Below are 56,310 nucleotides of genomic sequence, written 5' to 3'. Positions count from 1 at the left end.
CTAGCGTTGCAGCATGCGCGTCGACCTCCTCACTCGTGAGTATCCGCCCGAGGTCTACGGGGGTGCCGGCGTGCACGCCGCAGAGCTCGTCCGCGCGCTGAGGGCGAGCATCGACGTGCAGGTGCGCTGCTTCGGGGCGCCGCGCACGGAGGCCGGCACGACCGCCTACCCGGTGCCTGCCGAGTTCGCCGAGGCGAACGCCGCACTCTCGACGATGGCCGTCGACCTGCTCATCGCCGGCGACTCCGCGGGCGCCGATCTCGTGCACTCGCACACGTGGTACGCGAACTTCGCCGGCTTCACCGCCAAGCGACTGCACGGCGTTCCGCACGTGGTCACCGCGCACAGCCTCGAGCCGCTGCGACCGTGGAAGGCCGAGCAGCTCGGCGGCGGCTACCGGTTGAGCTCGTGGGTCGAGCGGGCCGCCTTCACCGATGCCGACGCCGTCATCGCGGTGAGCGACGGCATGCGCCGCGACATCCTGCGCTCGTATCCCGACCTCGACCCCGCTCGCGTGGAGGTCGTCTACAACGGCATCGACCTCACCGACTGGGCGCCCTCGAACGACGCCGACGCCGTGAGCGCGCTCGGCGTCGACCCCGAACGGCCCTCGATCGTGTTCGTCGGCCGCATCACCCGGCAGAAGGGCCTGCCGTACCTGCTGCGCGCGGCGCGGCTGCTGCCCGCCGACGTGCAGCTCGTGCTCTGCGCTGGCGCTCCCGACACCCCTGAGATCATGGCCGAGGTCGAGGGCCTCGTCGAGGGCCTGCGCGCCGAGCGCGACGGCGTCGTCTGGATCGACCGCCATCTGCCCAGGAACGAGCTCACCGCACTGCTCACCGCGGCGACGTGCTTCGTGTGCCCCTCGATCTACGAGCCCCTCGGCATCGTCAACCTCGAGGCGATGGCCTGCGGCGCGCCCGTCGTCGGCACCGCGACCGGGGGCATCCCCGAGGTCGTCGACGACGGCGTCACGGGCGTGCTCGTGCCGATCGAGCAGGCCGACGACGGCACGGGCACGCCGCTCGACCCCGACCGTTTCGTCGCCGATCTCGCTGCGGCGCTCACGCGCGTCGTCGCCGATCCGGCGCGTGCCGCCGAGATGGGCGCGGCCGGCCGCAGGCGCGCCGAGACGCAGTTCGCGTGGGACGCGATCGCCGCCCGAACGATCGAGGTGTACGAGCGGGTGCTCGGCCGCTGACCCGACGGGTGCGCCGGAGGGCGACTTCGCTCCCGATAGCATTGGACGCATGGCGAGTGCGAGTACGGTTCTGCAGTTCCGGGATGTGTCGGTGGTCCGAGATGGCAACACGATCCTCGACTCGGTGACGTGGAGCGTCGACTCCGACGAGCGCTGGGTCGTGCTCGGGCCGAACGGTGCGGGCAAGACCACGCTGCTGCAGATCGCCGCCGCTGCGATGCACCCGACCTCGGGCAAGGCCGAGGTGCTGCAGGAGAAGCTCGGCAAGGTCGACGTCTTCGAGCTCCGCCCGATGATCGGCTTCGCCTCGACGGCGATGGCCCGCCGCATCCCGCGCGACGAGACCGTGCTCGACGTCGTGCTCACCGCGGCGTACTCGGTCACGGGGCGCTGGAACGAGGAGTACGAGGGCATCGACCTCCGTCGCGCCGAGCGCGTGCTCAAGGAGTGGGGCCTCGAGGGCTTCTCGGGCCGCCGGTTCGGCAGCCTGTCCGACGGCGAGCAGAAGCGCGTGCAGATCGCCCGTTCGGTCATGACCGACCCCGAGCTCCTGCTCCTCGACGAGCCGGCCGCGAGCCTCGACCTCGGCGCCCGCGAAGAGCTCGTCGGGCTCCTCGGCGGCTACGCCGCGTCGCCGGCGTCTCCGGCGATCGTCATGGTCACCCACCACGTCGAGGAGATCCCGGTCGGCTTCACGCACGCGCTGCTCCTGTCGAAGGGCGGCATCGTCGCGGCGGGCCCGCTCGCCGAGGCGCTCACGGCCGAGGCGCTGAGCACCACCTTCGACATGAAGATCGAGCTCACCGAGCGCGACGGGCGGTTCGCCGCGCGCGCCGTCTGAGACGTTCGCGCCTCGACTCTGCTAAACTCGTTAGCTGGCCCTCGGGGCCAGCATGCTTTCCCGCCGACGAACGGCACCGCGAAGGTGCGTCACTCGCGCGGCGGGAGCTCGAACATCATCCGATCGCTCTATCAACCGAAATCCAAGGAAGTCTCCATGAAGACCGACATCCACCCCGAGTACAACGCCATCGTCTTCCGCGACCTGGCTTCGGGCGCCACGTTCCTCACGCGCTCGACCGCGACGAGCGACAAGACGGTCGAGCTCGACGGTGTCACCTACCCGGTCATCGACGTCGAGATCTCGAGCGAGTCGCACCCGTTCTACACGGGCAAGCAGCGCATCATGGACTCGGCCGGCCGCGTCGAGAAGTTCAACCAGCGCTTCAAGAACTTCGGCAAGTAATCCAGCCGAACGAAGGGGCGGGCGACCGAGGTCGCCCGCCCCTTCGTCGTCCTCGCATCAGGCGCCGGTGCGAACGCGCACGGGCCACGCTCCCGACGTCGTGAATTCGGGCTCGCCGTTGCCGCGTCGCCACGCCTGGTAGCTCTCGGCCTGGTCGCGGCACCATTCGACCTGCCGTGCGTGCAGGTCGCCGATCGCGAGGGCCGCGAGCTCGGGGTAGGCCCGCGCGATGGCCTGTGCGACCCGCCCGGCCGCGACCGCGTCGGCGCCCGCGTCGTGCGCGTCGTCGAGGCGGACGCCGTAGTGGGCGGCCGTGACCGAGAGCGTGCGCTTGCCCCTGCGGTAGCGGTCGACCGCCTTGTCGATGACGAGCGGGTCGACGACCGGGCCCGGGCCCGGCAGCGGGGCGAGCCCGTAGCGCTCGGCCTCCCGCGCGAGCACGGTGAGGTCGTACGCGGCGTTGTACGCGACGATCGGCAGGCCCTTCGCCGCGGCCGATGCGAGCTCGCCGATGATCTCGGCGACCGCGGTCGCGGCGTTCTGCCCTTCGAGTCGAGCCCGTTCGGTCGTGACGCCGTGGATGAGCGAGGCGGCCGTCGGGATCTCGACGCCCGGATCGACGAGCCATTCGCGCCGCTCGAGCACCTCGCCCGAGGCACCGAGCACGCCCACGTGCGCCGTGACGATGCGGCACACGTCGACGTCGATCCCGGTCGTCTCGAGGTCGAAGACGGCGAGGGTGTCGGCCCAGCGGGCCCCGTTCACAGCATCCATGTGCCACAGGCTATGCAGCGCCACCGTCATCACCGGTGCAGCCGATCGCGTGTCCTGACCCCGGGCCGTGCATTCCCGCGCGACGCGGCGAGCACGGGCCGCGACGCGCAGGTCGCGCGCAGTCGCCGTCCGTAGAATGGCGGGGATGATCGCCTCGCCGTACGCCTCCGCGCTCGACCGCATCCCAGTCAGGGAGCACCGCATCGACGTCGACGGCACGTCGACCGCGTGGTGGGAGTACGGCGACGCGGGCGCGCCGGTGCTGGTCCTCGTACACGGCTTCCGCGGCGACCACCACGGGCTCGAACCGATCGTGGCGCAGCTGCCGGGCTACCGCATCGTCTCGCCAGACCTGCCCGGGTTCGGTGCGTCGGCCGTCTTCGCCGACCGCGCCCACGACATCGACGGCTATGCGCGCTGGCTCGCCGCCTTCGTCGATGCGGTCGGCCTCGACGGCGACTACGACCTGCTCGGCCACTCGTTCGGGTCGATCGTGGCGAGCGCGGCGGTGGCCGGCGGCCTCGCCCCGCGCCGGCTCGTGCTCGTGAACCCGATCGGCGCCCCGGCGCTCGAGGGGCCGAGAGGCGTGATGACCCGGCTCGCCGTCGTCTACTACCGCGCGTCGGCTGCGCTGCCCGAGCGGGCCGGCTTCGCCCTGCTCCGCAACGGTGCGATCGTCCGGGTGATGAGCGTGACGATGGCCAAGACCCGCGATCGCGAGCTCCGTCGCTGGATCCACGACCAGCACGACCGCTACTTCTCCGACTTCGGCGACCGCGACCAGCTGCTCGAGGCGTTCCGCGCCTCGGTCAGCCACAACGTCGGCGAGTACGCGGCCGACATCGCGGTGCCGACGCTGCTCGTCGCGGCCGAGCGCGACGACGTCACTCCGCTCGAAGCCCAGCGACGGCTCGTCACGCGGTTCCCCGACGCGACCCTCGAGGTCATCCCCGAGGTCGGGCACCTCATCCACTACGAGACCCCCGGCGACGCCGCGGGCCGGATCGCCCGCTTCCTCGAGGCGGGGGAGCGGGCATGAAGATCGTCGTCGACTGCCGCTACACCCGGATCGGGCACCACGACGGCATCAGCCGCTTCACTGCGGGCATCGTGGGCGAGCTCGCGAAGCTGCATCCCGTGACGATGCTCGTGAGCGACCACCGCCAGCTCGAGATGCTGCCGCCGCTCCCGTGGCAACTCGTGAGCGCGCCGACGAGCGCCCGTGAGCCCTTCGTCGCCCGCCAGGTACGTCGCCTCCGCCCAGACATCGTGTTCTCGCCGATGCAGACGATGGGCTCGTGGGGTCGCGACTACCGGCTCCTCTTGACCCTCCACGACCTGATCTACTACGAGAACCGCACGCCGCCGCGCGACCTGCCCGCCGCGATCCGGCTCCTCTGGCGGCTCTACCACCTCGCGTGGTGGCCGCAGCGTGCGCTCCTCGACCGGGCCGACGCGGTCGTGACCGTGTCCGAGACGACCGCGGGTCTCATCCGCGAGCACCGGCTGACGCGCCGGCCCGTGACGGTCGTGCCGAACGCCGCCGACGACCTCGCCGTGCCCGACCTGCCGCGCACCCGCCCCGTCGGCCACCGGCTCGTCTACATGGGCTCGTACATGCCGTACAAGAACGTCGACACGCTCGTGCGTGCGACGGCCGCGCTCCCCGACCACGAGCTGCACCTGCTCAGCCGCATCAGCGACGAGGAGCGCGAGCGACTCACGAGGCTCGCACCGGAGGCCCGTCTCGTCTTCCACGACGGGGTGACGGACGCCGCGTACGCCGAGCTGCTCTCCGGCGCCACCGCGCTCGTGCACGCCTCGAAGGCCGAGGGCTTCGGCATCCCTCTCGTCGAGGCGATGCGACTCGGCACGCCCGTCGTCGTGAGCGACATCCCGATCTTCCGCGAGATCGGCGGTGACGCCGCGCTGTTCTTCGACTCCGACCGCCCCGAGACGCTCGTCGCGGCGCTGCGCACGCTCGACGACGGCGACGAGTGGGAGCGACGCTCGGCCGCATCGGTCGAAGTCGCGGCACGGTACACGTGGGCGAAGTCGGCGGCCGCGCTCTACGCACTCATGCAGCGGGTCGTCGCCGAACCGGGCGGCCGCCGGCGGCGCTGACGGCGGCGGCCGGAAGGTCGGCGCAGCGGGTCAGCCCCCGGTGCCGGTGAGCAGATCGGGCTCCGCGAGCTCGAGCTCACCGGCCGTCGCGGTCACGAGGTGCACCGACCCGTTCGTGACGGTGTAGCCGGCGGAGGGCAGCGTCCAGCCGCTCAGATGGAGGATGAGGGAGTGGATCACGCCGCCGTGCGACACCACGACGACACGGCCGCCGGGGTGCGCCGCCGCGATCTCCGCGAGGGCGGCGCTCGAGCGCTCGATCACCGAGGAGCGCGTCTCGAGCCCCTCGATCGTGGCCGCCTGCGCCTCGACGGCCGCACGGCCCGCATGGTCGAGCCCCTCGAGCACGCCGTAGCCCCGTTCGGCGAGCGCCTCGAGATGTCCGAGCACCGGCGCGCCGAGCTCGGCGGCGATCAGCTCGGCGGTCTCCGACGCCCGCGAGAGCGGGCTCGCGTAGACCGCGTCCCAGTCGCTGTCCGATGCGGCGAGCGCGGCGCCGGTGTCGACGGCCTGGCGGCGTCCGGTGTCGTTCAGCGGGATGTCGGTGCGCCCCTGGATGCGGCGCTGCACGTTCCAGTCCGTCTCACCGTGGCGCACGAGCGCGATCGTCACCGGTGCGGCACTCGTCGAGGCATCCGTCATGTCGACGACTCTCGCACGTCGGGCGGCGGGTTCACGAATCGAGCGCGGTCGCGAAGGCGGCGAGCGTCTCGCTCGTGCCGGCGTCGATCTTCACTGCGGCCCGGGCGTCGCCCCTCGTGACGCCGCGGTTGACGATGACGACCGGGCGCCGGCTGCGGCGGGCCTGCTCGAGGAGCCGCATCCCGGAGTTCACGACGAGCGAGGAGCCCGCCACGAGCAGCACGTCGGAGCCGGCGACGAGCGCGGCGCCGGCGCGGAACGTCGGCACCGGCACGAACTCGCCGAAGAACACGACATCGGGCTTGAGCACGCCGCCGCACACCGTGCAGACGGGCACGCGCATCGCCTCGACGTCGTCGATCTCGACGTCTCCGTCGGGGTTGAGCCGCACCGCGCGATCGGCGTCGAGCCACGGGTTCTGCACGGTGAGCTCCTGGGCGATCGCCTGCCTCGCGTAGTGCTGCCCGCACTCGAGGCAGACGACCCGGTCCATGCCGCCGTGCAGCTCGACGACGTGGCGGCTCCCGGCGCGCCGGTGCAGGCCGTCGACGTTCTGCGTCACGATGCCCGACACCACCCCGGATGCCTCGAGCCGGGCGAGCGCCCGGTGGCCGGTGTTCGGCGCGGCCGCCGCGAAGTCACGCCATCCGAGGTGGCTGCCGGCCCAGTACCGCTTGCGCGCCGACTCGGAGGAGAGGAACGTCTGCACCGTCATCGGCGTGCGAACGGGCGCCCCCTCGCCCCGGTAGTCGGGGATGCCCGAGTCGGTGCTGACGCCGGCGCCCGTGAGCACGGCCACGCGCGCGCCCCGCATGAGCTCGATCGCCTCGTCGATGCCGGTGGCCTGCGCCCGGCCGATCGCCTGCTCCACGTCGTCTCCCTTCGACACCCCTGAGAGTAAACGCCGTCGTTTTCCGGATTGTTTCACGGGCTGGCACTCTTGAGGGGAGGAGATCCATGCACATCGAACGAGTCCGCGACGCGGCATCCGATGCCGTCGCCGATTACGCGAGGCTCACCGACGTCGCGCTGCGCAGCGTGCGCGAGCCCGAGGAGGGCCTCTACATCGCCGAATCGGCGAAGGTGATCCGGCGCGCCATCGCGGCCGGCCATCGACCTCGCTCGGTGCTCATGGAGGAGAAGTGGCTCGACGGGCTCGCACCCGTGCTGGAGTCGTTCGACATCCCGGTCCACCTCGGCGACCCCGACCAGCTCGAGGAGATCACGGGCTACCGCGTGCATCGGGGCGCGCTCGCCGCGTTCGAGCGCCCCGAACTGCCCGAAGTCGCGTCGCTCGTCGCGGGCGCCCGCCGGGTCGTCGTGCTCGAGGACATCGTCGATCACACCAACGTCGGCGCCATCTTCCGTTCGGTCGCGGCGCTCGGCGCCGACGCCGTGCTCGTGTCGCCCCGATGCGCCGATCCGCTCTACCGGCGCAGCGTACGCGTCAGCATGGGCACCGTCTTCCAGGTGCCGTGGACCCGGCTGCCGGAGTGGGACGAGGCGGCCGAGCTGCTGCACGGGGCGGGGTTCGAGATCGCCGCGCTCGCCCTGGCCGACGACGCCGTCGCGCTGCCCGACCTCGCCGCGGCGGCGCCCGAGCGCCTCGCCCTCGTGTTCGGGGCGGAGGGCGACGGCCTCAGCCGACGCGCGCTCGCGGCCGCCGACCGGGTCGTGACCATCCCCATGCGCCACGGCGTCGACTCGCTCAACGTCGCCGCCGCCGCGGCCGTCGTGCTGTACGCCGTCGCCGTCGAACCCGAGGAGGCCCGATGACGACGACCCCCGATCCCGCCGAGCGGAAGCGCGTGTACCGGCGCCGTCGCATCGCCGTCTTCGGCACGCTCGGCGTCGTCCTCGCGCTGGTCGTCGGCGGCGGGGTGTACACGGCGAACGCGCTCGGGGCCGCCGTGCCGGCGGCATCGCCGGTCGTCGAGCAGCCCGAACCCCTGGCCGCGCCGGCGCAGGCGCTCGACCTCCCCGGCTTCGGGGGCTACGCGGTCGGCGCGGTGGGCTTCGACGGCCTGCTCGCCGCGGGCGAGCCCGACCGGCCGATGGCGACCGCGAGCATCACGAAGGTCATCACGGCGCTCACGATCCTGCAGGACCACCCGATCCCGGCGGGCGAGGGCGGCCCCGACATCGAGTACACCGAGGCCGACGTCGACATCTATTGGGACATGATCGCCCAGAACGGATCGGTCGCGCCCGTCGAGGCGGGCTCGACGCTTAGCCTCAAGGAGAGCCTCGAGGCGATGCTGCTTCCCTCGGGCAACAACTACGCGATCTCGCTCGCGAACTGGGCGTACGGCTCGGAGGCGGGTCTCGTGACCGCCGCGACGACCTGGCTCGCCGACCACGGGCTCGCGAACACGCGCATCGCCGATTCGAGCGGGCTCTCGATGGACAACATCTCGACGCCGGCCGACCTCGTGCAGCTCGGCGAGCTCGCCCTCGCGGAGCCGACGCTCGCCGAGATCGTCTCCACGAAGTCGGTCGACATCCCCGAGCTCGGAGAGCTCGACAACTCGAACAAGCTGCTCGGCACGCACGGCGTCGACGGCATCAAGACCGGCACGACCGACGACGCGGCGAACCTGCTCTTCTCGGCCGACTACGCGGTCGGCGAGCAGACCGTCACGGTCGTCGGGGTGCTCCTCGGCGCCGAGAACCACGCGGTCCTGCGAGAGGCCGTCGCGACGCTGCTCGACAGCGTCGCCCCGGGGTTCCACGAGGTCGCCCCGCTCGAGGCGGGGCAGGAGCTCGCGAGCTACGAGACGCCGTGGGGCGACACCGCGAAGGCGCGTGCCGCCGACGGCGCCTCGCTCGTGGTGTGGAGCGACACGCCGGTCGAGGTCGAGGTGCACGCGAAGCCCGTGACCGTCGCGGCCGAGGGGGCGGACGTCGGCACCGCGGTCGTGCGCTCCGGCGACCGCGAGATCACGGTGCCGCTCGTGCTCGACGCCGAGATCGACGATCCCGGCACCTGGTGGCGGCTGGCGAACCCCGACGGCCTCGCTCAGAGCACCGCTCAGTCGGGCAGCGAGTAGGGGCCCGCCTCGGGGCGCTTCGCCGTGATGAAGTCGCCCGACGACTGGTGGCGGATGCGCCGGACCACCCACGGCACGAGGTACTCGCGCGCCCACGCGAGGTCTTCGACCCGCGCCTGCCGCCACGTGGTCAGGGGCAGCGGCTCGGGCGTCAGCGCATCGAGGTCGTTCTCGACGTTCAGGGCTGCGAGCACCATCCGCGCGACCGTGTGGTGTCCGAGCGCGTTGAGGTGCAGCCGGTCGGGAGCCCACATCCGCGGGTCCTGGATCTCTGAGAGCGCCCACTGGTCGGCGACGATGCAGTCGTACCTCGCCGCGATCGCACGGAGATTCTCGTTGTAGATCGCGACCTTGCCGCGGATGCCGCGGAACACGGGCGAGAAACCGACGTCGACGCCGGTGAAGATCACGATCGTGGCGTGGTCGCGGCTGAGCCGGTCGATCGCGTACTCGAAGCGCGCCGAGATCTCGTCGGGATCGGTGCCGGGCCGGATGACGTCGTTGCCGCCCGCCGAGATCGTGATGAGATCGGGCCGCAGCGAGAGCGCGGGCTCGAGCTGCTCGTCGACGATCTGCTGGATGAGCTTGCCCCGCACCGCGAGGTTGGCGTAGGCGAAGTCCTCGGTGCCCTGCGACAGGACCTCCGCGACGCGGTCGGCCCATCCGCGGTGGCCGCCCGGCACGGTGGGCTCGGGGTCGCCGATGCCCTCGGTGAACGAGTCGCCGATCGCGACGTAGCGGGACCAGGGATGCTGCTGGGTGACCATCCCTCCATTCTGCACAGAACGGGGTACGGGCGGGTGCCGGTTCGAGGATGTCGCAGGGCTCCACTACCCTCGAACCAGTGAGTACCGCGACGCCTTCAGGAGCCCAGCCGGGCACCTCGGCGGCCGAGCACCTCTCACCGTCGTTCCCCGAGCGCGCCGCATGGGGCACCGCGTCGAAGCTGCGGGCCTGGCAGGCCGAGGCCCTCGATCAGTACCTCGCCGAGCTGCCGCGCGACTTCCTCGCCGCTGCGACCCCGGGCGCAGGCAAGACGACCTTCGCCCTGCGCCTCGCCGCCGAGCTGCGTTCGCGCCGCATCATCGACCGGTTCACGGTCGTCGCGCCGACCGACCACCTCAAGCGCCAGTGGGCCGACGCGGCGGCCAGGGTCGGCATCCGCCTCGACCCCGGATTCCGCAACGCCCACGGCCGTTCGGCACGGCACTACCACGGCGTCGCCGTCACCTACGCCCAGGTCGCGATGCGTCCCGCCCTGCACCGCGAACTCACCCTCTCCGGCCGCACCCTCGTCATCCTCGACGAGGTGCACCACGGCGGCGACACGCTCTCCTGGGGCGACGCGATCCGCGAGGCCTTCGAGCCTGCGACGAAGCGCCTGTCGCTCACCGGCACGCCGTTCCGCAGCGACACCGCTCCGATCCCGTTCGTGAACTACGCACCCGACGCCGCGGGGGTCCGCCTCTCGCAGACCGACTACTCGTACGGCTACGGCCGCGCCCTCGCCGACGGCGTCGTCCGTCCTGTCATGTTCATGGTCTACGCGGGCCACATGCGCTGGCGCACGAAGGCGGGCGACGAGATGGAGGCGAAGCTCGGCGAGGACAACACGAAGGACATCACCTCGTCGGCCTGGCGCACCGCGCTCGAGCCGACCGGCGAGTGGATCCCGGCGGTGCTGCAGGCGGCCGACCGGCGCCTGACCGAGGTGCGGCACTCGATCCCCGACGCCGGCGGACTCGTGCTCGCCACCGACCAGACCGTGGCCCGCGCCTACGCCGAGATCCTCGAGCGGATCTGCGGCGAACCGGTCACCGTCGTGCTCTCCGACGACAAGGCCGCCTCGAACCGGATCGAGGAGTTCTCGGGCAACGACCGTCGGTGGATGGTCGCGGTGCGCATGGTGTCCGAGGGCGTCGACGTGCCGCGGCTCGCGGTCGGCGTGTACGCGACGAGCTCGTCGACCCCGCTGTTCTTCGCGCAGGCGATCGGCCGATTCGTGCGCGCACGCCGGCGCGGCGAGACGGCGTCGGTCTTCCTGCCGAACGTGCCCGTGCTCATGGCGCTGGCCTCCGAGCTCGAGCGGGCCCGCGACCATGCGCTCGACCGTCGCGACGGCGACGGCGACGACGACCCGGGGCTCGACGACGGTCTGCTCGAATCCGCGAACCGCGAAGACAAGGCGTCCGACGAGCTCGCCGACGAGTTCACGTGGCAGGCGATCGCGTCCGACGCGAGCTTCGACCGGGTCGTCTTCGACGGCACCGAGTTCGGCACGCTCGCCGAGCCCGGCAGCGACGAGGAGTACGACTTCATCGGCATCCCGGGGCTGCTCGAACCCGAACAGGTGTCCGAGCTCCTGCGCCACCGCCAGGCGCGCCAGGCGCGCCGTCAGAGCGAACGACGCAAGCACGCGGCATCCACCGAGGGCGTGTCGGGCGACGGCGACTCGGTCGAGCCGGTCGCGCTGTACCGGACCCTGAAGGAGCAGCGCTCGCTGCTCAACAGCCTCGTCGGCCTCTACGCGCGACAGAACGGCCAGGCGCACTCGATGGTGCACGCCGAGCTCCGTCGCGCCTGCGGCGGTCCCGAGGTCGCACAGGCGACGGTCACGCAGCTGCAGTCCCGCATCGAGCTGCTCCGGCGGAGACTCGGCGGACGCTGATCGTGGCGGGTTCGCCCGGGACCCCGACGCTCGGCGTCGAACCGGCGGTCCCGGGCGATCCGATCCAGGTCAGCCAGCCGAGACCCGCGCCACGGCCCCGATGCCCGCGATGACGGCCGCCGCGTCGAGCGCGCTCATCAGGTCGTCCGTGAGGTCGTCGACGTGCTCGAGGCCGATCGACAGCCGGACGACGCCGTCGCCTGGCTTCGCCTCGCCGGCGACGGGCCGGTGAGTGAGTGAAGCGGGATGCTGCACGAGCGAGTCGACACCGCCGAGCGACACGGCATGCGTGACGAGCTCGCACGCCTCGGTGAACGCGACCGCGGCGTCGAACCCTCCGGCGAGCTCGATCGCGATGATCGAGCCGGCACCCTCGAGCTGGCGGCCGAGCAGGCCCTGCGGATCCTGGCCGGGCAGCCCCGGGTAGTGCACCCGGCCGACCGCGGGGTGGGAGGCCAGGCGATCCGCGAGCACCGCCGCCGACGTCTGCTGCGCGCGCACGCGCAGGGGGAGCGTGCGCAGGCCGCGGTGCAGCAGATAGGCCGCCATCGGATGCAGCAGCCCGCCGGTGAGCGCGCGCACGCGCCGCAGCCGTTCGACCCACTCGCGGTCGGCTGCCACGACCCCGCCCATGACGTCGCCGTGGCCCCCGAGGTACTTCGTCGCGCTGTGCAGCACGAGCCGCGCGCCGTGCTCGGCGGGACGCTGCAGCACGGGGGTCGCGAACGTGTTGTCGACGAGCACCGGCACCTCGCCCGCGACGGCCGCGAGCCGGCGCAGGTCGACGAGTTCGAGGGTCGGGTTCGCCGGCGTCTCGACGACGACGAGACCCGTGTCCGGGCGGATCGCCGCCGCGACCTCGTCGACCGTCGCCCAGGTGACGTCGGTGCCGAGCAGGCCGCTCTCGAGCACATGATCGGTGCCGCCGTAGAGCGGGCGCACCGCCACGATGTGCGGCCGGCCCGCCGAGGCGGTCGCGATGAGCACGGCGGCGAGGGCCGCCATGCCGCTGCCGAAGGCGACGGCCCCGTCGGTGCCCTCGAGCCCGGCGAGCGACTCCTCGAACCGGGCGACGCCGGGCTGCCAGAGACGCTGGTAGACGGCCGAGCGGCCATCGCCGAGGTCGTGACCGGTGGCGAGCTCCTCGTACGAGAGCCCGCCGGTCTCGACCGAGCCGAGCGGGTTGGTGGTCGAGAAGTCGATGACGGGCACATGGGATCCGCTCTCCCGGACACCGCGCATTCCGCCGTGGACGGCGCGGGTCTCGAGATGCGACGACGATGTCTGCATGGCAGGAACGAAAGCAGATCCTGTCACCAGAAACAACTCGGCTCGAACGATCAGTGGGATAGTCTGGAAATCTCGAAGCATCTGCATACTCGATCGATGGGAGCGCACGCATGGCGCAGAAGCCCGAACTCGACCGCGTCGACCGCGCGCTCCTCCAGGCGCTGTCGACGAACGCGCGTGCCTCCGGAGCCGCACTCGCCGCCGAGGTGGGCGTGGCCGAGTCGACGGTCTCGTTGCGCCTGCGCCGCCTGCAGTCGCTCGGCACGGTGCGCGGCTATCGCGTCGACGTCGACCTCGCCTCGCTCGGCGTCTCGCTCCAGGCGCTCATCGCCGTTCGGCTCGTCAAGCACGACCGCGGCGAGATCGACGCCTTCCGCGCCCAGGTGCCGCATCTGCCGGGTGTGCTCGGCGTGTTCCACATGGCGGGAGCAGAGGACTACCTGCTGCACGTCGCGGCCCGCGACGCCGAAGAGCTGCGCGAGTTCGTCCTGGCCCACCTCACCGGCCACCCTGCGGTCGCGCATACCGAGACCAACCTCATCTTCGAGCACGTCGACGGCGACGGCTGGAACAAGCTCGTCGGCTGACGGGCCGGCTGCTCCCGTCCGCGCCCCTCGGTTCCCGCCCGTGGCGGCGTGGATGCCTCGGCACCGGCCGGAGGCATCCGTGCGGGTGTTCGGCCGTCCGAAAAGCTGCCAATCCCGCACAACCGGGCCGCCGCGGCCGGGGCGCCCGATAGCGTGGTCGTCGGCCGTGACACGGCCGCGCGATGTCGCGGGCGCATGCCGGCGTCGGACCGCGCCCGCACCACGACGAGGAGGCACGATGACCGACGTGGCGCCGCAGGGCACCCCGGCCGACCGTGATCGCTGGCGACGGTATCTCGCCGCGGAACGTGCGGAGGCGGCCGTCTACCGAGAGCTCGCCGCCCGTCGCGACGGCGAGGAGCGCGAGATCCTGCTCGCCCTCGCCGCGGCTGAGGGTCGCCACGAGGCGCACTGGCTCGGCCTGCTCGGCGGCGACGAGGCGGGCGTTCCGCGTGCCGACGTCCGCACCCGCATGCTCGCCTCGCTCGCGCGCCGCTTCGGCTCGATCTTCGTGCTCGCACTCGCGCAGCGGGCCGAGGCGCGATCGCCGTACGCGACCGACCCCGACGCGACGGCGGCGATGGCCGCGGACGAACGCATCCACGGCGAGGTCGTGCGAGGGCTCGCGGCACGGGGCCGACGGCGCCTCGCCGGAACCTTCCGCGCCGCCGTCTTCGGCGCGAACGACGGGCTCGTCTCGAACCTCGCGCTCGTGCTCGGCATCGGCGCGACGGGCGTGCCGGCGAGCGTCGTGCTGTTCACGGGGATCGCCGGCCTGCTCGCCGGTGCACTGTCGATGGGGGCGGGGGAGTACGTGTCGGTGCGATCCCAGCGGGAGCTGCTCGAGGCATCCGCGCCCGACCCCACGACGAGAGACGCGCTGCCGCACCTCGACGTCGACGCGAACGAGCTCGCCCTCGTGTACCGCGCCCGCGGCATGGAGCCCGACGACGCCATCGAGCACGCGGCACTCGTCGTGGCCCGCGTGCAGGCGGCCGAGCTGGCGCAGGCGCCCACCGATGCGCTCGCGATCGAGGCCGACGACGACGAGGCGATCGGCACTGGACTCTCCGCGGCGATCTCGAGCTTCTGCTTCTTCGCGTCGGGCGCGCTCATCCCAGTCCTGCCGTACCTGTTCGGAATGACCGGCCTCGCCGCGGTCGTGACGGCGACCGTGCTCGTCGGAATCGCGCTGCTCGCGACGGGCGCGACCGTCGGCCTCCTGTCCGGCGCCTCGCCGCTGAAGCGCGCACTGCGTCAGCTCTCGATCGGGCTCGGCGCCGCCGCGGTCACCTATCTGCTCGGCCTCGCGTTCGGCACGACGGTAGGCTGATCCGCCGAGCCCCCGACCGCACGTCCCGAGGAGTCACATGCACCGCCCCGTCGCGCTCATCACCGGAGCAGGCCGGCGCAACACGATCGCGTGGGCGATCGCGACGCGGCTCGCGGCCGACGGCTGGGACATCGCGTTCAGCCATCTCGCCGACTACGACCGGCGCATGGGGCTCGGCGGCGATCCCGATCGCGATCCGGCGAGCCTCGAGGCCGATCTCCGCGCGATCGGCGCCGGTGCGATCGGCCTCGACGCCGACCTGGCCGACCCCGCCGTTCCCGCACGGCTCTTCGCCGAGGCATCCGCCGCCCTCGGCCCGATCCGGGCGCTCGTGCTGTCGCACGCCCAGAGTGTCGACTCGGGCGTGCTCGACACCTCGGTCGAGAGCTTCGACCGCCACTTCGCCGTGAACACGCGCGCCGCGCTGCTGCTGGTGCAGGCGTTCGCCGGGCAGGTTCCCGCAGGCGGCGGCAGCATCGTCGCGCTGACGAGCGATCACATCGTCGGCAACGTGCCGTACGGGGCGTCGAAGGGGGCGCTCGATCGCATCGTCGTCGCCGCCGCACGAGAGCTCGCGCCGCTCGGCATCACGGCGAACCTGGTCAACCCGGGCCCGATCGACACCGGGTGGATGGATGCCGCGACGCGCGCCGCGCTCACGGCGCAGCAGCCGACCGGTCGGCTCGGCACGCCCGACGACACGGCGCGGCTCGTGCGATTCCTCGTGTCCGACGATGCGCGGTGGGTCACCGGCCAGCTCGTGCACAGCGACGGCGGGTCGTCGATCTGACCGCGTTCCCGCGGCGCTGGCGAGCGACGCGACCGGTCTCGTCAGGCCGGTGCGGTCACGAAGTCGATGAGCTCCTCGACCCGTCCGAGCAGCGCCGGTTCGAGATCGCCGTAGCCGCGCACCCGGCCGAGGATGTGCTGCCACGCGCGGGCGATGTCGGCCTGGTCGGCGTGCGGCCAGCCGAAGGCCTCGCACACGCCGTGCTTCCACTCGGTTCCGCGGGGGACGACGGGCCAGGCCTCCCGGCCGAGGCGGGCTGGCTTCACCGACTGCCAGACGTCGATGTACGGGTGGCCGACCACGAGCACGTCCGACCGGTAGGGTCCGCGCGCCACCGCGTCGGCGATGCGCTGCTCCTTCGAACCGGGCACCAGGTGGTCGACGAGGACTCCCGCCCTGCGCCCGGGGCCGGGGCGGAACTCGGCGAGCACCTCATCGAGCACGTCCACCCCCTCGAGGTACTCGACGACGACGCCCTCGACGCGCAGGTCGGCGCCCCAGACCTTCTCGACGAGCTCGGCGTCGTGCCGGCCCTCGACGAAGATGCGGCTCGGCAGGGCGACCTTCGCAGGTCCTTGCTCGACCGCGAACGATCCCGACGCGGTGCGCAGCCGCCCGGTCGGGGCCTTCGGCCTGGGTGCCGTGAGCTGCACCGCGCGCCCTTCGACGAGGAACCCGTGGCCGAGCGGGAACATCCGCTGTTTGCCGTATCGGTCCTCGAGCACGACGACGCCCTTCTCGACGCGCACCACGGCGCCGCAGTAGCCCGAGTCGGCGAGCTCGACCACGAGGTCGCGCTCCGCCTCGACGGCGGGGATCACGGTGCGGCCGCGGGCCTTCCAGTCACCGGCGAGCACGTCGCTGCCGTATCGGTCGAAGGGGTCGGCGTCGTAGGGCGGTGTCGCAGGCACCGGTCGAGGCTATCGGAGTGCGGCCCCCTCGAGCGCGAGGCGCACGGCTCGACCCCGCCGGCGGTTCACCGGAAGTCGCGCGACCGCGTCTGCGCCTGCACGGTGAGCGACTCGAAGCGGTCGACGATGAGGTTCGTGACCCCCTCGTTCGACCGTTCGAGGATGCCTCGGACGACCATCGCGGGCGCCTCCCGGGCGATGCGCCGGTAGCGGTTCCAGACACCGACTCCGGCGATCACGTTGAGGGTGCCCGACTCATCCTCGAGGTTGATGAAGGTGATGCCCGACGCCGTCGCCGGCCGCTGCCGGTGCGTCACGACGCCGCCGACCTCGACCCGTCGGCCCGACTCGACCTCGCGCAGGCGATCGATGCGGATCGCCCCGCGCTCGTCGAGCCGATCGCGGATGTGCCGGATCGGGTGGTCGTCGGGGGAGATGCCGGTCGCCCACAGGTCGTACACGACCTGCTCGGCCGGTGAGAGCACGGGCAGGAGCGGCGGCTGCACCACGACCACCGACCCGGGCAGGAACTCGGCGCGGTCCTGCGAGGCCTCGCCGGCGAGCCAGAGCGCCTCGCGACGGGCGAGCCCGAAGCCCTCGAAGGCGCCCGCTGCGGCGAGCGCCTCGAGCTGCTCGGTGTCGAGCGCCGCCCGGCGGGAGAGGTCGCTCATGTCTCGGTACGGGCCGCGCGCGTCGCGCTCGTCGACGATGCGCTGCGCGACCTTCGCCCCGATGGACGAGACGTCGGCGAGCCCGAGCCGCACCGCGAAGGCCCCGTCGCGGCGATGCTCGGCCGACCGATCGGGCGCCTCGAGGTCGAAGTCGCCGATGTCGGGCTGGGCGACGTGCGTGCACGCCGCCATGCCGGTCGGCGGTCGCCGCTGCGCTGGCGTCCGCCCCGCGACATCCGCCTGCTCGCCGGGGACGCGGGGCCCGTCGCACGCCTCGAGCCCCGCGTGCACGCCCGACCGCAGCACGTCGGGTCGCAGCACTCGCACCCCGTGCCGTCGCGCGTCGGCGGTGAGGGTCTGCGGCGAGTAGAAGCCCATCGGCTGGGCGCGCAGGAGCGCCGCGAGGAAGGCCGCCGGGTAGTGCAGCTTCAGCCACGAGCTCGCGTAGACGAGCAGGGCGAAGGAGAGTGCGTGGCTCTCGGCGAAGCCGAAGTTCGCGAAGGCCTCGATCTTGTCGTAGATCGCCTGCGCGTCGTCGTCGCTGAGCCCGTTCGCCGCCATGCCCTCGAAGAGCTTCGCCCTGAGCTTCGAGATCTTCTCGACGCCGCGCTTGGAGCCCATCGCCCGGCGCAGCAGGTCGGCGTCGGCCGCGGTGCAGCCGCCGACCGCGACGGCCATCTGCATGAGCTGCTCCTGGAAGAGCGGCACCCCGAGCGTGCGCTCGAGCACGGGCTCGAGGTTCGGGTGCAGGTAGCTGACCGGCTCTTCACCGGTGCGCCGCCGGATGTACGGGTGCACCGCCCCGCCCTGCACCGGGCCGGGCCGGATGAGCGCGATCTCGACGACGAGGTCGTAGTACTTTCGCGGCTTCAGGCGGGGGAGCGTGCCGATCTGCGCCCGGCTCTCGACCTGGAACACGCCGATCGAGTCGGCTCGGCAGAGCATGTCGTACACCGCCGGCTCCTCTTTCGGGACGGACTGCAGCTCCCACGTCTCGCCCGTGTGCTCGCGCACGAGGTCGAACGTGTACTGCAGGGCGGCGAGCATGCCGAGCCCGAGCAGGTCGAACTTCACGAGGCCCATCCAGGCGCAGTCGTCCTTGTCCCATTGCAGCACCGTGCGGTGCTCCATGCGGGCGTGCTCGATCGGGCAGACCTCGCCCACCGGCCGGTCGGTGAGCACCATGCCGCCCGAGTGGATGCCGAGGTGCCGCGGGAATCCGAGCACCTGCTCGGCCAGCTCGACGACCGGGCCGGGGATGTCGTGGTCGTCGGTCTCGACCACCGCGCCCCAGCGTTCCACCTGTCGCGACCACGCGTCCTGCTGCCCGGTCGAGTAGCCGAGGGCCTTCGCCATGTCGCGCACCGCGACCTTCGGCCGGTAGCTGATCACGTTCGCGACCTGTGCGGCGTTCTGCCGGCCGTACTTCTCGTAGACGTACTGGATGATCTCCTCCCGCCGGTCGGAGTCGAAGTCGACGTCGATGTCGGGCTCCTCGTCGCGCAGTGCGGAGAGGAACCGCTCGAACGGAAGGTCGAACTTGATGGAGTCGACCGCGGTGATGCGCAGCGCGTAGCAGACGGCCGAGTTCGCGGCAGATCCCCGGCCCTGGCAGAGGATGCCTCGGCTCCGCGCCTCGCGGACGAGATCGTGCACGATCAGGAAGTAGCCGGGGAAGTCCTTCTGCTCGATGATCGCGAGTTCGTGCTCGAGCCGGGCGTGCACGGCGTCGCCCGCCCCGGGGTAGAGCTCGGCGGCGCCCTGCCGCACGAGCTCCCGCAGCCAGCTCATCGGGGTGTGCCCCTCGGGCACCTCCTGGCGGGGAAGCCTGGGCCTGGCGCTGCGCAGCGTGAAGCCGAGTTCTCCTGCGAGCGAGACCGAGTGCTCGACCGCGCCCGGATACCTCGCGAACCGCGCCTGCATCTCCGCGCCGCTGCGCAGGTGCAGCCCGTCGGAGGCGGGCAGCCACCCGTCGAGCTCGTCGAGGCTGCGCCGCGCGCGAACCGCCGCGAGCGCATTCGCGAGCCGGTGTTCGGGCGGCGTCGCGTAGTGCACGGCATTCGTCGCGACGATCCGCAGCCGAGCGCCTTCGGCGAGCCCCGCGAGCACGTCGTTCGCCCGCTGGTCGGCCGGATGCCCGTGGTCGAACAGCTCGACGACCACCTGATCGCGCCCGAAGAGCGCGATCAGTCGATCGAGTTCACGCCGCGCGGCATCCGGTCCCTCCGCGGCGAGCGCCCGCCGCACCGCGCCCTTGCGGCACCCCGTGAGCACCGTCCAGTCATCTCCCGCCCGCGCGGCGAGGTCGTCGAGGTCGTAGACCGGGCGCCCCTTCTCGCCGCCCGCGAGCTGGCCCGCCGTGATCGCCGCGGCGAGCCGGTGGTAGCCCGCCTCGCGGCGGGCGAGCACGAGCAGGTGGTCGCCCTCGGGGTCGGCCTCGCCCATCTGCGGACGGCCCAGCCCGAGCGAGAGCTCGGCCCCGAAGACGGTCGTGAGGTCGGAGAAGCTCTCGGCCGCCTCGGCGAAGCGCACGATGCCGTAGAAGCCGTCGTGGTCGGTCACCGCGAGCCCGGAGAGGCCCAGCCGGTGGGCCTCCTCCACCAGCTGCTCGGGCGAAGAGGCCCCGTCGAGGAAGCTGTAGTTCGTGTGCGCGTGGAGTTCGGCGTAGGGCACGACCGGCCCCTCGGGCGCGGTGAGCCCCTCGCTCGGCCGGTAGGGCTGCCGTTTGCGGCTGAACGCCGGGCCGTCGCCGCCGTCGGCGATGAGCTTCGACGGGCTCGGCCTGCGGCGGTCGGAGAGCTTGCGCTCGAGCTCCGACCAGGGGATCTCGGGATTGTTCCAGCCCATCAGCCTCTGCCCATCAGTCGTACCTCGCCTCGGCCCACCAGCCCTCGGCGTCGCGCACGAGGAGCCACGCGCAGCCGTCGTGGTCGACGAGCTGGAACCGGTGCACGCGCCGCGCACGCGCGTCGTCCCACCAGCGTTCGACGACCGGCCACGGGCCGGCCCACGCGCGTACCCGCGCCGGTGCGGTGCGGCCGACCGCGAAGGTCTCGGGCGGCGACGAGATCGCGCCGCGCTCATCGATCGCGACCGTGGCGCCGGCGGCGTCGAGCAGGGCGACCGGGTGCCGTTCGCGGAACACGCTCGCCGGCGCGAGCGCGGGCAGGCTGCCGGGCCACGGGGCCTCGCGCCGTTCGGGAGCCCGGTCGCCCCACGGTACGAGCACCTGCCGATCGGCGAGCATGCGCCCGCCGCCGACGGCCGCCGTGACGACCCCCTCGTGCCCGAGCATGCTCTGCACCCGGGTGAGCGCGTGGTGCACCCGCTCGTCGGGCCCCTGACCCCAGAGCCCCGCCTCGTGGTTCGCGGTGGAGTCGACCCGCTCGGGGATCACCCGCAGCGCGGTGATCGGCGAGGCGAGCCCGCTGTCGGCGGTGCCGGCTCCCTGCACCTGCCAGCGCACCCGGTCGACGACGTCGGCGGGCGTGAACCAGCGCGGATGCAGCCAGCTGCGACTCGATCGGCCGCCCCGCTCGTCGTCGAGTTCGACGCGGATCGCCGTGCACACGAGCCTGACCGCCCGCATGCGGTCGATGAACTCGTCGGCTCGCACTCGGAACGCGAATGCGAGCTGGTCGATGCGATCGAGCGGCGGTTCGAACTCGGCGAGCACCTCGAACTCGGGCGGCGGGGTTCGGGCCGCCACCCCGTTGGACTCGCGGCCGGCGGCCCGGTCGTGGGCGAACGCACCGGCGGCCCCGAACCGGCGGCGCACGTCGTCGGCCGGCAGCGCCGCGAAGTCGCCGAGCGTGCGAACCCCGAGCCGATTGAGCAGCACCCGGGTGCGTTCGTCGACGACGAGGCCGACGGGCAGCGGCGCGAGGAACTCGGCCGAGCCGCCCGGCGCCACGATGCCGATGTGCGGCGAGGAGCGCACCGCGCGTGCCGCCTGCTCGGCGGCGAACGGCCCGTCGGCGACGCCCACCCGCACCTCGGGGCCGAGCTGCCGTGCCGTGTCGAGCAGTGCCCGTGCCGCGGCGTCCTCGCCGCCGTAGTAGCGGGCCGGCCCCCGCGCCCGCATCGCGAGCGTGCCGGGGCGCACGACCTGCACCCCCGGCACCGCGTCTTCGACCCGTCGGACGACGGGTTCGAAGGCGCGCACGTCGAGGGCGGGATCGTACGGCAGCACGGTGAGCGCGGGGGAGCGGTACTGCGCCTCGCGGAGGCGCAGCCCGCGCGCCACGCCGTCGCGTCGTGCCGCCGCCGAGCAGGAGTGCACCGCACCGCCCTCGGTGAGGGCGATGGGCGCGTCGAGGTCGAGCCCCGCCTCGCGAGCCGCGGCGAACACGGGCCAGTCGGGGCACCAGAGCACGATCGCCCTCGTGGGGGAGGCCGGGTTCATGCCGGCCTCCGGAACTCGCCGTGGAGCACGGGGGCCAGCCCCGCCTCGGTGCCGGACGGGGGAGACCCGGCCGCATCTGCTGCACCCGGCCCCTCGTCCAGCGCCTCGAACCCGAGCGCGCGGTCGGGCAGCCGCAGCTTCGAACGACGCCGCTTCACGAAGCCGCCGCGGCCTGCAGCGCTCACGACGACCTCTCGCTCGTCGAGCAGGCCGTGGCCGGACTCGAGGCCGTGCCATTCGCTCGCCTCGACGTCGAGGCTCGCGTCACTGCCCGGCCAGGGGCCGGCGGCGATCAGCACGGCACCGCGCTCGCGCAGGCGGGCGGCGAGCCGGGATGCCTCGGCAGGGGCGACGCGCTCGGCCGGTCGCACTGCGACGATGGGAATGACGTCGGCGAGCGCCGCGACCACCGCGAACCACTGCCGCCCGGGCTCCGGCACGAGCACGAGCCGCTCGAGATCGATGCCGAACCGGGCCGCGGCCTCGACCCCGAACTCGGGCATGCCGACGACGGCCGCCCAGCGCCCGCTCGCCGAGGGGCCGGCCAGCAGCGCCATCACGAGGGTGGTCGACCCGTGCGCCTCGACGACGGTGCCCTCACGCAGGGTTCCGCCCGGCAGCAGCCCCGTGAAGGCCGGATGGGTCGGCACCGCCCGGGTCTCGAGCCGGGTCGACTGCATGCCGTGAATGCGCGCCTGCAACTCGTCGACCCGCTCGAGGCGGGCCGTCGACGAGGGGAGGGGAGCGGCCTGGGTCACCCTTCAAGTTTCGAACACATGTTCTGGGTATCTGTCTAGGTGAAGTAGGCTGTGTTTGTGGCCGAGTCTGCGCATCCGGTGGGCGGGGTTGACTATCCGCGGACATTCCAGGAGCTCCGCGAGTGGTTCCCTGACGATGCGGCGTGTCTGGCGTATCTCGCGCGGTTGCGTTGGCCGGACGGCTTCGTCTGCCCGGAGTGCCAGAGCCGGGAGTTCTGGTTCACCGGTGCGGGCTTGTGGATGTGCCGTTCCTGCTCGCGGCGCACCTCAGTGACGGCGGGCACGATCTTCCACCGCACTCGCACGCCGCTGTCGACGTGGTTCGCGGCCGTGTGGCTTGTGACGTCGCAGAAGAACGGGATGTCCGCGCAGAGCCTGCAACGAGTACTGGGCCTGAAGTCCTACGAGACCGCGTGGGCGTGGATGCACAAGCTCCGGCGTGCGATGGTGCGTCCGGATCGCGACCTGCTGCACGGCGTCGTCGAGGTGGACGAGACTTTCGTCGGCGGCGTCAGCGGCGGCCACTCCGGAGCCAGCACCGGGAAAGCGACCGTGATGGTGGCGGTCGAAAAGCCCGGCCCGGGCCGCAAGCTCGGCCGGATCCGGCTCGGACTCGCAGACCGGCCAAACACGCTCGGCCTCGTGACCTTTGCACAGAACACCGTCGCGAAGGGCTCGACAATCCACACCGACGGTGCGCGGATGATGCGCCGCCTCGGCGACCTGGGCTACACCCACGAGTACGCCACCGGGTACAACGCCCCTGACCCGGCGGCGGTGCTGCCTGGCGTGCACCTGACCGCGTCGCTCCTGAAACGCTGGCTGACCGGCACCCTGCACTACGGCGTCGCCGAGCACCAGCTGCCTTACTACCTCGACGAGTTCACGTTCCGATTCAACCGCCGCGACGCGACCAGCCGCGGGCTGCTGTTCTATCGGCTCCTCCAGCAAGCGGTGCAGACCGACCCGCACCCGCTCCACGATCTCCTCGACCCCGACTCGAACCCCTACTTCACTGACGCCTGGGGCTGACGGAGAGTTCTTTCCACATTCTCCAGCGAATGACTTCGTATCCCTCAGCCGAACGGCCATACTTCACCTACATGCAATAGCGATGTGATTGGAGCGTGGCTTGGATCAGGGAATGCGTGCTCGGAAGACCGTGCTTCTGGCATCGGCCATCCTCTGTGGTCTGGTAGTCGCGGGGTGCTCTACGGGTGCCGCCGCTGGGACGGCGACGCCGTCACCGACTGACGATGGGAAGCCAGCTGCGGCTGAGGGGGTACCTGTGGACTCCGCGATCGCGGCTACGTGCGCGACCGTGAGCACGATCGATACCACGCTCCACAACGCTCGCCAAGACCACTCCCACGGCACGATCACCGCCGAGCAATACCTCGCGCTCATCGAGTCCGCCTACACGGGCTATCGGTCGTTGACGGCATTTCCCGAGTCGCAGCGGGGCCTTCGCGATGAGTTCGAAGCGGTCGTCGAGTACATCGAAGCCAACCCGGACCCTGCGTCGGGCGCGAGATTCGACCCGACAGCCGCCGGATACTACGAGGCTCGGCTGCCGATCATGGAGGCGTGCGGGTCGAACCTCTCGGAGCTGGTGATTTTCTCCACGACAGGCGGCTGACCGACCCGATGATGAGCACGCCCAAGGATGATTACGGCGATCGGCACGTAGTAGGAGCGCCGGGCTGCCTCTTCATTTTCGGTGCAGCGCTACCCACTCTCTGGGCGATTTGGGTGATCATCCGGATCGGCGTCGCGAACTCCACGTTCTGGGGTCAGCGGACCGAGAATCCAACGTATCCACGGGACATGACAGAGCTTTGGGTGACGGCCGCGATCCTGACACTCACAGCAATCACGTTCATCGGGATGGAGCTGCGCTACTCAACCGCGCGGCGTGCGGGCACTGTGGTTCTCGCCGTCCTGACTGTTGCCGCGGCGATCGCCAACTGGATGATTCTGATGCTTCCGTAGCCGCGAAATCCGGGACCCAGTTGCTGATGAATCTGATCTGGAGTCGAGCCTCAGCATCTACTTCATCTAGACAGATACCCAGAACACATGTTCGAAACTGGCAAGTCGCCTCGGCCGAACGTCCGAAACCGTTCTGGAGAAACGCGAAAGGGCCGGATCTTCCGATCCGGCCCTTTCGACCCACGTGCGCGAGGGGGGACTTGAACCCCCACGCCCTATACGGGCACTAGCACCTCAAGCTAGCGCGTCTGCCAATTCCGCCACCCGCGCGTGGTTTCCGCTGATCGCTCAGCGGCCGTAGAAGACATTAGCACGGTTTGCGGAGCCCGATTGACCAAACCGCCACGACGAGGTCGACGACGCCTCGAAACCCCGGGTGAGCGGCAGGAAAACTCGCGATTCCGGGATCGCTGCGAGCACCGGTGGCCGTACCGACTAGCGTGGAGCGCATGGCCGAGGCATCCGCGACCCCAGACCCAGTGCTCGACGAGACCGCGGTGATCGCGCGCGACCTGATCCGGTTCGACACCTCCAACTACGGGAGCGGGCGGGCCAACGGCGAACGCGAGGCCGCGGAGTACGTCGAGGCCCGGCTCGCCGGCCTCGGACTCGCGCCCAGGATGTTCGAACCCGAGCCCCGGCGCACGAGCGTCGTGGCCCGCGTTCCCGGGCGCAATCCCGACAAGCCCGCCCTCGTCGTGCACGGCCACCTCGACGTCGTGCCCGCCGACGCCCGCAACTGGAGCGTCGACCCCTTCGCGGGCGAGATCCGCGACGGAATGCTCTGGGGTCGCGGCGCCGTCGACATGAAGGACATGGACGCCATGATGCTCGCCGCGCTCGGCGACATCCTCGGCAGCGGGGCCCAGCCCGAGCGCGACCTCGTCATCGCCTTCTTCGCCGACGAGGAGGCGGGCGGGGGAGCGGGCTCGGGCTGGCTCGTCGACCACCACCCCGAGCTCTTCGCCGGGGCCGCCGAGGCGATCAGCGAGGTCGGCGGCTATTCGATCACCGTCGGCGGTCGCCGGGCCTACCTGCTGCAGACGGGCGAGAAGTCGCTGCTCTGGATCAAGCTCGTCGCCCGCGGCGTCGCGGCGCACGGCTCGCGGCTCATCCGGGACAACGCGATCACGAAGCTCGCCGAGGCGGTCGCGACGCTCGGGCGCACCGAGTGGCCGATGCGCCTCACCGACACGACCCGCGAGCTCCTGGCCGAGATCGCCGCGGTGCTCGGCGTCGACCCCGAACAGGTGTCGCCCGACGAGCTCGCACTCGCGACCGGATCCGCGTCGGGATTCATCACGGCGACGCTGCGCACGACGTCGAACCCGACCCTCCTCGAGGCCGGCTACAAGCACAACGTGATCCCCGACCGCGCCGAGGCGCTCATCGACATCCGCACCCTCCCCGGCGAAGAGGAGGCGGTGCTCGCGGAGGTGCAGGCGCTCGTCGGCGACGACATCGAGATCGAGGTGGTGCACCGCGACGTCGGACTCGAGTCCGCGACGTCCGGATCGCTCGTGGATGCCGTCAAGCGCTCGCTCGAGACCCACGATCCCGGCGCGCCGGTCTTCCCCTACCTGCTCTCGGGCGGCACCGACAACAAGGCGCTCAGTCGCCTCGGCATCGCAGGCTACGGCTTCGCCCCGCTGCGCCTGCCCGAAGGCTTGGACTTCCCTGCGATGTTCCACGGCGTTGACGAGCGGGTGCCGCTCGACGCACTAGTCTTCGGTAGGCGGGTCCTTCGCGACCTGCTCCTCGAGTACTGACCGGCGAGTCGACGGCGCGGCGGCCCATCGGGCCACCCACGTCAGGCCAGCTGAGACCTCCGACTTCCGCGGAGGCGGAAGGCGGATGCACCACGTGATCGAAGCGCTCATCCTGGGATTCGTCCAGGGCCTCACCGAGTTCCTCCCGATCTCCTCGAGCGCCCACCTGCGCATCCTCGGCGAGTTCCTGCCGGGCGCGCAGGACCCGGGGGCGGCCTTCACCGCGATCACCCAGCTCGGCACCGAGACCGCGGTCGTCGTGTTCTTCTGGCGCGACATCGTGCGCATCGTGTCGCACTGGTTCGGCTCGTTCACCGGTCGCGTGCCCCGCAACGACCCCGACGCCCGCATGGGCTGGCTCATCATCATCGGCTCGATCCCCATCGTGGTGTTCGGCCTGCTCTTCCAGGACGAGATCGAGACGGTGCTCCGATCGCTCTGGATCACGGCGACGATGCTCGTCGTGTTCGGCATCATCCTCGGCCTGGCCGACTGGGCCGGAGCCAAGCGCCGCAAGCTCGACCAGTTGACGTACCCGCACGGCGTGCTCTTCGGACTCGCCCAGTCGTTGTCGCTCATCCCCGGCGTCTCGCGCTCGGGCGGCACGATCACGATGGGCCTGCTGCTCGGCTACGAACGCGCCGCAGCGGCCCGCTACGCCTTCCTGCTCGCGATCCCGGCCGTGTTCGGCAGCGGGCTGTTCCAGCTCGTCAAGAGCCTCGACGAGCCGTCGGTCTACAGTCCGCTCGAGACCGCGGCGGCGACGGTCGTCGCGTTCGTCGTGGCCATCCTCGTGATCGCGTTCTTCATGAGCTGGATCTCGAAGCACAGCTTCCTGCCGTTCGTGATCTACCGCATCGTGGTCGGCGGGCTGCTCTTCTTCCTGCTCGCGAACGGCACGCTGCAGCCGGTCTAGGTCGACGCCGGTCGTGGATGCCTCGACCGAGGCGTCCACGACGGCGTGATTCCGGCAGCGGGGAAGCAGCCGTCAGGGCGTCGCGGGACCGCGCCCGTCGGCACGGCCCTCGGGTCCGTCGCCGCGGCGACGGAGGTAGCGCTCGAACTCCTGCGCGATCGCCTCGCCGCTCGCCTCGGGGGCGTCGACCGCGTCGCGCGCCTGCTCGAGCTGGGCGATGTACCCGGCCATCTCCTCGTCGTCGGCGGCGAGGGCGTCGACCCCGGCCTCCCACGCCTGCGCCTCGGTCTCGAGGGTGCCGCGGGGGATCGACAGGCCGGTCAGCTCCTCGAGCTTGCCGAGCAGGGCGAGCACGGCCTTGGGCGACGGCGCGTTGTGCACGTAGTGGGGCACCGACGCCCACAGCGACACGGTCGGGATGCCGAGGCGCTCGGCCCGGTCGGCCAGCACGCTCAGGATGCCGACCGGCCCCTCGTAGGTCGAGCGCTCGACGCCGAGCGCCTCGCGCACCTCGGGGTTCTCGCTCGACGCGAACACGGTGAGCGGGCGCGTGTGCGGGGCGTCTGCGAGCATCGCCCCGAGCAGCACGACGCCGTCGATGTCGGCGGCGAGCGCGGCGTCGATGAGCTCGGCGGCGAAGCCCTTCCAGCTGCGGGCCGGCTCGGCTCCGATGAGCACGTGCAGGCCGGATGCCCCGGGGCCGGTCACCGGCTCGTCGACATCGGCCGGTCCGCTCGGACCGAGGATCGCGGCGCCCGGCCACTCGAGCCTGCGGACGCCGTCGTCGCCGACGACCACGGTCGGGCGGGTGAACTGGTAGTCGAAGTAGAGCTCTGGGTCGACGGCGGCGACCTCGACGAGGCCGAGCCGCTCGGCGAGCAGCTTGGCGGCGCCGCTCGCGGCCTCGCCCGCGTCGTTCCAGCCCTCGAAGGCGACGACGAGCAGCCTTCGGCCCTCGAATCCGGCCGGCTGAATCACTCCGTGTGCCCCGCTTCCCACCCCGGTCGTCCGGGTTCCCCTCCACAATAGGCCGTGCCCGTAGACTTGGGCGTTGTGACCTCACGCCTGCCTGCCGCCGTCCTCTGGGACATGGACGGAACCCTCGTCGACACCGAACGCTATTGGATGGCCGCCGAGGAGGAGCTGGTCGAAGCCTTCGGCGGCACCTGGACCCACGACGAGGCGCTGGCCCTCGTCGGCAGCGGCCTGTGGGAATCCGCCCGCGTCTTCCAGGCGAAGGGCGTCGACCTCGACGCCGACACCATCGTCCTGCGCCTCACGAATCGAGTGGCCGAGATGCTCGCCGAGCACGGCGTGCCCTGGCGGCCCGGCGCCCGGGAGCTGCTCCTCGCGTTGCGCGAGGCATCCGTGCCGACCGCGCTCGTGACCATGTCGCTGCGCTCGATGGCCGACGAGATCATCTCCGCGATCCCCTTCACGGCGTTCGACGCGATCGTGACGGGCGACTCGGTCGAGCATGCCAAGCCGCATCCCCAGCCGTACCTGCAGGCCGCGGCCGAGCTCGGCGTCGACATCGCCGACTGCGTCGCGTTCGAGGATTCGCCTGCCGGCCTCACCTCGGCCTACGACGCCGGCACCATCGCCGTCGGCGTGCCCAACATCCTCGAGCTCGACGACGTGTCGTCGACGGTGCTCTGGCCGACGCTCGAGGGCATGACGGTGGCCGATGTCGCGGCGCTCGTCGGCGAACGGGAGGCGACCAGATGACCACGAGTCGAGGCGAGCAGAGCGGGCCGTTCCGGGTCGGCGACCGCGTTCAGCTGACCGGCCCCAAGGGCCGGATGCACACCATCACGCTCGAGCCGGGCAAGCTCTTCCATTCCCACAAGGGGCCGATCGCGCACGACGACCTGATCGGCCTCCCCGACGGCTCGGTCGTCGCGAACCAGGTCGGGATCGAGTACCTCGCCCTTCGCCCGCTGCTCAGCGACTTCGTGATGTCGATGCCCCGTGGCGCCGCGATCGTCTACCCGAAGGACGCCGCGCAGATCCTCGCGCAGGCCGACATCTTCCCCGGCGCGACCGTCGTCGAGGCGGGCGTCGGCTCCGGCGCCCTCTCGCTCTGGCTGCTCCGCGCGATCGGGGAACGCGGCCGCCTGCACTCGTTCGAACGTCGCGAGGAGTTCGCCGACGTCGCCCGCGGCAACGTCGCGACCTTCCACGGTGCGGTGCCCGACAACTGGTCGATCACGCTCGGCGACCTCGCCGAGGCGCTGCCCGAGACCGTCGACGAGGGCTCGGTCGACCGGGTCGTGCTCGACATGCTCGCGCCGTGGGAGTGCATCGACGAGGTCTCCCGTGCGCTCAAGCCCGGCGGAGTGGTGCTCTGCTACATCGCCACCGTCACCCAGCTGTCGCGGGTCGCGGAGGCCATCCGCGCCACGGGCGAGTACACCGAACCGCAGTCCTCGGAGACGATGGTGCGCGGCTGGCACGTGCAGGGTCTCGCCGTGCGACCCGACCACCGGATGATCGCCCACACCGGGTTCCTCATCACGGCGCGCCGGCTCGCGCCCGGCACCGTCCTGCCCGAGCTCAAGCGACGTCCGTCGAAGACCGAGTTCAGCGACGAGGACGTCGAGGCGTGGACGCCGGGCGCCCTCGGCGAACGCCAGGTCAGCGCCAAGGCGCTGCGCAAGCGGGTTCGCGCGGCCGACGCCGCGGCACGGAAGTCCGCCGGTTCGGATGAGGCCGGTTCCGAGTCGGCCGGCGACCTCGAAGCCCCCGAGCAGGAGTCGCCCGTCTCGGACGAGTAGGCTTTCATCGCCCCTCAGCGACCCATGAAGAATCGAGGATCTGTGCGCTCGTCTCTCGCGCTCATCGCCACGGCCGCGCTCGTCGCCGTCGCGCTCTCCGGCTGCGCCACCCAGGCACCCGCGCCCGAGGCCGCGCCGGGCAACTCGTCGTCGACGATCGACGTGACCGGCGACTTCGGCGAGACCCCTGAGGTTGAGTTCCCGACGCCGCTGGCGCCGGAGGAGACCGAATGCACCGAAGTCATCGAAGGGGAGGGACCGCTGATTCAGTCAGGCCAGCCCGTCGCGATCGGCTTCGCGATGTACAACGGTGCGACCGGAGAACTCCTGCAGTCGAACGGGTTCGGCGACCAACCGACGACGCCGGTGGTCGCTTCGGAGAAGGTCGTCTTTCCCGGCCTGGCGAAGGGCCTCACATGCGCCAGAGAGGGCTCGCGCGTCGCCATCGTAATGCCCCAGAAGGACGGCTTCGGCGAGAGCCCCGACGCATTGCAGCTCGGGCTCAACCCGGGAGACAGCCTCGTGCTCATCGTCGACGTGCACGAGGCGTTCCCCTCGCGCGCCGACGGTGCGCCCCAGCTGACCCGCGATGCCTTCCCCGCGGTGGTGCTCGCGCCGGACGGCCGCCCCGGAATCACGGTACCGAAGGCGGATCCGCCCAAGCAATCCGAGGTCGAGCTCTTGAAGAGCGGTTCGGGCACGGTCGTCGAGGACGGCGACCAGGTCGTGGTGCAGTTCACCGCGGTCGACTGGGACACGAACGAGGTTTCTGCGTCGACGTGGGAAGACGGTTCGCCGACCGGCGTCGTCGCCGGCGAGGGCGGCCAAGGGGGTCAGCTTCCCCCCGCGGTCACGAAGGAGCTCGTCGGCCAGAAGGCCGGATCGCAGATCGGCGTGATCGTGGCCCCCGAAGGTGACGATGCGAGCGGCTCGGCCCAGTTCTACGTCGTCGACATCCTCGGAGTCCTGTGACCGATCGCCGGCGCCCGAGCGGCGCCGGCGGTTCAGTATGATCGCTCGTGTGGCCGGAACAGAACCCAGTGGTGCAGCGAAGGTTCCGGTCGAGGACCGGCTGTTCAGCCTCGTCCTGGCGCTCGTCGCCACCGAGACCGGACTGCTGAAGTCCGAGATCCTCTCGACCGTCCGGGGCTACGCCGAACGCTACGACGCCTCGGGTTCGAACGCGAACCTCGAGCGCCAGTTCGAGCGCGACAAGGACGAGATCCGCGATCTCGGCATCCCGCTCGAGACGGTCGAGTCGCCCGATCGCCCAGGAGACAACCAGTCGCTGCGCTACCGCATCCCGAAGGGGCAGTACGAGCTCCCCGAGGCCGTGCGGTTCAGCCCCGACGAGCTGGCGCTGCTCGGCCTCGCCGCCGAGGTCTGGCGCGAGGCATCCGTGTCGGCCGATTCGCAGCGCGCGCTCACGAAGCTGCGCTCGCTGGGCATCGAGCCGCGCGACCCCGTCATCGGCTACGCACCGCGCCTGCGCGTGCGCGACGCCGCCTTCGAGCCGCTGCGTCAGGCGCTCGATCGCCGGCAGACCGTGCGCTTCCGGTACTTCAAGCCTGGCGAGCGCGAGCCGCGTGTGCGCACCGTCGACCCGCTCGCCGTCGTGCTGCACGAGGGCCGCTGGCACCTGCACGCCCGCGACCGCGATGTCGACGAGCCCCGCACGTTCCTGCTCTCCCGCATCGTCGGCGAGGTCCAGCCCGTCGCCGGTTCGACCTTCGATGCGCCGCCGCCCGGCATCCAGGACCGCGTGATCGCCGAACTCGACGCGCTGCGCCTCTCGAACGTCGCCGACCTGGCGGTCACCGCCGGCAGCGACGCCGAAGTCCGTCTCGGCAAGCGCGCCGTCGACGGCGACGAGGACGCGGGGGTCATCCGTCTCCACTACACCGACGAGGCGGTGCTCGCCGACGAGCTCGCCGCGTACGGGCCCGAGGTGCGCGTGCTCGGCCCGGCGTCGCTGCGGCAGGCGGTGCGCGATCGCCTGCGCCTCGTCGCCGACGCGCACCGCGGGAGGAGCGAACGATGAACGAGTCGCGACGCAAGCCGTTGAAGGCCTCCGACAAGCTGGTGTTCCTGCTCTCGCTCGTGCCGTACCTGCTCGAGCAGCAGGTCGTGGACGTGCCCGACGCCGCGGCCCACTTCGGCGTGACCGACGACGAGATCCGCGACGCCGTCCGACTCATCGCGACATCGGGGCTGCCGGGCGCCACCGGCACCTACCAGCCGAACGACCTGTTCGACATCGACTGGGACGCGTTCGAGGACGACGACGTCATCGTCATCGTGCACCACGTCGCGATCGACGACGCCCCGCGCCTCTCGGCGCGCGAGGCGGCCGCGCTCATCGCCGGACTGCAGTACCTCTCCGCACTGCCCGAGAACGCGGGGAGCGCCTCGCTCGGCGCCCTCATGCAGAAGCTCACCGCCGGCGCCTCGGCGGCACCGACGAGGCTCGCCGTCGCCGAGTCGGAGAGCGACGCGTCGCTCGCCGCGATCCGCGCGGCCGTCGCCGACGGACGGCAGCTCGAGTTCGACTACCGCAACGCGGTCGGGGTCGCGGGGCGTCGCCGGGTCGACCCCCTTCGCATCCTCTCGCAGGACGCCGACTGGTACCTGCAGGCCTACTGCCATACGCGCGAAGACGTCCGCAACTTCCGCGTCGACCGCATGAGCGACCTCGTGGTCTCCGACCTTCCGATCGGCGAGCATGCCGAGACCGTCGTGCCCGACACCCTCTTCCAGGGATCCGACAGCGACTTCGACGTCGTGGTCGATGCGCTCCCCGAAGCGCTGCCGCTCCTCGCCGACTATCTGGCCGATTCGAAGTCCGAGGAGGTCGACGGGCGACTCAGGGTCACCCTGCGACTGGCCCACGTGCACGGGCTCAAGCGGCTCGTCGCCGGACTTCCCGGGCTCGTCACCGTCGTCTCGCCCGCGGAGGCGCGGGCGGCGGTCGCCGGCTGGGCGACCGCCGGGCTCGCCGGATACGCTGACGACGAGGCATCCGGTCACTGAGTACGGATCGCCGCGTCGGACCCGACGGTCCGACCGGGGCATCCGTCCACAGCCGTGACCTCGCAGAAACCTCCGGCAGGTAGACTGTCGCCAACATCCCCCGAGAAACGGACGAAAACCTATGTGGCAAGGCTTCACCGGTTGGCACGCGCTGATCATCCTCGTGGTCATCCTGCTGCTGTTCGGCGCCCCCAAGCTTCCGGCGCTCGCCCGCAGCCTCGGGCAGTCGATGAAGATTCTCAAGACCGAGGTGCGCTCCGACAAGGGCGACGGCGACGCTGCCGCCGCCGGTGACGACACGCCGAAGTCCGAGGAGTCGGATTCCGGCAAGAGCGCCTGACACAGATGACCGCGGTGAAAGATCGCGGGGAGAAGAACCGCGAGAAGCGGATGTCTCTGGCCGCGCACCTCGTCGAGTTGCGCAAGCGCCTCTTCATCTCGGCGATCGCGATCGTCGTCGGCATGGTCGCCGGATGGGTGCTGACCGATCTCTACGTCTGGGACGCGATCCAGCAGCCGGTCGTGCGCGTCGCAGAGGCGCAGGGGCACAGCGCAGAGACCGCGATCGTCTTCCCGACGATCTCGAGCGCGTTCGACCTGCGCCTGCAGATCGCGTTCACCCTCGGCCTCGTGATCTCGAGCCCGGTGTGGCTGTATCAGATCTTCGCCTTCCTCGTACCGGGGCTCAATCAGAAGGAGCGCCGCTTCACGCTCGCGTTCTTCGCGACGGCGATCCCGCTCTTCTTCGCGGGCTGCGCGGCCGGCTGGTTCGTGCTGCCGAACATCGTCAAGCTCATGACGAGCTTCGTGCCAGAAGGGGCGATGTCGCTGCTGACGGCGAAGGAGTACATCGACTTCGTCCTGAAGCTCGTGATCGCGATCGGCGTCGCCTTCGTGGTACCGGTCTTCATCGTGCTGCTGAACTTCGCCGGCGTCATCAGCGCGGCGGCGATCATCAAGTCGTGGCGCGTCGCAATCCTCGTGATCGTGCTGTTCACCGCCATCGCGACGCCGTCGGCCGACGTGGTCTCGATGTTCATGCTCGCCATCCCGATGATCGTGCTGTACTTCGCCGCCTGGTTCATCGCGAACCTGCACGACAAGCGCGTCGCACGTCGCAACATCGCCGAGTTCGGCGAAGCGGTCTGAGGTTCGTCGCTGTCTAGGCTGGAGGGGTGATGAGCCTCTCGCCGGCCGAGCGCTACGCGCGGTCGCGCCAACAACGACGGCAGCCGCGGCTCGCCGACTTCGCCGCTTCGATGCGATTCGACCTCGACCCGTTCCAGGCGGCGGCCTGCGCGGCGCTCGACGAGGGGCGCAGCGTGCTCGTGGCCGCTCCGACGGGTGCGGGCAAGACCGTGGTCGCCGAGTTCGCCGTGCACCTCGCCATGCAGGAGCGCGGCGAGAAGGTCTTCTACACGACCCCGATCAAGGCGCTCTCGAACCAGAAGTACCAGGAGTTCTGCGACACCTGGGGGGCCGACCAGGTCGGGCTCCTGACGGGCGACACCAACGTGAACTCGGGCGCGCGCATCGTCGTCATGACGACCGAGGTGCTGCGCAACATGCTCTACGCCGACTCGCCGCTGCTCGACCGCCTCGCGTACGTCGTGATGGACGAGGTGCACTACCTCGCCGACCGGTTCCGCGGCGCCGTCTGGGAGGAGGTCATCATCCACCTCCCCGAGGAGGTGCGCCTCGTCTCGCTGAGCGCGACCGTGTCGAACGCGGAGGAGTTCGGCGACTGGCTCCAGGCGGTGCGCGGCGACACCGAGGTGATCGTCTCCGAAGACCGCCCGGTGCCGCTCGAACAGCACGTGCTCGTGCGTTCGAAGCTCGTCGAGCTGTTCGATTCGTCGGGCCAGGCCGCCACCCACCGGGTGAATCCCGAACTGAAGCAACTGGCGCGGGCCGGCGGCCGGTCGCTCGGGCAGCGTTCGGCCCGCGGGCGCCGGGGCGGCGATCGCGGCCGGTTCCACCAGGCCCAGCAGGGCGGTCGGCTCGATCGGCCCGAGGTCGTCGCGTTGCTGCAGGGCAAGAACCTGCTCCCCGCGATCGTGTTCATCTTCTCCCGTGCGGGCTGCGATCAGGCAGTACGCCAGGTGCTCCGCTCCGGCATCCGGCTCACCGCGGGACACGAGCGCGCCGAGATCCGCGCCATCGTCGAAGAACGGGCGAGGATGCTTCGCGACGAGGACCTCGCGGTGCTGGGGTACTGGGACTGGCTCGAAGGGCTCGAGCGCGGCGTCGCCGCGCACCACGCGGGCATGCTGCCGGCGTTCAAGGAGATCGTCGAGGAGCTCTTCCAGAAGAAGCTGCTGAAGGTCGTGTTCGCGACCGAGACGCTCGCTCTCGGCGTCAACATGCCGGCTCGTTCGGTGGTGCTCGAGAAGCTCGACAAGTTCAACGGCGAGGCCCGAGTACCGATCACTCCGGGGGAGTACACCCAGCTCACGGGCCGTGCCGGCCGGCGCGGTATCGACATCGAAGGCCACTCCGTCATCCAGTGGGTCGACGGCCTCGACCCCGAGTCGGTCGCGGCGCTCGCCTCCCGACGCAGCTATCCGCTCAACTCGAGCTTCCGTCCGACGTACAACATGGCGGTGAACCTGATCGACCAGTTCGGTCGTGAGCGCACCCGGCAGATCCTCGAGCTCTCGTTCGCGCAGTTCCAGGCCGACCGCGCGGTCGTCGACCTCGCCCGGACCCTGCGGAAGCAGGAGGAGTCGATGTCGGGCTACGACGAGGCGATGCGCTGCCATCTCGGCGACTTCGCCGAGTACGCGGGCATCCGCCGTGAGATCGGCCGGCTCGAGCGCCAGTCCTCGAAGGGCAACCCGACGCACGCCGAGCGCGAGCGGTTGCAGCGAGAGCTCGCCGACGCGCGCAAGCGCCTGCGCGCCCACCCCTGTCACGGCTGCGCCGAGCGCGAGTCGCACGCGCGCTGGGCGGAGCGGTGGTGGCGCCTCAAGCAGGAGCACGACGATCTCTCCCGGCAGATCCGCAGCCGGACGGGGCAGGTCGCCAAGCGGTTCGATCGGGTGTCCGAGGTGCTGACCGCGCTCGGCTATCTCGAGGTCGACGGCGACGGCCGCCTCGTCTCGACGTCGGCCGGACGCGTCCTCAAGCGGATCTACGGCGAACGCGACCTGCTCGTCGCCGAGTGCCTGCGCCTCGGGCTCTGGGACGGCCTCGACGTCGCGGGCATCGCCGCGATGGCCGCCTCCCTCGTCTACGAGCCCCGACGAGACGACCGCGGGGTCGAGTACCGGCTGCCGCGACGCGGCTTCCGCGAGGCGTTCGACAAGACGCTCGACGTGTGGAGCGCGCTCGACGACCTCGAACGCGATCATCGCCTGCCGTCGAGCGAGCAGCCGTCACCCGCGCTCGCCTCGGCGATGCACGGCTGGGCCCGGGGCGGTGCGCTCGCGGGCGTGCTCGAAGACACCGAGCTCGCGGCCGGCGACTTCGTGCGGCTCACGAAGCAGGTGATCGACCTGCTCGACCAGATCTCGATCGTCGCCGACGCCGAGCTCGCCGCCACGGCACGCTCCGCCATCGATGCGGTACGACGCGGTGTCGTCGCCTACGGCACGGTCGCCTGATCCGAGTCGCCTAGGCTGATCTGGTGCCATCCACCCCTGCACGACGCCTGCTTCCGCTGCCGCTGTGGGCAGCCGTCATCGTCGCCGCGGTCGGCGGATTCGTCTACGACCTCGGGTTCCCCGACGTGTCGGCCTGGCCCCTCGCGTTCGCGGGCATCGCGCTCGCCCTCCTGCCGCTCATCGGCCGAAGCGCGTGGAGCGCCGCGCTCGTCGGCTTCGTCTTCGGACTCGCCTTCTACCTGCCGCACGTCTCGTGGACCTCGCTCTACCTCGGGCCGATCCCGTGGCTCGCGCTCTCGATCTTCGAATCGTTCTTCATGGCCGGCGGCGCCGTGCTCATCGCGCTCGCGTACCGCTGGGTGCCGCGGGCGAGCGACTCGCGATGGACGAGGCTCGTCTGGCTGCCGCTGCTCGTGTCGGGGCTCTGGATCGTGCGCGAGACCGCCGCGGGCACGATGCCGTACGGCGGCTTCCCCTGGGGTCGCGCCGCGCTGAGCCAGTCGCAGAGTCCGTTCGCCGAGGTCGTCGCCTGGATCGGCTCGACCGGACTCGGATTCGTGATGGTCGCGCTGGTGGCCGGTGTCATCGAGTGGGTGCGCCTGCGGGGCTGGCGCGACCTGCGTACGGCCATCCCCGTCGTCGCGCTGCTGATCGTCGCGGTGATGGCTCCCGCCTTTCCGACGACCGCCTCGGGAGAGCTCCGGGTCGCGAGCGTGCAGGGCAACGGACCGTCCGGGTACTTCGACGAACGTCAGCCCGGCGACGTGCTCGCCGCACAGCTCGAGGCGACGGAGCCGATCCTCGACGAGGAGGGCATCGATGTCCTGCTCTGGCCGGAGGGCGGGTCCGACCTCGACCCCACGCGGAGCCCGGCGACCGCGGGGATCTTCGACACGCTCGGGCGTCGCCTCGACGCGCCGATCGTGTTGAACACGGTGACGACGCGGGGCGACGAGTTCTTCAACACGTCGATCCTCTGGCGCAGCGGCGAAGGCGCGGTCGACAGCTACGACAAGCGCCACCCCGTGCCCTTCGGCGAGTACATCCCCGATCGCTGGTTCTACGACGCGATCGTGCCCGACCTCACGGGGCTCGTGCAGCGGGGATACTCGCCCGGCGTGAACGCCCCCGTCTTCGACCTCGGCGACGCCGTCGCGGGTCTCGCGATCTGCTTCGACGTGATCTACGACGAGGTGATCTGGCAGGGAGCCCGTGACGGCGCCGAGCTCTACATGTTCCAGACGAACAATGCCGACTTCAGGGGAACCGACGAGAATCAGCAGCAGCTCGCGATCGCGCGACTCCGTGCGATCGAGACGGGTCGGTCCGTCGTGAACATCTCGACGGTCGGCACCAGCCAGGTGATCGATCCGTCGGGGCGCACGATCGACGCACTCCCGGCCTACGAGGCCGGGGCGATGGTCACCGACGTCGAACTGCGTCGCGGCTTGACGCCGTCGGTCGTGCTCGGCTCATGGGTGGCGATCGTGATCGTCGCCGGGGCGATCATCGGGCTCATCGCAGCCGGTGTCATGGCGCGACAGCGCACCGCGCGACCCGAACCCGTCGAGCAGGACTAGGCGCCGACCTTCTGGCCGCCGCGACGCGCGCGCAGGTACTGGAGGCGCTCCTCGAGCAGCTCTTCGAGTTCGGGGATGGTGCGACGCTCGAGCAGCATGTCCCAATGCGTGCGGGCGATCTTCTCACCCGATCGGTCGATCTCGACCGGCTTCGAGTCGACGAGCAGCACGGCCGAGGCACCGCAGTGGCGGCACTCCCACGTCTCGGGGATCTCGGCCTCGGTCGAGAAGACCATCGTCGTGTCACGGCCGCAGGTCTCGCACTGGTAGGTGTACTCGGCGCGGTCGGCGAACACCACGCCGTCTTCGCTCTGCAGGCTCTGCGCACCGATTCGCATGCCCCGAAGGCTCCGATCCGCCATGGCGTTCTCCTCTCGATCGTCTGACAGTCTCAACGATCAAGCTGGGCGTTCCCTTTCCGAAGCCTGAGGTTTCGCGGGGAATTCTCAGCTTCGGCCGGCGATGACGCGGAGTGCGATGTCTGCGCGGTCGGTCACGATGCCGTCGACGCCGAGGTCGAGGAGGCGCACCATGTCGTCGGCCTCGTTCACCGTCCACACGTGGACCTCGGCGCCGAGCGCGTGCGCGGCATCGACGAGCCGCCGGGTGACGAGGCGGATCGGTCCGGTGCGTTCGGGGATCTGCAGCGCCCGTGCGCCGTGGAGCGCCCGCGCGGCGAGGGAGGAGGAGCGCAGCGACGCCGCAGCGCGGAATGCGAGGACGCCCGCGGCGCCGACGGAGGTGACGGCGCCGGGAACGAGCCGGGCGAGCCTGCGGCGTCGACGCTCGGAGAAGCTCGTCACGAGCACGCGCGACGCCGCGCCCGTGCGGGCGATGGCCGAGACGGTGCCGTCGACGGAGCGCTCGTCCTTCACGTCGATGTTGAAGCGACCGTCGGGAAACGCATCGAGCGCGTCCTCCAGCGAAGGGAAACCCTGCCCGTGGCCGAGGTCGATCCGTCGCAACTCGGCCATCGTGAGCTGCCCCACCGCCACGTCGCGACCCGCGACACGCGAGAGGGACGCGTCGTGGGCGATGACCGCCGCACCGTCGTGCGTCGCCCGGACATCGGTCTCGAGGTGCCCCGCGCCGGCGGAGATCGCCGCGGCGAACGCGAGGAGGGTGTTCTCGGGTGCATCCAGCGCCAGTCCGCGGTGCGCGAGCACGCGGGGCACGGCCCCGTCGAAGTAGTCGGAGGCCACGCCCGGCCTCACGCCTGCGGGAACGATCCCGACGGCGGGCGGGGCTCGCCGGTCGACGGGGCGGCAGGCGGTTGCTGAGCCGCACCGGGCACCTGCTGGGCGCCGGCGGCCGGGGGAGTGAAGGCGCGGCCGATGCCCTTCAGCGCCTCGGTGAGCTCGCTCGGAATGACCCACAGCTTGTTTGCGTCGCCCTGTGCGAGCTGCGGCAGCATCTGCAGGTACTGGTAGCCGAGCAGCTTCGGGTCGGGGTCGCCCTTGTGGATCGCATCGAAGACCGTGAGGATCGCCTCCGCCTCGCCCTGCGCGCGCAGGACGGCGGCCTTGGCATCGCCCTCGGCCTCGAGGATCGCAGCCTGCCGCGCGCCTTCGGCGGTGAGGATCGCAGACTGCTTCGTGCCCTCCGCGGTGAGGATGAGCGCACGGCGGTCGCGCTCCGCGCGCATCTGCTTCTCCATCGAGTCCTGGATGGAGACGGGCGGGTCGATCGCCTTGAGCTCGACCCGCGAGACGCGGATGCCCCACTTGCCGGTGGCTTCGTCGAGCACGACGCGCAGCTGGCCGTTGATGTTGTCGCGCGAGGTGAGCGCCTCTTCGAGGTTGAGGCCGCCGACGACGTTGCGCAGCGTCGTCGTCGTGAGCTGCTCGACCGCACCCAGGTAGTTGGCGATCTCGTACGTCGCGGCACGGGCGTCGGTCACCTGGAAGTACACGACCGTGTCGATCGAGACGACGAGGTTGTCTTCGGTGATGACCGGCTGCGGTGGGAACGACACGACCGTCTCGCGCATGTCGACGAGCGGCCGCAGCCGGTCGATGAACGGCACGAGCAGGTTCAGGCCGGGCGTGAGCGTCTTGTGATAGCGCCCGAGGCGCTCGACGATGCCCGCGTAGGCCTGGGGGATGATCCTGATCGATCGCGCGATGACGACGATGACGAAGATGACGATCGCGATGACGACGATCGTCACGATGATCGTGGGCAGGTCGATCACTCGGGGGTGCTCCTCTCAACCGGCACGACGACCGCCGTCGCGCCATCGATGCCGGTCACGAGCACCCGCCCGCCCACCGGCACGTCGACCTGCTCGGTCGCGGGCGAGAGCCGCGCCGTCCAGGTCTCGCCGTTCTGCAGCCGAACCTGACCGCCCGCGTCGCCGACGGTCTGCACCACGGTCCCTTCGGCCCCGATGAGGGCGTCGACGTTGCTGCGTGCCGGGTCGCCGCCACGTCGGAGCGCCCGCAGCAGCGGCGGGCGCAGCACGAGCATGAGCGCCACCGCCACCACCGCGGCGATGATGAACTGCGCCCACCACGGAATGCCGAACAGACCCGACAGCAGGCCCGCGACGCTGCCGAGGGCCAGCATCAGGAAAGTCATCTCGAGGGTGAACACCTCGATCGTGGCGAATGCCAGGATCAGCACCAGCCAGACGATCCACGCGTACTGGGTCAGCACATCCAAATCGGGTCTCCTTCGCACGCGGTCGGCTCATTCCGAAACTAGCAGTGCCGGGCTCGGCATGGGGGAGTTGATAGTCTCGGTTCGGCCGCGCCGCGTCGTCTTCGCGGTGCCAAGACCTCGAGGAGCCTCCCCGTGACCAATCCACTCGTCCCCGGCTCGCTGGCCGGCCGCGTCGCCCTCGTGACGGGCTCGTCGCGCGGCATCGGCGCCGACACCGCCCGCTACCTCGCAGCGGCCGGCGCATCGGTCGTCGTCAACTACCGCAGCAAGGCGCCTCGCGCCGAGAAGGTGGTCGCCGAGATCGTGGCAGGCGGCGGCACCGCGATCGCGATCGGCGCCGATCTGACCGACCCCGAGTCGGTCGCGGCAATGTTCGAGCGCACCGTCGCAGAGCTCGGGCCGATCGACGTGCTCGTGCTCAACGCGTCGGGCGGCATGGAGACCGGCCTCGGCGAGGACTATGCGATGCGCCTCAATCGCGACGCGCAGGTCAACGTCGTGGAGGGCGCGCTGCCGCACCTGGCCGACGGGGCCCGCATCGTCTTCGTCACGAGCCACCAGGCGCACTTCATCCGCACGACGCCGACGATGCCCGAGTACGAGCCCGTCGCCCTCTCGAAGCGCGCCGGCGAAGACGCGCTCCGCGCCAAGCTGCCCGAGTTCGAGGCGGCGGGCGTCGAGTTCGTCGTCGTGTCGGGCGACATGATCGAGGGAACCATCACGGCGACGCTCCTCGAGCGCGCGAACCCCGGCGCGATCGACGCCCGCAAGCAGGACGCCGGCCGTCTCTACAACGTCGCCGAGTTCGCCGCAGAGGTCGCGTCGGCCGTCGTCGAGCCCGTCCCCGCCGAGAACACGCGCTACGTCGGCGACATCTCGGGCTTCGCCAAAGAGGCCTGAGCCCAGCTCGACCGCCACGGCGGAGACGAAGAAGGCCGGCCCCGAGTCATCCCGGGGCCGGCCTTCTGCGCGGCGGAGCCGCGTTCGGTTCAGGCGGCCGTGACGCCGCGCCCGAAGGTGAACGCGCGCACGATCTGGATGATGCCGAGCACGATGAGGCTGATGCCGATGATCCACCACAGCACGACGACGTAGAGCGGCGAGAACAGCAGCACGATGCCCGCGAGGATGCTCAGGATGCCGAAGAAGATCGCCCAGCCCTTCGACGGCGCGTCTCCGAGCTGCGCGAGCGCGACGATGCCCTCGACGATCCAGAGGACACCGATCAGGATGCCGAGGAAGATGCCGAGCACGACCGCGCTCTCGGTGGGGTTCGCCACGGCGAAGATGCCGCCGATGATGAACAGGATGCCGAGGATGATGTCGAGCGCCCTCGCACCACCCGAGATGCCCTTCGAGAAGATGCCGAGCCCGAGGTAGGCGATGCCCGCGATGAGCAGGTAGATGCCGAGGATGATGGTGAGCACCACGGCCGAGTCCTTCGGCCAGAACGTGATCATGAGCCCGACGATGAGCGCGACGGCGCCGCTGATGCCGAGCGTCGTGCGGACGGTGTTGATGGCCGACTTCGACAGCTCGGCGGCATCGAGCGAGAACGTGGCGAAGAAGCCGGTCGGCTGTGTGGAAGACATGGCATGTCCTTTCTGAGGGTGAACCGTGCCCGCCAAGGCTATTGCCGAACCCCGCCTGAGTATCGGATGTGAACGCGCGCGTCGCGATGCGACGAACTACGACCGTGTCGTAGGCGCACCGGTCAGGAATCGAGAAGCACCGGGGTGGATGCCGCAGCTAGCGTGACCGGTATGTGCCTCATCGTTCGCGCCCGTGAGAATCTAGACCACATGGCCACCGAGACGACCGTTCCGAATCCCGCCGACCGCCATGAGCTCATCAGCGTGCGCGGCGCCCGGGAGAACAACCTCAAGAACGTCGACATCGACCTGCCGAAACGACGGCTGACGGTCTTCACGGGCGTGTCGGGGTCGGGCAAGAGCTCGCTCGTCTTCGACACCATCGCCGCGGAGTCCCGACGACTGATCGACGAGACCTACAGCGCCTTCGTGCAGGGCTTCATGCCGTCGGTTCCGCGACCCGACGTCGACGTGCTCGAGGGTCTGACGACGGCGATCCTCGTCGACCAGGAGCGGCTCGGCGCCAACCCCCGTTCGACCGTCGGCACGGTGACGGATGCGAACGCCATGCTGCGGATCCTCTTCTCCAAGCTGGGCGAACCGTACATCGGCGGGCCGACGGCGTTCTCGTTCAACATCCCCACGCAGAAGGCGAGCGGGGTGATGACCGGCCCGCACGGCGAGAAGAAGATCGTCAAGGACGTGATCTACCTCGGCGGCATGTGCCCGCGATGCGAGGGCCGGGGCGCCGTGTCGGATCTCGACCTCGCGCAGATCGTCGACGAGTCGAAGTCGCTCGACGAGGGCGCGATCATGGTGCCCGGCTACACCGCCGACGGCTGGATGGTGAAGGGTTTCTCGCAGTCCGGCTTCTACCCGGCCGACAAGCCGATCGCGCAGTTCACCGAGAAGCAGCGGCACCTCTTCCTCTACGGCGAGGTCACCAAGGTCAAGATCAGCGGCATCAACATGACCTACGAAGGCCTCATCCCGAAGATCACCAAGTCGATGCTGTCGAAGGACCTCGACGCCCTGCAGCCGCACATCCGCGCCTTCGTCGAGCGGGTGGCGACGTTCGCGAGGTGCCCGGAGTGCGACGGCACCCGGCTCACCGAGGGCGCGCGCTCGTCGAAGATCGACGGCGTCAGCATCGCCGACGCGTGCCGTATGCAGGTGACCGACCTCGCCGAGTGGGTGCGCGGCCTCGACAAGCCGGGCGCGGGCCCGCTGCTCGAGGCGCTGAGCGCGAACCTCGACGCGTTCGTGACCCTCGGGCTCGGCTACCTCAGCCTCGAGCGCCCGTCGGGCACGCTGTCGGGCGGCGAGGCGCAGCGCATCAAGATGCTGCGTCACCTCGGGTCGTCGCTCACCGACGTCACCTACGTGTTCGACGAACCCACGATCGGGCTGCACCCGCACGACATCCAGCGCATGAACACGCTGCTGCTGCGGCTGCGTGACAAGGGCAACACCGTGCTCGTCGTCGAGCACAAGCCCGAGACGATCGCCATCGGCGATCACGTCGTCGACCTCGGCCCCGGCGCGGGCAGCGGCGGGGGAGAGATCTGCTTCGAGGGATCGGTCGAAGGGCTCAAGGCGAGCGGCACCCTCACCGGCCGGCATCTCGACGACCGCGCGTCGCTCAAGGCGGAGGTTCGCTCGGCGCGCGGCGCGATCGAGGTGCGCGGCGCCGACGCGAACAACCTCGACGATGTCGACGTCGACATCCCGCTCGGCGTGCTGACCGTCGTCACCGGCGTGGCCGGCTCGGGCAAGAGCTCGCTCATCCACGGCTCGGTGTCGCGACGCGACGGCGTCGTGTCGATCGACCAGGGCGCGATCAAGGGCTCACGACGAAGCAACCCGGCGACGTACACGGGTCTGCTCGAGCCCATCCGCAAGGCCTTCGCGAAGGCGAACGGCGTGAAGCCCGCGCTCTTCAGCGCGAACTCCGAGGGCGCGTGTCCGAGCTGCAAGGGATCGGGCGTCATCGTCACCGAGCTCGGCTTCATGGACACGATCGAGACGCCCTGCGAGGACTGCGGCGGCAAGCGGTTCCAGGCCGGGGTGCTCGAGTACAAGCTCGGAGGGCTCGACATCACCGAGGTGCTCGACCTGCCGGTGGCGCAGGCACGGGAGTTCTTCTCCGACGGCGAGGCGAAGATCCCGGCGGCGGCGAAGATCCTCGGTCGCCTCGAGGACGTGGGCCTCGGCTACCTCACGCTCGGCCAACCGCTCTCCACGCTCTCGGGCGGCGAGCGCCAGCGGGTCAAGCTCGCGATCGCGATGGGGGAGGAGGGCGACGTCTACGTGCTCGACGAACCGACCACCGGTCTCCACCTCGCCGACGTCGAGAACTTGCTGGGCCTCCTCGACCGCCTGGTCGACTCGGGCAAGTCGGTGATCGTGATCGAGCACCACCAGGCCGTGATGGCGCACGCCGACTGGATCATCGATCTCGGTCCCGGCGCCGGTCACGACGGCGGGCGGATCGTGTTCGAGGGCGTTCCCGCCGATCTCGTCGCCGCCCGTTCGACCCTGACCGGCGAACACCTCGCGGACTACGTCGGCGCCGAGGCATCCTGATTCGTCTTCGTTCGGAGAGGAGCGGCCGTGGCGTCGAAGGCCAGGCATCCCGTCGCGCCGCGCGTCGACCCGGTCCTGCTCGGTGAGCTCGACGACGGTCACGAGAGCGAGCTGGTCGCCGGCGCGGTTGTCGAGGCGCGACGGTTCAGCGGGCTCGACCTCGCCGAACGGGATCTCGGCGGCCTGCGTCTGACCGAGTGCGAGCTGACCGGCGTCGCCGCCCATGAGACGCGCCTTCGCGCGGCCGCCTTCTCGGAGGTCGTGATCGAGCGGCTCGAGGCACCGGTGCTCAGGGCCCCGCTGGCCGAATTGCGCGACGTCTCGTTCATGTCATCGCGACTCGGATCGGTCGAGTTCCACGACGACCGATGGCGGGCGGTGCGGTTCGTGGGCTGCAAGCTCGGCTACGTGAACCTTCGCGGTGCCGAGATCCGTGATGTCCAGTTCACCGATTGCACGATCGATGAGCTCGACCTCGTCAACGCGCAGGCCGAGCGGGTGGCCTTCGAGGGCTGCGACCTGCGCTCGCTCGACGTCACCGGGGCGAGGCTGCGCGATGTCGACCTGCGCGGCCTCGAGCTCGCCGTGATCGACGGCATCGGCGGCCTCAGCGGTGCGACGATCGACTCGATGCAGGCGGCCCTGCTCGCGCCCCACCTGGCACGACACCTGGGCATCCGAGTGGACGACTGACGGATCGGCACGCGGGGGAGCGGGCGACACTCAGCCACTCCGGTTCCGGCTGCGAGCCCCGGCTCAGACGCCGAGACCCTCGATGTGCTGCTCGAGCTCGTCGAGTTCGCGGGCGATCGATTCCGCGCTGCCGCGGCGGAACCGTCGCAGCTGCATCGCGAGCACGGCGTCGGCCGCGGTCTCGGAGCAGCCGAGTGCTTCGCCGATGCTGCGGCGCGCCGCTTCGTCGGAGGCCGCATAGGCCCGCCGACACGGCCTGCCCGAACAGCAAGACCGAGGTGAGGGCGAGCGAGAAGCGGAGCAGCGTCAGGGGCCACAGACGGTCGTGGCCGGAGCCGTCATCGAGTCGGGACATGCTCCGCAGCCTATCAACTGGATCCATTTGGATCTATTGCATTTGGATCTTCTTTGGGGGAGACTCGAACCATGAGCGAAGCGGGGGCGCGCGCCGCCATCGAGGTCGGACTGCTGTTCCACCAGGTGTACACGGCCGCGACGCAACGCCTGAACTCCGCCCTGCAACCGCTGGATCTCACGACGCGGCACGCGTCGGTCATGTTCATGATCCGAGACGGCGTGAAGACGCAGCGCGACCTCGTGGCGCGGCTCAGCACCGACAAGACGGGCATGGTGCGAACCGTCGACGACCTCGAGCGGCTCGGCTATGTCACCAGGGTGCCGTCGTCGACAGATCGGCGCGTGACGATTCTCAACCTGACGGACGACGGCGATCGAGCCCTGAAGGCCGTGCAGCAACAGACGAGCACCGTGGCCGGGGAGCTGTTCACGGCCGTCGATACGGCCGAGCTCGAATCGCTGAGGTCGGTGCTGTCACGCATGCTGACCGGCCTGGCGCCGCGGGACTGAAGCCCGACGGCCACGCCGCTCCGTATTGCGCCGATAATGCACATTATGTCGGAATATTTATCCCCTATCTGCAGAAAATGCAGATAGGAGAAGAATGGCTAACGTCCGCTACCTTGTCCGGAAATCCCCTCTGATCCGGGTCATTGCCGCATTGGCGCTAGCCAATTGCCCTCAGCGGTCGCCGTCAGATTCGCGGGACGCACTCCAACCCGATTTGCCGCTGATCAGGAAGTTCCGCGTCGAATCTTGCAGAATATGCAGGAATCCTGCAAAAATTGCAGACGCAGGAGGTGCTGACGATGTCACGTTCGGGCGGGACGATTTCGTACCTGCCAGTCCCAGAGGGCGTTCCGGATCCGGACGCCTTCCTCGCCCTGGTACTTGACGGGTGGGGCTCCGCGATGACGGCCCGAGGACTCGGGCGTGACTACATCAGAACGAGCCGCGCGGTCGTGCTGCAGCTCTGCGACTCCTCGGGAAAGCACCCGTGGGAATGGTCCCCTGGCGATGTCGATGAGTGGCTAGCTCACCTTCGCGGAGTTCGAGGACTCGCGCACTCGACCACCCGTCGATACCAAGGAGCGATCGAGGGCGTTTGCGAGTACGCGACCAGTCCTGCGTACGACTGGAGCGAACAGTCCGCCCGACTGTTCGGTCGGGTCTTCGCTCAGGTGATCACCGAGTTCAACCGGGTCAAGCATTCCCAGGCCAACGAAGCGAAACCCGCGAAGCGACCCTTCACGCTGCGCGAGCTACAGCAACTCTTCGACCTGGCCGATCTGGAGTTCGAACGAGTGCTCGAGTCCGGTCGCAAAGGTGCGGTCAGCTCGCTGCGCGACTCGGCGGCATTGAAGATCGCGTATGCGTGGGGGCTTCGTGTCAACGAGGTACGCCACCTCCAGGTCGTGGACTTCTCCCCCAACGCTCGAGCCCCGTACTTCGGCGACTACGGCAATCTGCACGTGCGGTACGGGAAATCCAAGGCCGGCCGCGCCTACAAGCCACGGAACGTGTTGACGGTCTTCGGCTGGTCGGCCGAGGTCGTCCACGACTGGATACACCTCGGATTGCCCAGATACGGCGAACCCCTCACCGACCTGTTCCCCACCAGCAGCGGCACCATCGTCACGAGCAACAAACTCTGGCTACGCCTCAGCGAGTTCGTCGACGAGCTCGGCTTCCCGCCCGGGCTCGACTTTCACTCGCTCCGGCGCGCGTACGCGACCAACCTTGCCACGGTATATGGATTCGATCTCAGGTTCGTGCAATACCAACTCGGACACGAACATGCCGCGACCACATCCATCTACACCCTGCCTGCGGCTGACTTTCAGGTCAGAGAACTCGCCCGCGTCCACGCGGCAACGCTCGAACAGAGTGGAGCATCACAGGTCCGCCTGAATCGCCGACTCAAGCTCCCTCCCCTCCCCGCAGCTCGTCGAAGCCGCCAACCGAACCGAGGTCAATCATGAAACGCGAAATCGAGTACCAATGGCGCGTGCGCGAACTCATGGCTCGCCAACACATCAAGAGCAGCGCCGATCTCGTCGAGCCGCTCCGCGAACGCGGAATCACGCTGTCGCCATCCCAGATCTACCGCCTCGTCGCGCAAGACCCCGAACGCATCGCATTCAAGGTCCTCGTCGCCCTGTGCGACATCCTCCACTGCGAGGTCAACGACCTCGTCACCTTCACCGCAACTGAAACCCGTACCATACGCCGCAAGACCGCAGCAAACGGCAGTCCGGACATCCCAGACCTCCGTAACTACAGGCCAGTGCGAGCCCGAGTGATCGACGAAGATGATGGCTAGGCCACGCACGTACGGCAAAACACGGGCCGCCACCATCACGTCACTCGAACCTCCCCAGCCTCGAGGACGACCGAGAACCACGGGCACCAAGACCTGCGACCGTTGCCACCGGTTGGTCGCGAAGATCCGCGTGCGATGCCCGGACGGCGCCATATGCGGGATCTGCTTCACCGAGGCGCTCCGCACACACGGGCGCTGCCCAGTCTGCGGCGACGAACGACTCCTCCCCGGCCGCCGCCCCGACGGCACCGCGATCTGCAGGAACTGCGCCGGCATCACCCGCCCAGAAATGCAGTGCGTCCGCTGCGAAACCGAGGCAGAACGCTTCCGCGGCGGCGCATGCGCCCGCTGCGTCGTCACCGAAGACCTCGAATCCCTTCTCAAGCCGACCACTCCCCCGGACCTTCGCCTCGTGCGGCTCGTTCAGGCACTCGCAAGCGCTGAACGACCGGAAAGCATCTACACCTGGATGCGAGGAAAACGAGCCCGAGAACTCCTGACCGCGATCGGTGAACGCGAGATTGAACTCACCCACGACTGACTCGACCAACTCCCCAGCTCCCCCGCGGTCGAACATCTCCGCGCCATCCTCATCCACCACCGCATGATCACCGCACCGGCTGACCGATACCTCGCGATCTTCGAACGCTGGCTGGCCAAGCGCCTCGATGAACTCCACGATCGACCTCAGATCGCATCGATCATCGAGCAGTACGCCACCTGGCACCACCTCAGCAGGCTGCGGAAACGAGTCGGAATCACCAACACGGACATCGCGGCACGAGATGCACGACAGCAGATCACCGAAGCCGGCAAGTTCCTGATCTGGGTCGAAGATCACGCGCACCTCACCGTTGAAACCTTCTCGCAACTGCACATCGACGAATACCTGACCGACGCCGTAAGCACCCGATACGAGATCAAGAACTTCATCTCCTGGCTCTCACGAGGCCGAAGCGGGCAACGTCAGCTCTACGTCCCGAAGCGCAAAGCGGTACTTCCGCTTCCCGCTCTGACACAACAGCACCGGCTGCAGGTAATCCGGAACGCGATCGAATTCGACCAGGTTGCACTCGGAACACGAGTCGCAGCACTGATCCACCTGCTGTGGGCGACACCATTGACGAGATTGGCCCAGCTCAAGATGGACTGCATCGATCTACGACCAGACGGAATGCATATCGCGCTCGGACCCACGCCGAGTGCGATCCCGGAGTTTCTCGCCCCGCTGTTCTGGCAACATCTCGAGGACCGCACGAACCAGCAGACCACGAACGTCGGCACGGACTGGCTCTTCCCCGGCTACCGTGCAGGCCAACACCTCTCCGTACCAACCCTCCAACAACGCTTCAACGTCCTCGGCCTCGACCCACAGCGCACGCGCAACACCACCCTGAAGAGCCTCACCGGACAGATCGACGTGCGCTCCCTCGCCGAAACGCTCGGATACGCCCCGAAGACCCTCAGCGCGCACGCCGAACGCGCAGGCATCTACATGGGCGGATACACCGCATCCAAACGCATCGCCAGCGTTACCGCAGAGGGATGGGAGCCCAGTGCTGGCATCATGTCTTCGTGACCGCACAGGATGCCCTCAAGACCGCACTGCGTGATGTACTCGGCCCTCAGGCGCGGCAACATGGCTACAAGGGGTCCGCTCCAACGTGGCGCAAGTCGACCCTGATTGGCGACTGGGTTGTTGTGAACGTCCAGTCGTCCTCGTGGAGCAACTCCACGAGTCTCCGCTGCGTAGTCAACATTTCGGCCGCCCCCGAGCCCTGGTTGCGATGGCAGCGACACGAACTCGGGCAGAAGTTTCCGAAGGCGATCAGTGAGTCATTTGGGATCTATCGTCAGCGGTTGCACCCAACGGGTACGCCTGATGGCACCGACGGTTGGTGGGAAATCACCGACGAGACATCCGCCAGGGATGCGGTCACCGATATGGTCGCCCGGTTGAACGATGGGGGCTGGGCGCTCCTTGACGCCCTCCTAACGCGCGAAGGGATGCTGAGCCAGATCAGAGATGGCGATCTGGGGGATATGAAGCGGGAACACTCAGGGGTCGTCTACTTCGCGCGGGCAGAGGCGCTGCTGCGAATGGACGACAGGCCTGACGACGCCCTCGATTCCTGCTTGACGCTGGCGCTGGAGAACGTGATGCCGACACAGCGTGAAAACGCCGAGCGGTTCGACGCCTGGGTCAGGACTCAGGCGCAAGAGTGACAAGCAGGGGTGTGTCGCATGTCCTCCGACCGATGTGTGACACAGCGTGGAGCTACCGGTCGGCGTCGAGCCTGCGCACGCTTAGGGGAAATCTGGTTAGGTCACTTCACCATCAGAGAGAGCTCTGGTGAAGCAGACCACCTACCCGTGGCGCATCCTGTGCGCTCAGTCGCGACAACTCATGGTCGGTTTGCTCCTGCGCGGGCAGGAGCATCGCGCGGCGACGTCGATGAAGACGGACGGCTACTCGACAACTACGACGTAGGCGTCGTGGGATCCCGCCCAGTCAGTAGCCGCCGCGACCATCGCGTCGAGGTCGCTGCTGCCTGCCAGCCCGGTCCCGCCGGATTCGTCGACGGAGGAGACCGTGCCCCAGGCACCGAAGCCCCAATAGACGATGACGACGGTGCGATCAAACTGGTTCGCATATGAGGTTGCCACCTCACGGATGCTTCTCAGGCCCGCCATGGGCGCAAACTCGTCGTCGGTCTGCGCCTGAGCCGCGCCGGGCGCCGCGTCGGCGACGATCTGGTCAATGACGGGCTGCGGGAGGGGCTCTCCGGGTGTCACAACAATGACGCTGCCATCGTGAAGGGTGATGTCGCGGGGTGCGTTCCTCGCGAGTACCTGCTTCTCGAACTCGGAGAGCTCGCCATCCTCATCCATGTCGCCTTCGATCGCTGCTGGGGCTGCGTTCGGGGTCGTGTCGGTGTCGGGCAGCGACGAGGCGTCCACAGCGGTACAGCCGGTGAGCAGGAGAAGGGTCAGCAGCGGGGTGAGGGCGACGCGGCCAGTCGGGGTCTTCATCATTCGGCGAATCTATCGTCCGGGCCAACTCTGCAAGCCGAGCGGCGCAAATCAGAGGGTTCCAGGCGATCACGATTCCCGTCTGACACGCCCGCGCTACAGACGCGATGTCGGGCACCAAACGCTTCTGGTGCGAGCTTTGTGGAAAGCGGTTGAGTGACTTCACCATCAGAGGAAGCCCCAGTGCAGCAGATGCACGATTCGGATGCTGCGCCACTTCCCCACCTGGGTGGTTTGTGTTCCTAGCGAACTGTCGCCTTTGGACCTCTCGCTGAGTGAGGCATTCTCATGAGCATCGGTTCCGCGCGACGTCATCGAGATCCAACGCGATCCGCTGAGGCCTTCTTCCCTCGCGCGGTCGGTCCTCCCCATCTACTCCCCCATGGCCTGCCGGGCGCACGACTCCCCCGTCGAGTTCGCTCATGCGCCCGTGCTCATCGTCGTCGTACTGTCCGTCAACCGTGACGAAGTCGCGGACCGTGAGGGTGGGCATGAGATCACGCTGAACCAGCGCACCGACACGACCGCCGGCGGTCACCGTGACATCCGCTCGACACCAGCCAGGCGTGTCCGACAATCCGGAAGCCGCGATTGGCACGTCTGCGAGGATTACCGCGTGCGCTATCTGACGATCGAGATTCCGGTGCGGTTGTGGCAACGCGTTGACGGGTGCGTCGACAACTCGATGGCCGTCGACGCGGTCGACGGGATCACGGAGACCGTGATCGCTGGTTCCTGCATCCGCGACGCGGGATGGCGCGCGTCGGCCGCCTCTGAGGCTCAGCGTGACTCGTACGGATGGCCGCCTCGCGAGCATCTGCTGGTCATCACACTGCGACTCGCGCATTGGGAATGGGTGCTGTCCCAGTTGGACCGGTGGGAACCGTACGCGACCGACGGCATGCAGGACGACGCCGAGGTTCGAGCGATCATCAGCACCGCGCTCACTGCCGGATAGCTCGACGGGTTCGAGCATGCTGGGGCGCTTCGATGACAGGATTGCCGAATCCGCTCCGCTTGGAGCCCTGGACACCGTCGATGAGCACTGGGAGTCAGATGAAGACATCGGAACCGGCGGTCACCGCGCGACGTATCACCATCTCGGTCGTGCTCGGCGTCGCCGCTGCCGTCCTCATCGCGTTCTGGTTGATGCATGTCGCGGTGAGCCATCTGTTCCTCACGGAGGGAAGTGCGCCACCCGCATCGTTCGGCCCGGCGATCCCAGAGGGCGCGACGCTTCTCACCAGTGAGAAGAACTGCGCGTCCGGTGGGTGCTGGACGGAACTCAACATCGATCCACCCGAGGGCCAGTCGGCACGACAGCTCGCGGAGGACATGGGGATCGAGTCCGAACGGTGCACGCTCTCGCCGACCCTCAACCTGCTTTCGGTGTGCGTTGCGTCCGAATTGGGGCCCGCGTCGGACTGGACGAATTCACGCCTGCTCGTCTCCCTCCGATACTGGTCGCCCATCGGGTCCGCTCTGTAGCAGGCAGCCGAATGCCCCACGACGACCCCGTCCGTGTGGCGCACGCGTGGCGCGGCACCGCCCCGTGGATCGGTAGTATCTGAATCCGACGCAGCGCCTCGGGCGCGAGTTCACTGCTGACGTTGGTCGATGGGGAGACGAGAGATGGCGGCCGCTGAGCGCGAACTCAAGGAACTGATCCTCGAGGTCAAGACCACTGGTCCTGACTTCGACCCGAGCTTCGTGCGCCGCGAGAACCTCATCGGCAACGTGCGCTCCGGGCCCGCCAGGCTGGTCACCGTCACGGCGCCCGCAGGCTACGGGAAGACCTCGTTCCTCGCCGAATGGCTCCAGCTCGAGGACCGAGCCACCGGTTGGCTCACGTTGAGCGACGGCGACGACGATCCCGCCGCGCTCATCCGGCTCCTGACCTATGCCTGCTCGTCCTTCACCCCGGTCGCGGCATCGCTCGAGGAGCAGGTCTCGACGGCCGATCGTGGCGTGCTGGGCCGGATCGCACCGGTGCTCGCGCGCGCCCTCTCCCGATGCGATCAGCCGTTCGTGCTGTTCCTCGACGACACCCACGCACTCACCTCCCTCGACGCGATCGACGCGCTCAACGTCGTGCTGACGGGCGTACCGGCGGGGTCGCAGGTCGTGCTGGCGAGCCGCCACCGCCCCGCCGCATTCGCGCGCGGACGTGTGGCGTCGTCCGCGGCTCACGTCACCGCCGAGGACCTCCGGATCGACCTCTCGGGAGCAGCCAGGATCGCCGAGGTCGCCGGTGCAGAGGTCTCCCCCGAGACGCTCACGAGCTGGGTCGAGCAGAGCGGCGGGTGGGCGGCGGGCCTGCACATGTGCGCGCTCCTGTCGCGGAGCCGGCCGCTGGACTCGATCGGCGGCCAGGATCTGCTCGCCGACTACCTCTACCGCGAATGCATGCGGGAACTGCCCGACGACATCCGCCGGTTCCTCGTCTCCGTCTCGATCCTGCGACCGCTCGTTCCCGCGATGTGCGACGCGGTGCTCGAACGCTCCGACTCCGCGAGCATTCTCCGAGATCTCGAAGCGCGTCAGCTGTTCATCACTGCGGATCCCCAGCGTCGCTCCTATCGGTTGCATCCGCTGTTCGCCGAGTACCTGCAGGCTGAACTCCATCTCGACGCCGGGCCGACCGTTCGCGGCCTGCACATGAGGGCGGCTGCCTGGTGCCACGAGCAGGGCCTGCTTCCGGAAGCGATCAACCACGCGATCGCGGGAGGCGACTTCGCGACGGCGTCCTCGCTCGTGGCGCTCGCAGCCCTGAACACCTACACCGCAGGCGAAACCACGACCCTCGGCCGGTGGATCAGCCAGATCGGCGATGCCAACCTCCTCGCGAACCCCTTCGCCGTGGTGGTCGTCACGTGGTACTCGCTGCTCTCGGGCACCGACGCCGCCGCCCAGAAGTGGGCGTCGCTGCTCGGCAGCATGCCCGACGATGCCCCTCGGGTCGATGGCATCGATCTCGTGTCGGCGAAAGCCATGGTCCGGGCCATCACGATGAAGCACGGAATGCGCGCGGCCCTCGAGGACGCGGAGTTCGCAGTCCGGGCCGAACCCGTCGAGAGCCCGTGGCGCGATCCCGCGCTCCAGATCCTGGGGAGCACCCTGCTCCACACCGGGCACGATGGCCGTGCCCGCGAGGTGCTGATGGAGGCCATCCACACGGCCGAGGCCCATGGCAACCCCGCGACGATCGTGATGTGCGAGGTCGAACTCGCTCAGCTCGCCATCGACGGCGGCGACTGGGCGGCGGCCGACGCGCACGTGCAGCGGGCGCTCGACGCGATCCAGACGGGCAACATCGACGGGTACATCATGTGCGCATACGCGCATGCCGCTGCGGCCTACACCGCACTGCACGCTGGTCGCCGAAGCGCCGGTGAGAAGTTCCTCTCGCTGGCGATGTCCGAGCGCGGCCGTTGCATGGGCGCGGTCCCCCTGATCAGCATCCCCACGAGGCTCTTCCTGATTCACGCGAACCTGCAGGTGGGCGACATCGAGGCCGCGCGGATGCTGTCGCGTGAGATCGATGAGATCTTGCCGCCGCGTGATGGCCGCGAGGCCCTGGATGCGCGCGTGGCGGCGGCCGCGCGCGCCGTCGACGAGCGGGAGCGTCTCGGCCGACATGCTCCGTCGACCGCACTCACGGTCGCCGAGCAGCGCGTCCTCCCCTATCTCCAGACCTACCTCACCCAGGCGGAGATCGCGAAGCGCCTCTATGTCTCGAGGAACACCGTCAGCAGCCACGTGTCCGCGATCTTCCGCAAGCTCGATGCATCGAGCAGGGCTGAGGCGGTGGAGACCGCATCCACGCTCGGGCTGCTCGGCGGCCTGCAGACCGCCTCGTTCGAAGAGCATTCGTCGATCCGGAGTGTCTCGAGCTCCGTCAGGCGATGAGAGGAGTCGAACCGATGACGAAGTACCTGATCTCATTCCCCAGCGCCGCAATGGTGCTCGAGGAGGGCGAGCTGCAAGCCGTCGGGGATGCCGCGCACGCGGTCGTGCAGGAGGCGAAGGACGCCGGAGTCTGGGTCTTCGGGGGCGGCATCGACGAGAGTCTGCCGCCGGTGATGGTCGCGGCCGACGGAACGGTGACCGAGGGCACCTATCCGCAGACGACGCAGCTCGAGGGCGGGTACTCGGTGCTCGAGCTCCCCTCCTACGAGTCGGCGCTGGAATGGGCTGCGAAGATCGCGACGGCATGCCGATGCGCCCAGGAGGTGCGTGCGTTCCAGTACGACCCGTCGAGCTAGCACCCGACGGGGACGACGGGCGGCCGACCGCCACTCACCACGTCTTGCGCATCTGCTGCGTCACCACGTCGTAGCCGGCCGAGGCGTACAGCGAGATCGCCGCCGTGTTGCGCCCGAACACGTTCAACTCCAGGGCCTCCGCGCCGGCGGCTCTCGTCGCGTGTTCGACGGCTTCGAGGAGGGCTCGCCCGAGTCCGGTCCCCCGGCGGGTTTCCAGGATCTCGATGTCGTAGAGGAATGCGACGCCCGGCGCGCCTCGCGGGTGGTCGAGGCCGACCCAGGCGCGACCGACGGGTTCGTCATGGTCGTTGATGCCGCGAAGGATGAGCATGCGCGCGGTCTCGAGACCGTCGGGAAGCAGCCGGGCATTCTGCTCGATGGCCCGCTGCACGGCGCCTTCGCGTGGCCAGCGGCCCGCCTCGACCTGCTCCTCGGCGTACTCCCCCGCGATCGCGAGCTGCCATTCGTCGAACTCGGTCCGGGTCATCGGACGCACCGTCACTGTCGTCATCCAGCCATGCTGGCACGGTGCGGCGACGATGCGCGGGTGGACCGTCAGTGTCGTGGGGGGGGGGCCCCCCCCGCGCCCGACCCCCGAGGCACCCGTAGCCCCCCGCCCCTCGGGGCTGCTTGGACCGGCTGGCGCGCGCGCCCCCGCCCCCACCCCCGCCAAACGGA

General features: G+C 69.9%; 55 protein-coding genes and 1 tRNA gene. 38 read left to right on the top strand and 18 right to left on the bottom strand.

What is annotated here, in order from left to right:
- Positions 1-13: 13 nt before the first annotated feature.
- The 3 genes from glgA to ACFWGP_RS04325 all read left to right on the top strand — a co-directional run bounded on the left by glgA (position 14) and on the right by ACFWGP_RS04325 (position 2,447).
- Positions 14-1,201: a glycogen synthase gene (gene glgA / locus ACFWGP_RS04335; RefSeq protein WP_275505796.1), complete on the top strand. Its 1,188-nt coding sequence runs from the start codon at positions 14-16 to the stop codon at positions 1,199-1,201.
- A gap of 49 nt (positions 1,202-1,250) precedes the next feature.
- A complete protein-coding gene (locus tag ACFWGP_RS04330; RefSeq protein ID WP_231431009.1) occupies positions 1,251-2,042 on the top strand; it encodes an ABC transporter ATP-binding protein in 792 nt (263 codons plus the stop codon).
- Positions 2,043-2,198: 156 nt separating this feature from the next.
- On the top strand, positions 2,199-2,447 hold the full coding sequence (locus ACFWGP_RS04325; protein ID WP_231431010.1) for a type B 50S ribosomal protein L31: 249 nt from the start codon (positions 2,199-2,201) through the stop codon (positions 2,445-2,447).
- 57 nt (positions 2,448-2,504) lie between these two features.
- Here the strand turns inward: ACFWGP_RS04325 and ACFWGP_RS04320 are convergent, their stop codons facing one another.
- Positions 2,505-3,221, bottom strand: a complete 717-nt coding sequence (locus ACFWGP_RS04320) for an exonuclease domain-containing protein (RefSeq protein ID WP_376930194.1) — start codon at positions 3,219-3,221, stop codon at positions 2,505-2,507.
- Between the two features lie 145 nt (positions 3,222-3,366).
- Between ACFWGP_RS04320 and ACFWGP_RS04315 the strand changes: the two genes are divergently transcribed.
- Positions 3,367-4,260, top strand: coding sequence for an alpha/beta fold hydrolase (locus tag ACFWGP_RS04315; protein ID WP_376930193.1), 894 nt, complete (start codon positions 3,367-3,369; stop codon positions 4,258-4,260).
- Positions 4,257-5,345 (top strand): glycosyltransferase family 1 protein, encoded by a 1,089-nt coding sequence (locus tag ACFWGP_RS04310; protein WP_231431013.1) that lies wholly within the window; start codon positions 4,257-4,259, stop codon positions 5,343-5,345. Before ACFWGP_RS04315 ends, ACFWGP_RS04310 begins: the two co-directional genes overlap by 4 nt.
- Before the next feature lie 30 nt (positions 5,346-5,375).
- Here ACFWGP_RS04310 and ACFWGP_RS04305 read toward each other — a convergent pair whose 3' ends face one another.
- Both ACFWGP_RS04305 and ACFWGP_RS04300 read right to left on the bottom strand, forming a co-directional pair.
- Positions 5,376-5,987, bottom strand: coding sequence for a histidine phosphatase family protein (locus ACFWGP_RS04305; protein ID WP_376930192.1), 612 nt, complete (start codon positions 5,985-5,987; stop codon positions 5,376-5,378).
- A gap of 31 nt (positions 5,988-6,018) precedes the next feature.
- On the bottom strand, positions 6,019-6,801 hold the full coding sequence (locus ACFWGP_RS04300; RefSeq protein ID WP_376930429.1) for a Sir2 family NAD-dependent protein deacetylase: 783 nt from the start codon (positions 6,799-6,801) through the stop codon (positions 6,019-6,021).
- Positions 6,802-6,944: 143 nt separating this feature from the next.
- Here ACFWGP_RS04300 and ACFWGP_RS04295 point away from each other — a divergent pair, with 143 nt between their 5' ends.
- Both ACFWGP_RS04295 and ACFWGP_RS04290 read left to right on the top strand, forming a co-directional pair.
- Entirely contained in the window at positions 6,945-7,763 is an 819-nt protein-coding gene (locus ACFWGP_RS04295; protein WP_231431015.1) for an RNA methyltransferase, read from the top strand.
- Positions 7,760-9,037 carry a D-alanyl-D-alanine carboxypeptidase family protein gene (locus ACFWGP_RS04290; RefSeq protein ID WP_376930191.1) on the top strand — a complete coding sequence of 426 codons (1,278 nt, stop codon included), beginning with the start codon at positions 7,760-7,762 and terminating at the stop codon, positions 9,035-9,037. Before ACFWGP_RS04295 ends, ACFWGP_RS04290 begins: the two co-directional genes overlap by 4 nt.
- Here ACFWGP_RS04290 and ACFWGP_RS04285 read toward each other — a convergent pair.
- Positions 9,019-9,804 carry an SGNH/GDSL hydrolase family protein gene (locus ACFWGP_RS04285; RefSeq protein WP_231431017.1) on the bottom strand — a complete coding sequence of 262 codons (786 nt, stop codon included), beginning with the start codon at positions 9,802-9,804 and terminating at the stop codon, positions 9,019-9,021. The genes ACFWGP_RS04290 and ACFWGP_RS04285 overlap by 19 nt on opposite strands.
- Before the next feature lie 47 nt (positions 9,805-9,851).
- Here ACFWGP_RS04285 and ACFWGP_RS04280 point away from each other — a divergent pair, with 47 nt between their 5' ends.
- Complete coding sequence (locus ACFWGP_RS04280) at positions 9,852-11,705, top strand: DEAD/DEAH box helicase (protein ID WP_374201119.1); 1,854 nt, start codon at positions 9,852-9,854, stop codon at positions 11,703-11,705.
- 69 nt (positions 11,706-11,774) lie between these two features.
- Here the strand turns inward: ACFWGP_RS04280 and ACFWGP_RS04275 are convergent, their stop codons facing one another.
- Positions 11,775-12,995 (bottom strand): trans-sulfuration enzyme family protein, encoded by a 1,221-nt coding sequence (locus ACFWGP_RS04275; RefSeq protein WP_376930190.1) that lies wholly within the window; start codon positions 12,993-12,995, stop codon positions 11,775-11,777.
- A gap of 110 nt (positions 12,996-13,105) precedes the next feature.
- Here ACFWGP_RS04275 and ACFWGP_RS04270 point away from each other — a divergent pair, with 110 nt between their 5' ends.
- The 3 genes from ACFWGP_RS04270 (at position 13,106) to ACFWGP_RS04260 (ending at position 15,705) form a co-directional block, all read left to right on the top strand.
- Positions 13,106-13,582, top strand: coding sequence for an Lrp/AsnC family transcriptional regulator (locus ACFWGP_RS04270; RefSeq protein ID WP_231431019.1), 477 nt, complete (start codon positions 13,106-13,108; stop codon positions 13,580-13,582).
- Between the two features lie 238 nt (positions 13,583-13,820).
- Positions 13,821-14,915 carry a VIT1/CCC1 family protein gene (locus ACFWGP_RS04265; protein WP_231431020.1) on the top strand — a complete coding sequence of 365 codons (1,095 nt, stop codon included), beginning with the start codon at positions 13,821-13,823 and terminating at the stop codon, positions 14,913-14,915.
- A gap of 37 nt (positions 14,916-14,952) precedes the next feature.
- Positions 14,953-15,705, top strand: coding sequence for an SDR family oxidoreductase (locus tag ACFWGP_RS04260; protein ID WP_376930189.1), 753 nt, complete (start codon positions 14,953-14,955; stop codon positions 15,703-15,705).
- Positions 15,706-15,746: 41 nt separating this feature from the next.
- Here the strand turns inward: ACFWGP_RS04260 and ACFWGP_RS04255 are convergent, their stop codons facing one another.
- From ACFWGP_RS04255 to ACFWGP_RS04240, 4 genes are all read right to left on the bottom strand, one after another.
- Positions 15,747-16,616, bottom strand: coding sequence for a DUF3097 domain-containing protein (locus ACFWGP_RS04255; protein ID WP_231431022.1), 870 nt, complete (start codon positions 16,614-16,616; stop codon positions 15,747-15,749).
- 65 nt (positions 16,617-16,681) lie between these two features.
- Positions 16,682-20,134 (bottom strand): error-prone DNA polymerase, encoded by a 3,453-nt coding sequence (locus ACFWGP_RS04250; RefSeq protein ID WP_231431023.1) that lies wholly within the window; start codon positions 20,132-20,134, stop codon positions 16,682-16,684.
- A 13-nt stretch (positions 20,135-20,147) separates the two neighbouring features.
- The gene (locus ACFWGP_RS04245) at positions 20,148-21,692 is read right to left on the bottom strand and encodes a DNA polymerase Y family protein (RefSeq protein ID WP_376930188.1); all 1,545 of its coding nucleotides are present in this window, start codon (positions 21,690-21,692) and stop codon (positions 20,148-20,150) included.
- Positions 21,689-22,450 (bottom strand): hypothetical protein, encoded by a 762-nt coding sequence (locus ACFWGP_RS04240; RefSeq protein ID WP_275505805.1) that lies wholly within the window; start codon positions 22,448-22,450, stop codon positions 21,689-21,691. Before ACFWGP_RS04240 ends, ACFWGP_RS04245 begins: the two co-directional genes overlap by 4 nt.
- A 78-nt stretch (positions 22,451-22,528) precedes the next feature.
- On the opposite strand from ACFWGP_RS04240, the gene ACFWGP_RS04235 reads away from it, so the two are divergent.
- From ACFWGP_RS04235 to ACFWGP_RS04225, 3 genes are all read left to right on the top strand, one after another.
- A complete protein-coding gene (locus tag ACFWGP_RS04235; protein ID WP_275506794.1) occupies positions 22,529-23,482 on the top strand; it encodes an IS1595 family transposase in 954 nt (317 codons plus the stop codon).
- 289 nt (positions 23,483-23,771) lie between these two features.
- On the top strand, positions 23,772-24,089 hold the full coding sequence (locus tag ACFWGP_RS04230; protein WP_275506508.1) for a hypothetical protein: 318 nt from the start codon (positions 23,772-23,774) through the stop codon (positions 24,087-24,089).
- Positions 24,038-24,442 (top strand): hypothetical protein, encoded by a 405-nt coding sequence (locus ACFWGP_RS04225; protein WP_275506507.1) that lies wholly within the window; start codon positions 24,038-24,040, stop codon positions 24,440-24,442. Before ACFWGP_RS04230 ends, ACFWGP_RS04225 begins: the two co-directional genes overlap by 52 nt.
- A 185-nt stretch (positions 24,443-24,627) precedes the next feature.
- Here ACFWGP_RS04225 and ACFWGP_RS04220 read toward each other — a convergent pair.
- Positions 24,628-24,712, bottom strand: a tRNA-Leu gene (locus tag ACFWGP_RS04220).
- A gap of 179 nt (positions 24,713-24,891) precedes the next feature.
- Between ACFWGP_RS04220 and ACFWGP_RS04215 the strand changes: the two genes are divergently transcribed.
- Positions 24,892-26,211: a M20/M25/M40 family metallo-hydrolase gene (locus ACFWGP_RS04215; RefSeq protein ID WP_376930187.1), complete on the top strand. Its 1,320-nt coding sequence runs from the start codon at positions 24,892-24,894 to the stop codon at positions 26,209-26,211.
- A gap of 85 nt (positions 26,212-26,296) precedes the next feature.
- Positions 26,297-27,127: an undecaprenyl-diphosphate phosphatase gene (locus tag ACFWGP_RS04210; RefSeq protein WP_275505808.1), complete on the top strand. Its 831-nt coding sequence runs from the start codon at positions 26,297-26,299 to the stop codon at positions 27,125-27,127.
- A gap of 72 nt (positions 27,128-27,199) precedes the next feature.
- Here the strand turns inward: ACFWGP_RS04210 and ACFWGP_RS04205 are convergent, their stop codons facing one another.
- Complete coding sequence (locus ACFWGP_RS04205) at positions 27,200-28,105, bottom strand: PAC2 family protein (protein WP_231431028.1); 906 nt, start codon at positions 28,103-28,105, stop codon at positions 27,200-27,202.
- Between the two features lie 75 nt (positions 28,106-28,180).
- On the opposite strand from ACFWGP_RS04205, the gene ACFWGP_RS04200 reads away from it, so the two are divergent.
- The 9 genes from ACFWGP_RS04200 to lnt all read left to right on the top strand — a co-directional run bounded on the left by ACFWGP_RS04200 (position 28,181) and on the right by lnt (position 38,119).
- Positions 28,181-28,855 carry an HAD family hydrolase gene (locus tag ACFWGP_RS04200; protein WP_376930186.1) on the top strand — a complete coding sequence of 225 codons (675 nt, stop codon included), beginning with the start codon at positions 28,181-28,183 and terminating at the stop codon, positions 28,853-28,855.
- Positions 28,852-29,904, top strand: a complete 1,053-nt coding sequence (locus tag ACFWGP_RS04195) for a tRNA (adenine-N1)-methyltransferase (RefSeq protein ID WP_376930185.1) — start codon at positions 28,852-28,854, stop codon at positions 29,902-29,904. Before ACFWGP_RS04200 ends, ACFWGP_RS04195 begins: the two co-directional genes overlap by 4 nt.
- A gap of 42 nt (positions 29,905-29,946) precedes the next feature.
- Positions 29,947-30,876, top strand: coding sequence for a hypothetical protein (locus ACFWGP_RS04190; RefSeq protein ID WP_376930184.1), 930 nt, complete (start codon positions 29,947-29,949; stop codon positions 30,874-30,876).
- A gap of 49 nt (positions 30,877-30,925) precedes the next feature.
- Positions 30,926-31,945, top strand: coding sequence for a YafY family protein (locus ACFWGP_RS04185; RefSeq protein ID WP_231431032.1), 1,020 nt, complete (start codon positions 30,926-30,928; stop codon positions 31,943-31,945).
- Entirely contained in the window at positions 31,942-32,934 is a 993-nt protein-coding gene (locus tag ACFWGP_RS04180; protein ID WP_231431033.1) for a YafY family protein, read from the top strand. The genes ACFWGP_RS04185 and ACFWGP_RS04180 overlap by 4 nt, the downstream gene beginning before the upstream one ends.
- 121 nt (positions 32,935-33,055) lie before the next feature.
- The gene (gene tatA, locus ACFWGP_RS04175) at positions 33,056-33,274 is read left to right on the top strand and encodes a twin-arginine translocase TatA/TatE family subunit (protein ID WP_231431034.1); all 219 of its coding nucleotides are present in this window, start codon (positions 33,056-33,058) and stop codon (positions 33,272-33,274) included.
- Between the two features lie 50 nt (positions 33,275-33,324).
- A complete protein-coding gene (tatC, locus tag ACFWGP_RS04170) occupies positions 33,325-34,083 on the top strand; it encodes a twin-arginine translocase subunit TatC (RefSeq protein WP_231432333.1) in 759 nt (252 codons plus the stop codon).
- A 29-nt stretch (positions 34,084-34,112) separates the two neighbouring features.
- Positions 34,113-36,539: an RNA helicase gene (locus ACFWGP_RS04165; protein ID WP_231431035.1), complete on the top strand. Its 2,427-nt coding sequence runs from the start codon at positions 34,113-34,115 to the stop codon at positions 36,537-36,539.
- Between the two features lie 23 nt (positions 36,540-36,562).
- Positions 36,563-38,119 carry an apolipoprotein N-acyltransferase gene (gene lnt / locus ACFWGP_RS04160; RefSeq protein ID WP_231431036.1) on the top strand — a complete coding sequence of 519 codons (1,557 nt, stop codon included), beginning with the start codon at positions 36,563-36,565 and terminating at the stop codon, positions 38,117-38,119.
- Here lnt and ACFWGP_RS04155 read toward each other — a convergent pair.
- From ACFWGP_RS04155 to ACFWGP_RS04140, 4 genes are all read right to left on the bottom strand, one after another.
- On the bottom strand, positions 38,116-38,481 hold the full coding sequence (locus tag ACFWGP_RS04155) for an RNA polymerase-binding protein RbpA (RefSeq protein ID WP_231431037.1): 366 nt from the start codon (positions 38,479-38,481) through the stop codon (positions 38,116-38,118). The two genes, lnt and ACFWGP_RS04155, sit on opposite strands and share 4 nt — an antisense overlap.
- Positions 38,482-38,565: 84 nt before the next feature.
- A complete protein-coding gene (locus ACFWGP_RS04150) occupies positions 38,566-39,321 on the bottom strand; it encodes a glycerophosphodiester phosphodiesterase family protein (protein WP_231431038.1) in 756 nt (251 codons plus the stop codon).
- Between the two features lie 8 nt (positions 39,322-39,329).
- Entirely contained in the window at positions 39,330-40,313 is a 984-nt protein-coding gene (locus ACFWGP_RS04145) for an SPFH domain-containing protein (RefSeq protein ID WP_231431039.1), read from the bottom strand.
- Positions 40,310-40,777 (bottom strand): NfeD family protein, encoded by a 468-nt coding sequence (locus tag ACFWGP_RS04140; protein WP_308191675.1) that lies wholly within the window; start codon positions 40,775-40,777, stop codon positions 40,310-40,312. Before ACFWGP_RS04140 ends, ACFWGP_RS04145 begins: the two co-directional genes overlap by 4 nt.
- 138 nt (positions 40,778-40,915) lie before the next feature.
- Between ACFWGP_RS04140 and ACFWGP_RS04135 the strand changes: the two genes are divergently transcribed.
- Entirely contained in the window at positions 40,916-41,683 is a 768-nt protein-coding gene (locus ACFWGP_RS04135) for an SDR family oxidoreductase (RefSeq protein WP_376930183.1), read from the top strand.
- A gap of 89 nt (positions 41,684-41,772) precedes the next feature.
- Here ACFWGP_RS04135 and ACFWGP_RS04130 read toward each other — a convergent pair whose 3' ends face one another.
- Positions 41,773-42,375, bottom strand: a complete 603-nt coding sequence (locus ACFWGP_RS04130; RefSeq protein ID WP_231431042.1) for an HdeD family acid-resistance protein — start codon at positions 42,373-42,375, stop codon at positions 41,773-41,775.
- A 210-nt stretch (positions 42,376-42,585) separates the two neighbouring features.
- Between ACFWGP_RS04130 and ACFWGP_RS04125 the strand changes: the two genes are divergently transcribed.
- From ACFWGP_RS04125 to ACFWGP_RS04090, 8 genes are all read left to right on the top strand, one after another.
- Positions 42,586-44,961, top strand: coding sequence for an ATP-binding cassette domain-containing protein (locus ACFWGP_RS04125; RefSeq protein ID WP_376930182.1), 2,376 nt, complete (start codon positions 42,586-42,588; stop codon positions 44,959-44,961).
- Positions 44,962-44,988: 27 nt separating this feature from the next.
- A complete protein-coding gene (locus ACFWGP_RS04120; protein ID WP_376930181.1) occupies positions 44,989-45,654 on the top strand; it encodes a pentapeptide repeat-containing protein in 666 nt (221 codons plus the stop codon).
- 426 nt (positions 45,655-46,080) lie between these two features.
- The gene (locus ACFWGP_RS04115) at positions 46,081-46,521 is read left to right on the top strand and encodes a MarR family winged helix-turn-helix transcriptional regulator (protein ID WP_376930180.1); all 441 of its coding nucleotides are present in this window, start codon (positions 46,081-46,083) and stop codon (positions 46,519-46,521) included.
- Between the two features lie 275 nt (positions 46,522-46,796).
- Positions 46,797-47,993, top strand: coding sequence for a tyrosine-type recombinase/integrase (locus ACFWGP_RS04110; RefSeq protein ID WP_376930179.1), 1,197 nt, complete (start codon positions 46,797-46,799; stop codon positions 47,991-47,993).
- Positions 47,990-48,334, top strand: a complete 345-nt coding sequence (locus ACFWGP_RS04105) for a helix-turn-helix domain-containing protein (protein ID WP_376930178.1) — start codon at positions 47,990-47,992, stop codon at positions 48,332-48,334. Before ACFWGP_RS04110 ends, ACFWGP_RS04105 begins: the two co-directional genes overlap by 4 nt.
- A 112-nt stretch (positions 48,335-48,446) precedes the next feature.
- Positions 48,447-48,875, top strand: coding sequence for a hypothetical protein (locus ACFWGP_RS04100; RefSeq protein ID WP_376930177.1), 429 nt, complete (start codon positions 48,447-48,449; stop codon positions 48,873-48,875).
- Positions 48,876-48,938: 63 nt separating this feature from the next.
- A complete protein-coding gene (locus tag ACFWGP_RS04095; protein WP_376930176.1) occupies positions 48,939-49,913 on the top strand; it encodes a hypothetical protein in 975 nt (324 codons plus the stop codon).
- Positions 49,910-50,560: a DUF4304 domain-containing protein gene (locus ACFWGP_RS04090; RefSeq protein ID WP_376930175.1), complete on the top strand. Its 651-nt coding sequence runs from the start codon at positions 49,910-49,912 to the stop codon at positions 50,558-50,560. Before ACFWGP_RS04095 ends, ACFWGP_RS04090 begins: the two co-directional genes overlap by 4 nt.
- Before the next feature lie 243 nt (positions 50,561-50,803).
- Here ACFWGP_RS04090 and ACFWGP_RS04085 read toward each other — a convergent pair whose 3' ends face one another.
- Positions 50,804-51,370, bottom strand: a complete 567-nt coding sequence (locus tag ACFWGP_RS04085; RefSeq protein ID WP_376930174.1) for a hypothetical protein — start codon at positions 51,368-51,370, stop codon at positions 50,804-50,806.
- A 427-nt stretch (positions 51,371-51,797) separates the two neighbouring features.
- Between ACFWGP_RS04085 and ACFWGP_RS04080 the strand changes: the two genes are divergently transcribed.
- From ACFWGP_RS04080 to ACFWGP_RS04065, 4 genes are all read left to right on the top strand, one after another.
- A complete protein-coding gene (locus ACFWGP_RS04080; RefSeq protein WP_231431049.1) occupies positions 51,798-52,325 on the top strand; it encodes a hypothetical protein in 528 nt (175 codons plus the stop codon).
- A 98-nt stretch (positions 52,326-52,423) separates the two neighbouring features.
- Entirely contained in the window at positions 52,424-52,855 is a 432-nt protein-coding gene (locus ACFWGP_RS04075; RefSeq protein ID WP_376930173.1) for a hypothetical protein, read from the top strand.
- Between the two features lie 144 nt (positions 52,856-52,999).
- Entirely contained in the window at positions 53,000-55,276 is a 2,277-nt protein-coding gene (locus ACFWGP_RS04070) for a LuxR C-terminal-related transcriptional regulator (RefSeq protein ID WP_376930172.1), read from the top strand.
- Positions 55,277-55,290: 14 nt separating this feature from the next.
- The gene (locus tag ACFWGP_RS04065) at positions 55,291-55,632 is read left to right on the top strand and encodes a YciI family protein (protein WP_231431052.1); all 342 of its coding nucleotides are present in this window, start codon (positions 55,291-55,293) and stop codon (positions 55,630-55,632) included.
- 34 nt (positions 55,633-55,666) lie between these two features.
- On the opposite strand, the gene ACFWGP_RS04060 is transcribed toward ACFWGP_RS04065, so the two are convergent.
- A complete protein-coding gene (locus ACFWGP_RS04060; RefSeq protein WP_376930171.1) occupies positions 55,667-56,143 on the bottom strand; it encodes a GNAT family N-acetyltransferase in 477 nt (158 codons plus the stop codon).
- Positions 56,144-56,310 lie beyond the last annotated feature (167 nt).

This window comes from Agromyces sp. NPDC127015, assembly GCF_042725165.1.
Taxonomy (GTDB): Bacteria; Actinomycetota; Actinomycetes; order Actinomycetales; family Microbacteriaceae; genus Agromyces; species Agromyces chromiiresistens.
The sequence above is the reverse complement of the archived record's forward strand: the minus strand, read 5'-3'. Positions and strand labels throughout refer to the sequence as shown.

Excerpts from the sequence above, each read along its gene's own strand:
- glgA (WP_275505796.1), top strand. The coding sequence starts at position 14 with ATGCGCGTCGACCTCCTCACTCGTGAGTATCCGCCCGAGGTCTACGGG.
- ACFWGP_RS04330 (WP_231431009.1), top strand. The coding sequence starts at position 1,251 with ATGGCGAGTGCGAGTACGGTTCTGCAGTTCCGGGATGTGTCGGTGGTC.
- ACFWGP_RS04325 (WP_231431010.1), top strand. The coding sequence starts at position 2,199 with ATGAAGACCGACATCCACCCCGAGTACAACGCCATCGTCTTCCGCGAC.
- ACFWGP_RS04320 (WP_376930194.1), bottom strand. The coding sequence starts at position 3,221 with ATGGATGCTGTGAACGGGGCCCGCTGGGCCGACACCCTCGCCGTCTTC.
- ACFWGP_RS04315 (WP_376930193.1), top strand. The coding sequence starts at position 3,367 with ATGATCGCCTCGCCGTACGCCTCCGCGCTCGACCGCATCCCAGTCAGG.
- ACFWGP_RS04310 (WP_231431013.1), top strand. The coding sequence starts at position 4,257 with ATGAAGATCGTCGTCGACTGCCGCTACACCCGGATCGGGCACCACGAC.
- ACFWGP_RS04305 (WP_376930192.1), bottom strand. The coding sequence starts at position 5,987 with ATGACGGATGCCTCGACGAGTGCCGCACCGGTGACGATCGCGCTCGTG.
- ACFWGP_RS04300 (WP_376930429.1), bottom strand. The coding sequence starts at position 6,801 with ATGCGGGGCGCGCGCGTGGCCGTGCTCACGGGCGCCGGCGTCAGCACC.
- ACFWGP_RS04295 (WP_231431015.1), top strand. The coding sequence starts at position 6,945 with ATGCACATCGAACGAGTCCGCGACGCGGCATCCGATGCCGTCGCCGAT.
- ACFWGP_RS04290 (WP_376930191.1), top strand. The coding sequence starts at position 7,760 with ATGACGACGACCCCCGATCCCGCCGAGCGGAAGCGCGTGTACCGGCGC.
- ACFWGP_RS04285 (WP_231431017.1), bottom strand. The coding sequence starts at position 9,804 with ATGGTCACCCAGCAGCATCCCTGGTCCCGCTACGTCGCGATCGGCGAC.
- ACFWGP_RS04280 (WP_374201119.1), top strand. The coding sequence starts at position 9,852 with ATGTCGCAGGGCTCCACTACCCTCGAACCAGTGAGTACCGCGACGCCT.
- ACFWGP_RS04275 (WP_376930190.1), bottom strand. The coding sequence starts at position 12,995 with ATGCAGACATCGTCGTCGCATCTCGAGACCCGCGCCGTCCACGGCGGA.
- ACFWGP_RS04270 (WP_231431019.1), top strand. The coding sequence starts at position 13,106 with ATGGCGCAGAAGCCCGAACTCGACCGCGTCGACCGCGCGCTCCTCCAG.
- ACFWGP_RS04265 (WP_231431020.1), top strand. The coding sequence starts at position 13,821 with ATGACCGACGTGGCGCCGCAGGGCACCCCGGCCGACCGTGATCGCTGG.
- ACFWGP_RS04260 (WP_376930189.1), top strand. The coding sequence starts at position 14,953 with ATGCACCGCCCCGTCGCGCTCATCACCGGAGCAGGCCGGCGCAACACG.
- ACFWGP_RS04250 (WP_231431023.1), bottom strand. The coding sequence starts at position 20,134 with ATGGGCTGGAACAATCCCGAGATCCCCTGGTCGGAGCTCGAGCGCAAG.
- ACFWGP_RS04245 (WP_376930188.1), bottom strand. The coding sequence starts at position 21,692 with ATGAACCCGGCCTCCCCCACGAGGGCGATCGTGCTCTGGTGCCCCGAC.
- ACFWGP_RS04215 (WP_376930187.1), top strand. The coding sequence starts at position 24,892 with ATGGCCGAGGCATCCGCGACCCCAGACCCAGTGCTCGACGAGACCGCG.
- ACFWGP_RS04210 (WP_275505808.1), top strand. The coding sequence starts at position 26,297 with ATGCACCACGTGATCGAAGCGCTCATCCTGGGATTCGTCCAGGGCCTC.
- ACFWGP_RS04195 (WP_376930185.1), top strand. The coding sequence starts at position 28,852 with ATGACCACGAGTCGAGGCGAGCAGAGCGGGCCGTTCCGGGTCGGCGAC.
- ACFWGP_RS04180 (WP_231431033.1), top strand. The coding sequence starts at position 31,942 with ATGAACGAGTCGCGACGCAAGCCGTTGAAGGCCTCCGACAAGCTGGTG.
- tatA (WP_231431034.1), top strand. The coding sequence starts at position 33,056 with ATGTGGCAAGGCTTCACCGGTTGGCACGCGCTGATCATCCTCGTGGTC.
- tatC (WP_231432333.1), top strand. The coding sequence starts at position 33,325 with ATGTCTCTGGCCGCGCACCTCGTCGAGTTGCGCAAGCGCCTCTTCATC.
- ACFWGP_RS04165 (WP_231431035.1), top strand. The coding sequence starts at position 34,113 with ATGAGCCTCTCGCCGGCCGAGCGCTACGCGCGGTCGCGCCAACAACGA.
- ACFWGP_RS04155 (WP_231431037.1), bottom strand. The coding sequence starts at position 38,481 with ATGGCGGATCGGAGCCTTCGGGGCATGCGAATCGGTGCGCAGAGCCTG.
- ACFWGP_RS04130 (WP_231431042.1), bottom strand. The coding sequence starts at position 42,375 with ATGTCTTCCACACAGCCGACCGGCTTCTTCGCCACGTTCTCGCTCGAT.
- ACFWGP_RS04125 (WP_376930182.1), top strand. The coding sequence starts at position 42,586 with ATGGCCACCGAGACGACCGTTCCGAATCCCGCCGACCGCCATGAGCTC.
- ACFWGP_RS04115 (WP_376930180.1), top strand. The coding sequence starts at position 46,081 with ATGAGCGAAGCGGGGGCGCGCGCCGCCATCGAGGTCGGACTGCTGTTC.
- ACFWGP_RS04105 (WP_376930178.1), top strand. The coding sequence starts at position 47,990 with ATGAAACGCGAAATCGAGTACCAATGGCGCGTGCGCGAACTCATGGCT.
- ACFWGP_RS04095 (WP_376930176.1), top strand. The coding sequence starts at position 48,939 with ATGATCACCGCACCGGCTGACCGATACCTCGCGATCTTCGAACGCTGG.
- ACFWGP_RS04085 (WP_376930174.1), bottom strand. The coding sequence starts at position 51,370 with ATGATGAAGACCCCGACTGGCCGCGTCGCCCTCACCCCGCTGCTGACC.
- ACFWGP_RS04075 (WP_376930173.1), top strand. The coding sequence starts at position 52,424 with ATGAAGACATCGGAACCGGCGGTCACCGCGCGACGTATCACCATCTCG.
- ACFWGP_RS04070 (WP_376930172.1), top strand. The coding sequence starts at position 53,000 with ATGGCGGCCGCTGAGCGCGAACTCAAGGAACTGATCCTCGAGGTCAAG.
- ACFWGP_RS04065 (WP_231431052.1), top strand. The coding sequence starts at position 55,291 with ATGACGAAGTACCTGATCTCATTCCCCAGCGCCGCAATGGTGCTCGAG.
- ACFWGP_RS04060 (WP_376930171.1), bottom strand. The coding sequence starts at position 56,143 with ATGACGACAGTGACGGTGCGTCCGATGACCCGGACCGAGTTCGACGAA.